The organism is Paenibacillus sp. GCM10027628 (assembly GCF_042676385.1).
GTDB lineage: Bacteria > Bacillota > Bacilli > Paenibacillales > NBRC-103111 > Paenibacillus_E.
The window spans coordinates 1-46,768 of the sequence record NZ_JBHTHA010000039.1; the positions used below are offsets into that span (position 1 = coordinate 1).

Sequence of the window (46,768 nt, forward strand, 5' to 3'; positions counted from 1 at the left end):
CGAAGGAAAATAACTCTTCTTGTTGAATTACATACATTAGAGTACTCCTTTCTCTTCTCTTCTCTTGTTTTGTGGTGTAGGAACCTAAAACTTCGAGAATTTGGGGAGGTACTCCTTTTTTTCATGCCAAAAACCCTTGCTACGGCAAGGGTTTTGAATTATGAAATTGCCTCCATAGTTGTTTAATAAACACCCCAGGCCTCTTAACAAGGCACTGGGGTGTTTGTATATGGAGGTTATTTATCAATAAGCCGCCCTCACAAAAAAATTTCCAATTGAATACATTGAAATACGAATATTTGTTCGCTAAAATGAGTATAATAAAAGAGAATATACGTTCGCATTATGGTGGTGTGAAAATGAGTATTAATCCAAGAATCGAGACAGAAGAGGATGTTCAAATCATCAAGGAGTACACATTGCTGCCCATTTTGCTGGATATGTTAGCGAGAGATATCGAAGAACTAGGCATGTATAAGGATAAAATCGTGTTCAATCATGTCCTTTTTTATCTGAGGGAGGTGGAGCATTCCATTTATCCCGAATTGCAAAGCATTAAAAATACGATGAAGAAACGGGATATTAAGGTTTTGAATACGGAAACGAATGCATCGGGCATTCAAGTTGAATACAAAGTTCGCGGCTACATCCACCACTTCACGATGCTCCGAAGTTTGGTCAAAGCAGAGTTAATGAACACGCTGATGAATATGCGGAGGCGGTTAGGATGAGCGAACAACGTGAAAGAGTTATCTTTCTCGCGGACTGTCAGAGCTTCTACGCTAGCGTGGAAAAGGCCGATCACCCCGGCTGCCGCAATAAGCCCGTAGCTGTGGCTGGATCGGTCGAACGCCGCTCGGGTATCATTCTGGCCGCCTGCCCAATTGCCAAACAATATGGCGTCACGACAGCGGAACGTCTCGGAGATGCGCTTAAGAAGTGCCCTGATCTGATTGTCATGCGTCCGCGCATGCAGCATTATATCGACATTTCTCTATTAATCACCAAGATCTATGAGGAATTTACCGATCTTGTGGAGGTCTTCAGCATCGATGAGCAGTTTTTGGACGTAACGGCCAGCCTGCCCTTTTATGGGGAGGATCCTACCGCCATCGCCGCCTCCATTCAGCACAAGGTGCTACGGCAGACCGGCGTACGAGTAAGAATCGGGATCAGCTCGAACAAAATTTTGGCGAAAATCGCGACCGATATTTGGGCCAAGAAAAATGATAGTGGCATCTTCATATTGCCGCAAACGGAAGTTGAAAAGCGGCTATGGCCGGAGCCTGTCAACAAAATGTTCGGCGTCGGCTCCCGGATGACCGCGCATTTTGCCCGGCTAGGGATGCATACGATTGGCGATATCGCGAGAACCCCTCTGCCTAAGCTGAAGGAGAAATTCCGCGCGCGCTTTGGCAAGCAGTCGGACATTCACGCCGAGGTGATGTGGCGGACGGCGAACGGCCTTGACGATAGTCCCGTGACTCCGGGGACCTTTAACGCGGCGCCCAAGTCAGTCGGCCACATGATGACATTGCCTAGAGACTACAAGGAAAGCTGGGAGGTAGATACGGTTTTGCTCGAGCTCACCGAAGAGGTGTGCCGCGATTGCCGCCGTAAGGGATATATGGGCGCTATCGTTTCGGTTAGCTGCATGTGCAGTCCCTACGAAGCCCCTACCGGGTTTTCCCGCCAAATGAAGATGCCCGATCCTACCAACAACACCAATACCGTATTTGAAGCGGTTAAGCTACTTTTTTATAAATTTTGGGATAAAATGCCCGTTCGCCGCGTCGGCGTCACCTTAAGCCAGTTAACGGATGACCAGAATTATCAGTTGACTCTCTTTGAGGACCAGATCAAGTCCCGAGCTTTAGAGAAGGTGACCGATCGCATTAAAGATCGATACGGCAGCGCCGCAATCGTCAGAGCTTCTTCCCTGACAAGTGCAGGGCAAGCGACCGATAGGTCGATGAAAATCGGAGGGCATTATAAATGAGCAAAAAACTTGAAAAGAACGGGCTCTGGGAATCCAGCCGGATGATGCTGCCCCAGCATCGAGAGTCGTTTCAGAACAGACTCCGTGATCAGACGGTTCAAATCAGCCGCCCCACAACCGAAGAAATCAACCTCATGCGGGATTCAATTTTATTGCCTGTCATGCACACCATTATCCTCAAAAAAGCCCGGGAAGTAGAGCGCTCCTCCGAAACTTTGCGAATCCTGTATGCAAAAGTGGCCCACGTTCTCGCCAAGAACATCCATAGCGATTTATCTAAAGTAAAGAGGACTTTGCTGGAGAAAAATATCCGCGTTTTTGAAGAGGAAAAAGATGAGCGCATGATCCATTACCGGTACACCTGCCGCGAGTACGAGGATCATTTTACGATCACCAGAGACTACATGCGGGCTGAAATCGGCGTCAGGATTGGCCGGTATGCGGACGGTTTAATGGCGACTTTATATGGTAAACCGGCGGGTGAAGGGAATGTGTAGAGTAGAAAAAGCTGGCACCGATCCGTATCGGTGCCAGCTTTTGGCATCAGGGCTTAATTACTGAGCAATACCACTAGGTCAATAAATTGGACATTGTAAGTCTTGCTGTTTAACGTATACTTCAACCCGCCTATGTTGTACATCTTGTAATTCAAGCCGGGTAAAGTCGGTAAAGTTTTTGTATCAAACGCTACTCTGAGGTAGGTTACTCCTCCTAGCGTGATAACTTCACTATTTATCGTCCCTAATCCTTGGAGTTCAACACCAGCATTGGAATAATCCAAAGTTCCTTTCAATGGTGTACTCCCCGTGCCAGGACTATAGTCTATATCCTTGAATCTAATTAGTAGAGAATCCGCCGTCTGCGATGTGACTGGCATTCTGTAGTTGTTATCGACCTTCTCCAATGCGCTATAGACCTGAGATGTAACGGAATCATAAGGAGTAACGCTATACACTTGTAGCGCAACAGAAGTTTGAGCGGAAACGGACACTTGTTTTGAACAGCCCAGATCATTACAAGCCTCAACGGCGAAGGAATACTTTTGTCCAGCTTGCAGAGCATCAATTTTCTGCAAGGATTGATTCGTACTTGTTATTATTTTTTGGCCATCCTTATAAACATTGTAGGAAATAGCTTTCCCCGTCCAGTTTTGCGGTGGCGTCCATAACAATGTAATACTGTCTGTGGTTTCGCCAAATACTTGCAAGCCGGTTACTGCTTCCGGTATCGTGTACAAGAGGATGGTATTCACACCATGCGGTTCACCTGAAACGATAGTAAAGTCCGATGTTGTGGATATCGAATATCCTTCCTTCATTGCTGTTACCGAGTAAACGATACCTGGAGAAACTTGATCAAACGTATAGAAACCGTTCGCATTTGTTCTGGTTTCCTTATTCGTACCGTTTAACTTTACTGTTATATCTGCCACCCCCTGAGATGGTGGTACAAAAACATATCCCATTACAGAACCGGGCACATTAACACCAGGTATAGGTATTTCTTGTCCTTGATTTGTCAATGGACACGTTGTAGCTGAACATTTATTTGTAATACTGCCGTTTAAAGAAATACCTGTTCTTTCATTCTTATAGGTCAGGTTATAGATGGTCCCCGCAGTTTGCTCTCCTACATTCAGCAGTACCATATTTGGAAATTGAGGATAGTACGTAGCATTCACGACTTGGAGACCGTTATCGAAACGATAATCTGCTGCCACAGAATTAGCGACGGGCGCATCAAACACAACCAATACGAGATCAGAACGTAAACTATCCAACCATTTAACATGGGCATCATGTTGTTTAACAGTAACAACAAACGTTTTCGTTAAAGTATATGCCTGCTTGTATAGGGTAGCCGTTATTGTCACGGTAGCATCCCCAGCCCCCGATGCCGGTCGTGTTAAAGGCCCCCAATAAGAGAGAATATCAGGCCTGTCGGTTGACCATACCACTACAGTGTCTTTACCAACCGCATTGGGAAAAATGGGTCTTTTAGTAACGGAAGCAGTGGTATCTCCTTCTGCATAACTCAAACTCAACTGGTTCAAGCTATCTCTCATCTCAAAAATAAATTGCTTGTTATTTTGATAGGATGTCAGATTACTGAAATCACCATCTGTAAATCCGTATCTCTTCGCATTTGCTATTGCTTTCTCTGCTGCATCTATTCGTGCAACCTGTACTGTGTAGTCTGATCCTATGGAAGCAGCAACCCCAATAGCTTGATTCGCCTGAAGAAGTGCCTGTATCTTGACTCTGTCCTGAAGCCCACTGTCCATCTGAATGCCGCCTGCCCCTGCATTCGAGACCTTCGCAATAGCACCGGGGTCCCCAGTCACATTGACAGGTACAGCTGCATTGATTGTCTTGATATTGGCCGTTGCGTCCACTTCGATTGCAGTTCCTGTACTATCGCTCGGTAGTTGAATCTCTTGAAGTTCTCCCTCTCCGCTAACAGCTATTCGAGTATCCTTTGCAGTTACGCTTACTGTCTGTGTAGACGTTCCTGTTGAAGAGGTGATGCTTGCACTAGTTGCGAGCTTTAAGTTCTTTAACACGGTCGGTAGAGGATTACCACCAGTAGGAGGCTCCACTCTAATTTGTGAGTCTGGAGCTTCAACCGTTACTTCACCGTCAATGTTCCCTCTCAGCGTAAGACTCTTGCCGGCCGCAGCATTGGTGAGCTTGATCTTACCCAATGTACCATGTGTCGTTGAGGATTCGAGTATGGCTTGTGAACTGACTTCGGTATCGGTCACAACCGCGCCGTCCATCGCCTCGATCCTAACATTTTGGCCGTTGTTATTTATTGCATTGATCCTTAATTTTGTAATAATAGTTTGCTTTAATTTAATTGAACTCGTAGCACCTGATTGAATTTCCAGTTCTCCCGGGTTGATGTTACGCAGTGTAACTTCTCCTGCAGGCCCTGGATTTACAATCAGTTTTTGTACAGTAGTCACAGGGCCACTTGCAGGACCATATGTGCCGGAGGCTTCAATCTTAACTTCTCCCTGTGGGGTACCACTGGCAAGCAATTGTTCTACGGTCGGGCTGCCACCGCCGATGCTGCCAAATCCGCCACCGCCTCCGCCTAACATCGCCGCTGCGCCAACAAAAGCTTTACCGCTAGCTATGCCTTTGTACGTCAATTTGTAGGATGTACCCGATGCTTGTGTAGAAGTAGTAAGCACTACAACCGTATTGCTTTGTGCTTTTATAGCTGCAGCCGTTACCTTCAAATCGTTGTCAAACGCAAAATCTTCTTTGTTGACTATCGTAAGAGCTGAAGCGAAAGTAACTTCAATGCTCGTGTTATTCGCTGCTTGTAACGATACAATTTCTGATCCAGACTCAGCTTTTTGACCGTTTACGAAATCCTTCGCTTTCGTTTTGTATGTAGACGCATTTGTCTTAAATGCATAAGCCAGCCTTGCCAGAGCTTGACGCTCCGCTTTGTCTTTCGGATTAAAGAGTAGGGTTCCATTCGGCCCCTCTATACCGTTAACAAATCCGATTTGAACTGCTAGAGATACCTGGGATTGCGCCCAAGCGGAAACTTGCTGCATATCAGAAAGCTTAGTACTGACCGGCGTTCCGGCCGCTGTTGACTCCAGTCCAAGTGCCCGTATGAAAAAAACTATGAGTTCCTCACGTGTTACCTTAGCATCCGGCGAGAATGTGGTAGCGGATGTCCCTTGTGTAATACCGGACCCTACGAGTGCACCAACGTACCCACGATACCAGCTGGCAGCAGCAACATCCGAGAATGGCTCGGCCTTCGTGGCTTCTTCTTTAAGTCCCAAAGATAATACAAGGATTTTGGCCAATTCTGCCCGAGTTATCGCTTTCTGCGGTTGAAAAGTGCCATCTGCATAACCGGAGATAATGCCTTCTTTCACTAGCGCCGAAATCTCTTGTTTAGCGTATGAATTCACTATGTCTTTAAATTCTTCATTGGCTGCTCCTAGAGCCATAGACGGCAAGATGACACTCATAAGCATGACCATGATCATCATAGAAGCCATAATGCTAAGTGCTGAACGCATTTTCATTCTTTCGTTTCCCCCATAACCCAATAATTTGCTTGCTCCATTATCCATTACGCAAACTAGTTCTAAATGCCTAAAACTTGAATACGCAAGCCCATTATACATGGAAATAGAGTCGAAAAATAGGGTTATTAAGGAAATTTTATTAATTTCCGTTATTCATACCTGTCACTTCAAGCCTCACGGCCTCCGGAATTCAATAGGCACATTCATGGGAACCGCTAACAAAAGCGATTTGTCTATTACTCTTTATTTTTACCAGGAACAATGATTATATGACTGAATATAAATTGTTTATCCGCGTCAGATAAATTCGACTTATGAATAAGGCTTGCTATCCTTTCTTCCAATTCATGAATGGTTTGCAAAAAGACGTCCATATCTCCCAGATGTTCATTCATCCGAACGTTTCTCCTTTCTTAAATAGATAATAAAGCGAGTTTCTTCGATATGATTGAGGATGTTGCCATAATCATAGGATTAAAAAATGAAACGCTTATGAATCAATTCTTAAATATTTCTTAACTCCCTTATGATGAAACGCAAGAAACCAGCAAACCCAAGGGTTTACTGGTTTCTTTTCTAATGAATTGAATGCCTTCGACTCAAACTGGCTGCAGCATGGCTTGCGAGATAGTCGAAAGTATATCGTTTGCGATGTTATCGGCTGCATGCTCTTTGCGAAGCGGAATCATTCGCATTTTCATTTCTTTTGCATAAGAATCGTCGGATAGGAACCTTATGAGTTGCTCTTCAAGCTCGTTGATGCTTTTGGAGATCATCGCGATCCCTTTACTAAGGAAAAACAATGCGTTCTCTTTTTCTTGTCCGCCAAAAGGCTTGAAAATAAAGACTGGCAGTGACAAGGTCAGCGCTTCGGATAGTGTAAGTCCGCCAGCCTTTGTTACAATACATGAAGAGACCGCCATTAATTCTTGAATATTTTCAACAAACCCGAAAATATGAACATTATTAACCCCTGCAAAGGTATCTCTTAAGTTGTCTTCCATTTTTTTATTCCGCCCACAAACGATAGCTAGTTGACAATCCGCCCGAGATTGTAAAGATTTTATCATGACCTCGATTTCACCCAATACTCCGTAGGCTCCCCCAGCTATCAATACCGTCTTTTTGAAAGGATCTAACAGCGTCTTAAAACTATTGTCAGTGTTTGATACATGGTAAAAGGTTGGCCTGATCGGAATCCCGGTCACTTCGATTTGTTCATCTTTGAAGCCCATGATTGTTAATTCACTCTTCAGTTCATTAGTGGCAACGTAATATTTATCGGTGCTGGGATGAACCCAGCGATTGTGCAAGGCATAATCCGTTAATACCGTAAAGGTTGGGATTTCCAAACCCTGAGCAATTTCAGGCGCTGCACCGAAGGGGAAAACATTGATAATCGCGTCGGGCTGTTCTAGGCGAATGATTTCTCTTAGCTTCTTCTCTCCTAAATAATTGAAGTACTTGCTCCAGGGACGATCCAATTTATTATCGCGCGTAATATAATAACTCCAACCGTAGTAGTCTAGCCCATATTTAGGGGTTCGAGTACTGGTTATATATAGTTTTCTGGAAACCTTATTTAGAAAAGGGTGGGCTTCGTGCAATAAATCAATCACTGTCACGTCTTCGATACCTTGATTTAAGAAACTTTGTTTGAGTGCTCGGGAGGCCTGTAAATGTCCTTCGCCATATCTGGCAGTCAGAATCATGATCCGTAGATTTTGTTTTCTCACATGATTACCTCCGTGTATGAATATGTAATGAGTATAATGCCACAATAATTGAAAACACATACCTGCTTTTATATCCATAAACGGTTAATCGGAATGCCGGTTTCTTCAAGCCTCACGGCCTCCGGAACTCAATTGGCACATTCACGGGAATCTTAAACAAGATCACCCAAAAAACGGTAAGTACGGCCGAAATCAGATAGGCTCGCAGCGGTTTTACTGAAAACAGTTTCAACATAGGGAACATCGTGCAATCGAACAAGACGGACCACCCGAACCCCCAACCGTACTGATAATGAATGCGTCCGAACAGGTATAACACGTACTCCATGCCGCCGTAAATTAGAACCCAATAGGCATAGTGCCGGATGACCTTGGCTCGGCCTTGTGGATAGTTGCTTAGGAAAAGCAGCGCCGTGCCGGGAAAAATAATAAACGTATACACCATTTCAGTTATACTGTACGTGCCGGATACGTCCGGCTTCAACTGCCATAGCAAATGATTGGCACATAGATAATGATAGAGCAGATTACCCATAGCGAAGTATGTCATGGTTGTATGGTACTTCTTCCAGTTCCGCCAATCTCCCCATCTATAGGAGGCCACAATCACAAAAAAACCTATGAAAAAGTGCATAGAAATCCCCTTGTCATATCAACTTTACACAAAAATTATCATTTCCCATATTTTTCCTGTATATACAAATACCAAAGACAAAAAAATAAAGCCCAACCGCAAATGCGATTGGACTTGAATATCACTCCATCAAGACACTGTTATCAGCCTTAATAAGAAATCGACTTTCGGAATCCGGTAGCCGCCGATACCTTGCGCATTCAGCACCATTAGGCCGGAGAGAACCGATAAATAGGAGGAAATCAGCTCCTCGGGATTACCTGTAATAATTTCGCCGGATCGCTGCCCTTCCACAAATAAGGGAAGTAGCGCATCAACGAACTTCTTCATGGAATAATCTTCAATCAGTTGCTTCACCTTGTCGGGAACGCCATCCGACGTACGCGCCTGATGAATCAGCAAGAAATAGGGCGTGCCGCTTTCGTCGAGTATGTCCTCCGTTAAAGCTCTTAGCTTGGCGATCGGCGAGCCCGGTAAGTCATAGATGCTGCTCATGGCTTCTTGCGAACCAATCATAGCTCCTTCAACCAGCGTAGTGAACAGCTCTTCTTTGGATTTAAAATAATGGTAAAGCAAACCGTGACTAATGCCGGCTTCAGCGGCAATCATACTCATTTTCGTTCCAAGGATGCCCCTCTTCGCAAACACCTGAAGGGCTGCACCCATAATTTGCTCTCTGCGTTCATCGCGAATCTGATGCAATTGTTCATCGTTTAGAGGCGCCAATGAATCCGTCACTCCTTTTACAATTGAGTTTCAAGATATAGAAACCGATCACTTACTCATTGACATAAAAGATGCTCCAGAGAAGGACGGTATAAGCTGATCCAATACTTTCTCTAACGGCTGGCCCTGCTGAGACAGCTCCGCGAGCAATTGCTGCCCTTCATCCGATGCGGTAAGAACCGTTGTTACCACTTGCGGATTTATAATTTCGCGCGGCGAGAACGTTAAGGTGTTGACGGCCCAGTATAAGCCAAAGAGCTGGAAATTTTGGTGAGTTGTCGCATGTTTGAGATGCAGAGCCATGTATTTCTTAGCAAAATCAATGCCTTTAAGCGGCTCTAACCCTTCATAGGTCACGCCTTCCCACTGCAAATCATTCGCGCAATTCAGCCACCACGCAGGTTCGATCACATCTTGCAGTTTGTGAAGAACGCTCTGTTCAAAATGAGGCTTGGGATCGTTCCGCTGCTCCCGCAAGCAGACCTCCAGCATCTCTGCTTCTATCGCAGCGATGGTCATGCCTTGGCCAAAAATCGGATCATAGGTGCAGAAAGCATCCCCCAAAACTAATAATCCGGAAGGCCAGCGTTCCATTTGCTCAAAATGGTGGCGGTACAATTCCGGTACGCGGTATCCGCGAGGCGCCGTGAGAGGTTCAAGCTCCTGCAGCACTTCGGCAATGAGCGGACTTGGGAGCTGAGCAACCGCTTGTTCGTACTCATCGGCATTTGTAGGCGGGTAGTGACCGCCCGGACGATACAGCAGCACTTCTGCGATGTTGTTTTCAATAAAGGAAAAGACGCCTGTGAAAGTCCCGTTCGCCGGCTGCCCTGCGATGTTGATGACATCCCATTTTTCTATTAGGTTCGTGAGATGAGAAGGCACCTTATACCTCCGGGTGCTATACCCAAGAGCAACTTTCAGCAGGTCCGGCTTCGGCACTTCGTAACCCAAATCCTCAAGCCATTGCGCCAATTTGGATTGGCGTCCGCTGGTATCGAATACCATATCGGCGGTTAACGTTTTCTCCTGCCCGCCCGCTTCGCGATCTCGAACCTGAATTCCCGTAACAGCGCCCTGGTCGGGAGTCGTTAATAAGCCGAGTACATCGTGTTTGGGAAGAAACTGAACGTTAGCGATAGCTTTCACCCGTTCACGTAAAACCCATTCAAGCGCCGCTCTGCTGAACTTGATATCATTGCGCGGGTACTGCCCGATCATGCTGCCATATTGGTTCATGTTATGAATGGTTTTATTCAGTGACGAGGGAGCTCCCAGTGCCACCAATTCTTCTTCATACCCTGGAAAAAAACGATCTGTAATCATCTTACCCCGCATCGTAAACCGATGAGGATGAAAAGCTTGCGGCGTCCCTGCGCGATCTGTAGGGATTTCGGGAAACTCATCCTTATCCACGACGAGAACCTCTTCATAATAATCAGAAAGCACTCTTGCCGTCAATAAACCAGCCATGCTTCCCCCAATCACAATTGCTTTACCCATGTTCTGAACGTTCTTCATGTTCATCGCTCCTTCGATTTGATTATTCATTAGGCTCCAGCCTCCCATATTAAACGTTTATTTTAGATTGACTCGATCAGTCAATGATTAAGCAAAAAAAATATTGATTACCAATCAGCTTCATCCCACCTTACCCCCACATCTCCATGACCTATTCCTCCCTTCGATCTCAGTTGCGTTGAGTTTTAGATTGACTCAATCAGTCAATATTAAAATAATCCATTTTCCTGTATCTGTCAATAGTTAGCCATCAAGTTTTTTTCCCCGTTTAACCGACCGTGACAGCCTGTCGTCACGGTCGATCTCTCTGGGGAACGGTTCCTCAAAGCACATTTATGGCGACAGCCTACGGAAATCGCTGGGTGACATGTGCGCCACCTTTTTAAAAACGCGGCTAAAATATTTTTCATCCTGATAGCCCACCATTTGCGCCACTTGGACTATTTTGAGATGGGGACTCAAGAGCAGCATCTTCGCTTTTTCCACACGGATCCGACTGATGTAATCGACAACCGTTTCTTGAAACTCATGTTTGAATTTACGGGAAATATATTCACGATTCAAATGAAACTTCGATGAGATCTCTTGCAAAGTAATATCTTTCGTATAGTGCATCTCGATATACCGGGCTATTTCATGCATCGGATTGTTGCCTAAGGCTTGCAGGGAAACCAGGATTTGCGACAGCTCGATCAATTGATTGGTCACCTGCTGCTGCAGCAGGGATAAGGAAAACCGGCCGCCCTCGTCCAGAGGAATGGCAAACTGGCTGCTTTCCGCGGGGATCTGAGGCGCTTCGCTGAACTCTTGAAAAAAGTCCTCCACCCAGCTCGTCTTCGCCGCATGGTATTCATCCCACCACATTTTCAATTGCTCCACCGTAATATGATCCATCGCGGAAACGAGTTGGAACCATTCGCTGGCGGTGCTTCGAATGAGCTCAAGGTTCCCGCTTCTTACGGCTAGCCGAACCTTTTCTTCAAATTTACCGAAACGAAGCGTGCCGATCCGGGGCGGCGCCGACGGATGATATTCGTGTATGTGAGAAGTGGGCGCGAGCAAATTGCGTCGGTTTAAAGCTTCTTGGGCCTGGGCATATGCCTTATGAATTTCCGCAGGAAAAGCGCATTCCATGCTGAGGCCAAACTTAACCGACCCTTTTAAATACCGGTCGATCCCGCCTAAAATCCGGTGGAGCCATGTCTGATCCGTATCGGGTACATCCCAAATCAACAGTACCATCTCAGAGGGATTGTTCCAGTTGCGAAAGGCGGTGCCCTGCTGGGCCGGCTGCAAGAAATCGTTGGTAATATTTAGCAGCGTAAAAAAGAGCAAATCCAAGTCGGCAGCGAACTTGTCGCGGATCGACTGCTGCAGCGTCTTCATGTCGAGAATGGCGATCCGGCAGGCGCTGACGCTAGCAAGCTCAGGGAATTCCCGCAGGTACGATTGACCTGGGACCGGCGCGAGACCGGAAGCCGATTCCGCAAGTAATCGGGACAACAGCTTGTCCCGGTACATCGGCTTCAACTCGTTGACCTCCATGCTCTTCGCCTGAAGCTGAAGCTTTTCCCGTTTGGCCTCATTCCAGCTGGCAGCGGCTTTGTTGACTGCTTCTTGCAATTGGTTCCGGTCGATCGGCTTCAGCAAATAGTCAATTCCCCCGTATTTAACGGTATGACGCACAAATTCGAAGTCATTGTAACCGCTGATGACGATCTTCTTACAATCTGCTGCGTTCTTTTCCATCCACTCCATTAATTCAATCCCGGATGTCAACGGCATCATCATGTCGGTAATGACGAGCTGGGGGGCCTGCTCATGAATGATCCTTACCGCGTCCGAACCATCTTTCGCTTCCAGCACCTCTTGAAAACCAAGAGCCCCCCAATCGATCAGTTTGCGAACGGTTTTGCGGACATGTTTCTCATCATCGACGATTAGCACTTTCATATCATGGTTTCCCTCCCTGCAAAACTGGTACTGACATCGTGATCTTCAAGCCCTGCGGCTGGGTTTCTTCCAGATTCAAGATCGCTTGTTCACCGTAATATAGGCGAAGGCGGAACATGACGTTAATCAGTCCAATCCGATCCCCGCGGTCAGAAGATTCAGGATGCGGGTCGGATAACTCATGCCGAATAGCGGCGAGTCTTTCTTCGGAAATGCCTATTCCGTTGTCTTCGATGCCGATATGAAGCATATCGTTATGCAGCTTCGTACTGATCTTCAGAATGCCGATATGAGACGATTTATGAAAACCGTGTTTGAAATAGTTTTCGACGAGCGGCTGAACGATCATTTTCGGTATCGGTACCGGTCCCGCACGTTCGTCCAGCGCATATTCAATCTTTAATTCCTCCTCGAAACGCTGCTGCTGCAGCAGCAAGTAATGACTGACGTATTCGAGCTCCTGCGATAAGGGGACGACCGTTTCTTTCATGTTCATGCTGTAATGCATCATCTTGCCCAGCGAGGAGACAAGCCCGTACACTTCGTCCGCATCGTGATCCAGCGCAGAAGCACCGATGGACTGCAGCGCATTGTTGATGAAATGCGGGTTGATCTGCGCCTGCAGCATTTTCAGCTGATTCGTCTTGTTGGCGAGCTTCAGCTTGTACTCCTGCAGGATCAAGTCGTTGATCGTTTGCATCATCGTTCGGAACCGTTTGGCCAGCAGGCCGAATTCATCATTTCGGGAAATATCGATAGGCTCTTCCAACTGACCGGCTTGAATCTTGTTCATGCTGCGAATCAATTTTTTGATCGGAATTGTAAATAGTATGGAGACGTATAAGACGGCCGCCATGGCCAAGGTCAGAAACAAAACGGCCACTACAGTATTAATCATTGTAAGATTTCGCGTATGTTTGTATAAATAGTTATCTGGGATCCCTTTTACTAAGGTCCATTCTAAAAAGGGATACGATAGTTTCGAGTATAGCAAGATCCCCCTAAAATCCGATTTGTTCCATTCTAAGTTACCGACTGCATTCGTTGTTTGGAGAATTGGCTCGGTCCAGGATTTGTGTAGCGTTTGTCCGACAAGAGATTCATCGGAAGCATAGATAACGGCTCCTGAACTGTCGATGATATAAAAATCCTCGCTTCCTTTTTCAAATAATTGATCGCTTAAATTCTTGATTGCGCCTAGTTTGATATCAATGGACAGAAGCCCGATTTGTGCTGGCGTTGGTATTCGATATAACGGCCTATGGAAGGTAAACACAGGATCCGGTTTAGAAGGAGTCAATTTTTGAACACCGTAATTGTTGCTCGGATGCGTCGGCTCCATTAATGCGGCATTTGGTGGAATGACTCTATTCATAGCCGGTGGAGGTGTGATCTGCTTGCTCGTGAAGCCGCCATCATACATCAAGTAGGATTGCCCATCCTGAGATAAATAAAGGTAGACCTGGTAAATGTCATTCGCTGCACGGGAAACGAGCTGCATAGCCGTGTAAATATAGGATTCGTCCTGATTATCGCTTACCCCTTTTGACAAAATGCGGTCCATCGCCGGAATGGAGTAAAGAATTAAAGAGGCGTTATTGACGGTTTCCAAATAGTTGGCGATATTCCTCTTGCCTTCTGATAGCAGCCGGGTATTTTCTTGGATTGTACGGTCTTTAATGGATTCATTTGTATAAATGTACGTAATAACAATAGACGAAACGATCGGAACAACGGTAGAAATCAAAAGCAATGCGATCAATTTGTGGCGTACGCTGGATTGAAAGAAGTGCATATTGACCTCACCACGCTTTCGTTTTGATGCTAGCGCTTACATCTTAGCACCGTAGAATCAAAATTGTCCACCTAGCTGCACAAATTCCTGAGTGGGAATTGCAGACAACCCTCCTTACAATAGAGTTACTTGGGACACCAAAGATTGGAGGAGAAGATTTATGAAAAAATGGATGTCATCGGAATGGGTGCAGCAGAGCGTTTTTGTCGGCCCTGTAGTTATCGCATTCATCATTGTCATGGTGCTGCCTTTTGCGCTAGGTATTTATTACTCTTTTTCAAGTTGGAACGGCGTATCGAGCAGCGCCAGTTGGGTCGGTCTACAAAATTTCAAAACCATTTTTACAAAAGACCCCGATTTTGGCCGATCCTTCTTGTTTACAGCCCGGTTTACTATTGGCGTAGTGATCATAAGCAACCTGCTTGGGTTTCTGCTAGCTTACGTGCTGTCAAAGCCGCTAAAATCCCGGAACATGCTGAGAACGATATTTTTTATGCCTAATGTGCTTGGCGGCTTATTACTCGGCTTTATCTGGCAGTTTATTTTTATCCAGAGCCTTCCCGCTATTGGAAAAGCAACAAATCTTTGGCTTTTCAACTTGTCTTGGCTCGGAACGGAATCAACGGCCTATTGGGGACTCGTTATTGTAAGCGTATGGCAAGGGGCAGGCTATCTAATGGTTATTTATATCGCCGGACTTACGAATGTGCCAAGCGATCTTTTGGAAGCGGCGGAAATCGATGGAGCGAAGAGCAGGCAGATCTTGCGTCACGTCATTTTCCCTCTCATTATGCCTGCCGTAACGGTTTGCCTGTTTCTAAGCATTTCATGGACATTTAAATCATTTGATGTGAACTACTCCCTTACGCAGGGCGGTCCTTACAAATCAACCGAATCTGTGGCCATGAATATCTATTTCGAAGCATTCAAATTCAATAGATACGGATTAGGCACGGCAAAAGCTTTCATCTTCTTCATCATTGTAACCGTTATCACCATGATTCAAGTATCGATGACGAAAAAGCGGGAGGTGGAAATGTAATGAGCGGAAAAACATACTCATCCAAATTATTCGTGGTAGAAGTTATTATTTTATTGGTGGCACTTTTATTTCTTACCCCTTTTTATTTTGTCTTTACCAACTCTTTTAAAAGCTTTGCGGAGTTGCTTACAGGCACAGCCAGTTTGCCGAAAAGCTTGAATTGGGCGAATTATATGCGTGCCTGGCATGTTTTAAACTTCCCGCTGGTATTTAAAAATTCATTATTCATTACAGTTTTCAGCGATATCTGTATGGTTATCTTTGCATCCATGGCTGCTTACCGGTTGGTTCGCCGTCCGAACAGAGGCAATCGAATGTTGTTCTCCGTTCTTGTGGCCGCGATGGTTGTCCCCTTTCAAGCCATCATGATCCCGCTCGTCAAGGTCGGCAACTGGCTGCATTTTTTAAATAGCATGTATGGAATTGTTCTCTGTTATGTCGGCATGGGTTCTTCTCTCGCCATCTTCCTCTATCACGGATTTATCAAATCAATTCCGCTAGAAATTGAAGAATCGGCAGTTGTAGACGGGTGTACACCGTATGGTGTGTTTTGGAGAATTGTTTTCCCGCTGCTTAAACCTATGTCCGTTACCGTCATCGTACTGCAAAGCTTATGGATGTGGAATGACTTCCTTCTCCCGCTTCTTATTCTGCAAAAACCGGAGCTAAGGACGATTCAGCTTGCCACAAACGTTTTATTCGGTCAGTATACGAAACAATGGGACTTGGCCCTTGCGGCCCTCGTGATGAGTATTGTGCCGATTCTGATTTTTTTCCTTGTCTTGCAGCGGCATATTATTCAGGGAATTACGGCAGGATCCGTCAAAGGTTGATTGTCCGCTAAACAAATTTGTCCACCTAATCAGTCAAAACCATGAGTGTTTGAGAAAATAAAACTAGCCTATACTCATGGTGTAAGCGCTTCAGACCATTTTCATAGGGGGTTAAAAGAATGAAACGAATTCTTTTAGGTTCATGCGCCATATTGCTTACGGGTTCCGTTTTAGCTGGCTGTAGCGGGAAAGAAGAGACTAAATCAGGGGGGGATGCGGCACCAAAACCCAATAAAGAAGTAACGATTAAAATTATGAATTTCAAGGTGGAGATCGTCGAACAATTTAACAAGTTGAAAGATGAGTACGAGAAGACGCATCCAGGCGTAAAACTTCAGATCGATACCCTTTTTGACGATTACCCAACAGGACTGAAAGCGCGATTTGCTGCAAACGACATGCCGGATATATTTAATAACGGAGGCTACCAGGAGCTGGATACTTGGGTCGAGCATTTGGAGGACTTATCGGATCAACCTTGGGTGAAGGATGTCCTGGATGTTGCGAAAGAACCGACGGCCAAAGGCGGAAAAGTATACGGTATGCCCGTGAATCTCGAAGGTTTAGGCTTCTTGTATAACAAAGATCTATTTGCTAAAGCAGGTATTACCGAACTTCCCAAAACATTATCTCAGTTGGAGGAAACGGCCAAGAAACTGCAGGCGGTTGGAATTGCTCCTTTCATTAATAATTTTGACAGTTGGTTTGGTCTCGGGTACCACATGTTTAACAACCCAATGGCCAAGCAACCGAACCCGAATGAATTTATTCAAGGGTTATATAACGGAACTGCTACATTTACCGGTAACGCTGTCTTTGCGGATTGGACGAAACTGTTCGATCTCAATATTAAATACGGGAACAGCAATGCACTAACGACAGATTATAATAACGCCACTTCACAATTTGCCACAGGTAAAGCAGCCATGATTCAAAGCGGCAATTGGATTCAACCCATCATTAATAAGCTGAACCCGGATCTGAAAGTCGGCATACTGCCGATGCCGATTAACGATGACGCAGCCTTGAACGATAAAATTTTCGTTGGTGTGCCGAACAACTGGGTAGTCAATAAAGATTCTGCCGTTAAAGAGGAAGCGAAGCAGTTTTTAAATTGGCTGGTCACTTCCGAAACAGGTAAGCGTTACTTAACCAAAGAGTTCGGGTTCATCCCCGCCTTCAAAAGCATTAAAGCCAAGCCCGCTGATATTGGCAGCATCGGTGAAGATATTACGAAGTATATTGAACAAGGCAAAGTATTAGGCTGGCATTGGGCGAAACTTCCGGAGGGCGCAGCGCCGGAATTCGGGGCTTCGATGCAAAAATATATTGCCGGTAAAATAAACCGCGATCAGATGTTGGCCGAGTTCCAATCTTCTTGGGATAAGGTGAAGGCGAAAAAATGAAATACGAAACTAAGGAGAAGAGAAAATGAGCTTACAATTTGGATTACAGCTTTATTCCGTAAGAGACGAGCTGCAGAAAGACTATTGGGGCACGCTCGAGAAACTGGCAGCCATCGGCTACAAAAACCTTGAAATCGCCATCCATAACGCTGATGAGGGGCTAGAGCCGAACGCTACGGAGTTTAGGAAGCGCTTGGATGCGCTTGGGATGAAGGTCGTCTCCAGCCATATCGGCCCGCTGGACCGCTACGAGGAAATTATCGCTTATAACCAGGAGCTTGGCTGTACGTCCATTGCTTTGGGAATTGCTTTCTTTAAAAACAAACAGGAAGTGCTCGATTGCTGCCAACTGCTAAACCGGCATGGCGAAGCCTACAAGAAAGGCGGCATCGACTTCTACTATCACAATCATTATCAGGAATTCCAGAAGTTTGACGACAGGTACGCCATGGACATCATCCTGGAGAACACAGACAAGGATCTGGTCAAAATGGAGCTGGATACTTACTGGGCCATAAGAGGCGGTGTCGATCCGATCGCCTACTTGCAAAAGCTTGGGGACCGCTGTGATTTGGTGCATCAAAAGGATTTGCCGGCAGCCGTCAAGCAGGTCAATCTGGTTGAAGCAGCCGGAGACAATGCCGAGATTACGTTCGAAAGCTTTATCGAATCGCTGGGTGTGGGTGATTTCGCTGAAGTCGGCGAAGGAACGCTGGATATCGCAGGCATTATTAACACAGTGAGACAGATTGGCGCTGCAAAATACATCTTCGTCGAACAGGATTTGACGAGCCGAAACCAGATGGAGAGCGTTGAAATCAGCTACCGGAACATCTCCAAATTTTTTGAAGCTTAAAGAGCAGGGGGCCGAACCGGTCCCCTTCATTATGATAATCAGGAGGAACACAAGTGAGAAAAGTAAAAGTAGGCATCGTTGGTTGCGGCAACATTAGCCCGATTTATTTTGAAGCCGGACGCAAGTTCGATATCCTCGACATTGTCGCATGCTCAGACCTCAATATGGAAAGAGCGAGAGCCAGAGCGGCCGAATATGGCATCTCCAAAGCATGCAGCGTCGATGAACTGCTGGCCGATCTGGAGATCGAAATCGTCATTAACCTGACGATCCCGAGTGCGCATGCAGAGATTCATCTGCGGGCGCTTGAAGCCGGCAAGCATACGTACGGCGAGAAACCGCTGGCGATTAGCCTGGAAGACGGACAACGAATTTTGGCCTTGGCCAAGGAAAAGAACCTGCTCGTCGGTTCGGCGCCGGACACCTTCCTCGGCGGAGGCATTCAAACGTGCCGCAAGCTGATCGATGAAGGCTGGATCGGCAAGCCGGTTGCGGCAACGGCATTTATGATGGGATCGGGGCCGGAAAGCTGGCACCCGAATCCGGGATTCTTATATCAAGTCGGTGCGGGGCCGATGTTCGACATGGGCCCTTACTATTTGACGGCGCTCATTAACTTGATCGGTCCGGTTCGGCGTGTTTCCGGCTCGGCGCAGATGACGTATCCGGAACGGACGATCACCAACGATATCGATTACGGTAAGAAAATTCCAGTCGAGGTACCGACGCATATTGCCGGAACGCTGGATTTCGCGAGCGGAGCCGTCGGCACGATCATTACGAGCGTCGATATCCAAGGCTCCAAGCTCCCGCATATGGAGATTTACGGATCGACCGGCACCCTGGTTGTCCCGGACCCGAACACGTTTGGCGGGCCTGTCTATATCAAGCGGCATAACCAGCCCGACTTTATGGAAATCCCGTTAACCCATGGATTTGCAGAAAACAGCCGCGGGTTGGGCGTCGTGGATATGGCCTACGCCATTACGGGCGGTAGAGAACATCGCGCCAGCGGCGATATGGCCTGCCATGTGCTGGAGCTGATGCATGGTTTCCATTTGTCTTCCGAACGGGGACTGCATTACGAAGTCAAAAGCGAGTGCAAGCGGCCCGAGGCGTTGCCAACAGACCTTCCGAGGAATGCGCTGAACGGATAGCATGATGTCGCAGAGGCTTGCCATCATACTTGTTTTCATCGGTGCAGGTTGTTACGGACTGCATGCAACAATATCCAAAATTGGATACGCGCATGGGCTGGATACGGGTCAAATCACCGGCATTCAGTTTATCGTCGGCGCGATTTCGCTTTGGGGGCTTGCCGCCTGGAAAGGCAGGAAGTGGCAACGGCCTTCACGCAAAGCGGCGCTCAAACTCATGACAGCCGGTACGTTGGCAGGGTTAACGAGCTTGTTATATATTGCTTCCATTCAAACGCTGCCTGCCTCCATCGCCACTGTACTTCTGTTTCAATTTGTATGGATCGGCGTCTTCTACGAATGGCTGTTTCAGCGGATCAAGCCTGATGGCCAAATACTCTTGGCCATCGCACTTACGATCGTGGGCGCATTGTGTGCAGCAGACGTTTTTCACGACCAGTTTAAAGAACTATCCATCATGGGGATTTTGTTAGGATTGGGCTCTGCCTTCTCCTGCGCCGGAACGCTTTATGTCAGCGGGAAAGTCGAGACGGGCGTCAGTCCGTGGCTGCGGTCTCCCCTCATGCTGACCGGAGCGTTGATACTGGTTATGGTCATCTATCCGCCCTCTTTTATCGTAACGGGAGTTCCCTGGAACAGCTTTTGGCTGCTGGGCATTGTCCTTGGGCTCGTGGGGACGGCTGTGCCGACCTTATGCTTAGCGTTCGGAGCCCCGCGGATCAGCGCCACACTGACGTCAATGCTCAGTTCCCTCCAGCTTCCGATCGCGATTGTCATGGCTTGGAGTGTCTTATCGGAGCCGATATCGGCGCTGCAATGGGTCGGAGTCGGTTGGATTTTGGCGGGAATCACGGTCAAAGGAGCCCGCTTCCCAAGGTAGTTTACAAAGAAAGAGTGCTCCACAGCACTCTTTTATTTGTCATCCGCATTCTGCCGTCTTTTCATTACGTTGTTGACCAAATTTTGTGTTGCATCTGAGGTCGACGCCGCCACATTTTCGATGGCGTTCTGTACATAATTCGTAGCTGATTGAACTTCGTTATTAAAGATATTCGTTTTGTTTGCAACAACGTTGTTCAGAGGGTTAGTAGGATCAGACATTTTTCATACCTCCAGTTATCTGCTTGTCATTAAAACATTGAACGCTTCGATTGAGCCTATCTATCCATCTCATCGTTATCCATAATTTTCGGATCCTTCTATTCGGTATCCATTTCAGAGGCGGCTTCGAAGACATTCGCCTTTGGTACCTGAGTCAGCTCTTCCTTTTGCTGTACCCAATAGCCGACATTGCGGTACCAGTCCGCAAATGAATCGTCCAATTGCCGCTCTCGATTGTCATCCTCATTAACATCGGAGTCGACTTCCATCTTCTCCCCGAGAACCTCTTGCTGATCCTCCCCGTCATTCCGATTTCGTATTCGATCGATACCATCAAATAGATTCACGCCGAGTTTTCCTCCTCCATCCGTATATGGATTAATCTGCATAGATACGGACGGATTTATTCAAAATCTTGTGAACCAAACTCAGCCGATGAACCTAAAAGATCAAGCGAGCCCGCATGAACAGCATAAACCCCGAGGTTGCCCTCGGGGTTATCTTTCGATGCTATTAATTTTGTCCGGCCCGTTTTTGCCATTTCGCTTTCAATGCAGCCTCCACTTCGGCCAAAACTTGTTCCTTAGTTTTGCCTTCCGTGCTGATGCCTAATTTGGCAGCTCGCTTATTGAGAGCCTCCACTTTTTTCGCGTCTCTAGCTTGAACAAGCGCAGAGCGGATTTGCTTCGCCGTCAGGCCATCTGTGGAGATGCCGGCCTTAGACGCTTTTTCTTGCAGCTTGGTTAGCTCTGCTGCTTGGATAGCCGCCTTCAGGTCTTTGCTCGATTTGCCGTCGGTGCTAATGCCAAGCTTCGTCGCTCTGGCCTGCAGCTTAGCTAGCTCAGCCGCTTGAATGTCCGCTTTGAGCTGAGCGGCGGTTTTCCCGTCCGTACTGATGCCCAGCTTAGCTGCCGCTTTCTTTAGGCGCTCCAATTGCTTAGCGGCTACCGCACTCTTTATTTCGGCTTTAATTTGCCCATTTGTCTTGCCTTCGGTAGAAATGCCAAGGGCTTGCGCTTTATCCTGAAGCAGCTGTTTAGCCGGGTGGAAGGAGCTGCTAGTCGATGCAGCCGTGCTTCCTGACGTCGTATCGGCGGCAAATGCCGCAACTGGAACGGATAGAGCTATAGCGCCTACCAAAGCTAGTCCTGTTAGTTTTTTCAACATAAGTATCGCTCCTCGGTTTTCGTATTTTGTCTTTGTCTTAGGCTTACGAGACTTATACTACCGGATAAATATGTCATAAGTTTGTCATGGGCGAAACGGGTAAAAAAATCGAAAAAACGGTCCCTTGCCTCACCTGTGATTGCACGCGGATCGAACCTCCGTGAGCCTCTACGATATGCTTGCAGATCGTCAGTCCCAGCCCTGCGCCGGAGCGGTTGCGGCTTTCGTCAGCCTTATAGAACCGGTCAAACAGATGCGGCAGTTTATCCGGCGAAATGCCGGGACCGTTATCCCAGACTTCGATCCAGCTTTCATTTTTTATGGATTTCACGCGAATGCCCGCTGTCGAGCCTTCCGGAATATGATTGATCGCGTTATCCAGCAAATTGATGAGTACCTGACGTAAACGATCAGCATCTGCGTAGACAACAAGCGGCTTGCCTTCCTCCGTCAAAAGCTCGATATGCTTGGACTTCGCTTTCATTTTCAGCTGGGTAACCACCAGCGCCATCAGCTCCGAAACGTCCACCGGCCCCATATGGAGCTCCACCTTTTTCTCCTCAAAAGAGGAAAGTTCCAGTAAGTCATCGACCATTTTGCTGAGCCGCACCGTCTCGCCTAGGGAGACGCTGATAAAATCCTGCGCATCCTGCGGCTCAACGACGCCGTCAACAATGCCCTGAAGCGAAGCGCGAATCGTTGTGAGCGGCGTACGCAGCTCGTGCGAGATTTCGGAGAGAAACCGTTTGCGGCCCTCTTCAACTTTCTCCAGTTTACCGGCCATCCGGTTGAGCGAGTCTGCCAGAGAGGCGATTTCATCCTTGCCCCGCACCGCGACCCTGCCGCTGAAATCCCCCGTTGCGAGTGCCTCCGCCGTCCTGCTCATCGACTGAATCGGCTTCACGAAATGCCGGGAAACGAAATACAAGACCGTTATCGCCAACAGGCCGATGAGCAGCGCCGATACGAAAATCGCACGGTTAATATCATTGATCGTACCTTGAATGTTCACAATGGGCGTGTACAGAAAAATGCCGCCGACGACCTTGTTGTCGATAAGCACAGGCTGACCTACGATCAACATTTTGACATTGCTGTTCACGGCAAAATTACTCTGCACCGTCACCGGTACCCCGCTTAGCACCTTATCCACCCACTCCTTGCGGGCAGGCGTTTCGCCGACCGATGTGAATTTATCGGAGTTCGCTTTAGGATGCTTGACCACGGCCACCCGAACATTCGAAGCCTTCTCGATGACGCTGACTTGCTTGCGAAAATCTTTCTGAAGCATCGTATTATCAAGTAATTCCCTGGTTAGCTCCTCTACTTGCTCTACCTTTTCCAGGAGAAGCTTCTCGCTGCGGTCGTATGTTTTCTGCTTCATGGAATAACCAATCGTCCCGGAAATCGCCATAATCGAAACAATCGTTATACTGATATAAATGAATAATAGCTTGCGGTAAAAAGAATTCAGCATACGTCCGGCCCCTCAAACTTATACCCGACGCCCCAAACGGTGCGGATGCCCCAGTCCTCTTCCCTTTCGGATAGTAGGGACAGCTTCTGCCGCAACCGCTTGATGTAAAGATCGACGACACGGTCCTCGCCTTCGAAATCCCAGCCCCATATCTTCGCGATAAGATCTTCCCGCGTGAAAACCTGGTTCGGGTTGCGTACAAGGAAAAGCAGCAGCTCATACTCTTTTTTGGGCAAGGCGACTTGCTGCCCTTCCACCGTGACCTCGTGCGAAGTCGCATCCAGCCGCAGGCTGCCGACTTCATAGACATTCGTTTGCGCCTGCGAGCCTGCCCGGCCCGTCGACCTGCGCAAAATCGTCGCAATGCGGGCGACCAGCTCATTCGGATCAAAGGGCTTGACTAAGTAATCGTCGGCACCCATTTGCAACCCCTCGATTCGCTCCTCTACCTGACCTCTTGCGGTCAGCATCAGGATCGGCACATCGCTCATCGCGCGGATCTTCTGGCAGACGGACCACCCGTCCCGCTTCGGCAGCATGAGATCCAGCACGATAAAATCGGGCCGAAGCGCTTCAAACTGCGCCAGCGCCTGTTCCCCGTCATGAGCGGTCTCGACCGCATAGCCGCTCTTCTCTAAATACAGCTTCGTAATGCGGCAAATATTCGGATCATCGTCTACGACCAGCACGGTTGTCATTCGGTTCACTCCTTGTTGATGATATGGGTATAAGATAAATCTACATTTCGATGCCCTATCGCCTTGGTCAAATAACGGCCAGCTTATACGTTTATTCTCGGCAAAAAGCTGAGTAAAAGCAATGGTCATCCCTACGAAAATGAGATAAATCATAACAGCGTTCTTTTTCCGCAGCAGCGCGGCTTGTTCGGACAAGTTCTAATCATCCATCGCCAAAATCCCGATAGTATTGATATAGTGGGTCAAATGGCACTGAAAAAACAATGTATACATTTTTATGGGGCGTGAAATACATGAAGATTATGTTGGTGGATGACGAGCCGCTGGTGCTAAATCAAATCCGGCGAATGCTATCGGGATATGCCAAAATTTCGGTCATAGGCTCGTTTCAGAATGCGCGAGAGGCTATTGCGCGAATGCCGGAACTTCAGCCGGACGTCATATTTTTCGATATTCACTTGCCGGAACTTTCAGGTATCGATGCAGTGGAGTTGGCCATGGAGGCTTGTCCCGGAGTCGATATTGTGTTTGTAACGGCATATACCGAATATGCTATCCAAGCGTTCGATCTGAATGCGGTCGATTATTTGCTTAAGCCGCTGCTTCAAGCTCGTTTGGATCAAACGATAAAGCGCCTGATGCAAAGAAGATTGCATAAACAAGAAGATATCCGGTCAACGGAGCCATCCCGCATTCTCTGTTTGCGGTCTCTCCGTTTTCAGCGCAGCGGCGGGTCTCCTGAAATTCCGAAGTGGCGGACGGCAAAAACGCAGGATCTGTTTGCTTATCTGCTGCATCATCGCGGCAATATCGTCCTCAAGGAAACGCTTTTGGAGCTCCTATGGCCGGACCTCGACGCGAAACAGGCGATGAAGCAATTGTACACATCAATTTATCACATCAGACAGTGTTTGAAGCAAATGGCCATTGATGTCCCCATCCGCAATCTGACAATTCAGGAAGGTTACGTGCTCGACACAAGCCGCATACGGGTTGACGTGGATGAATGGGAAAACGGTTTGCATCAGGCGGGCGGAGGGAATTTGGCCGACAGTCACTCCGAGCTGCTGCGGCTGCTTGAACTTTATGAAGGGGACTATTTCAGGAGCACGGTTATTGGTGGGCGGAGAGCGAGCGCGAAAGACTGCGGAAGCTATGGTATCAGCACGCCCGGTCGTTAGCCCTATTCTATGAGAAAGCCGGAGCGCTGGAGGAAGCGCTCGCGATTTACGAACGTATTCAGGATGCGGATCCGTATAACGAAGACGACGGACTTGCACTGATCAAGCTTTATACGGCAACCGGACGGCGAGAAGAAGCAGAGAGGCACTACCGTAAGCTGGATCATCTGTTTTCCAATGAGCTGCGGATCGGTTTGACCGACAAGCTGGCAGATTGGGTGGAATCCACCGAGAATGAAATTGCCCCTGACGCAATGAGCGTGACGAAGGAGGACATCGACAAGGCAAAGACAAGGCAACTATTCATTGTCCGCAGCGTGGTACCCCTAACCATGTAAATTCGCTTTGCGAGAGCATGTTTCGAGCTATTTTCAAAGAAGCGCCCTAGGGCACACGCTTAGCCTGGAGAAGGGAGGCGATCGCATCGTCCGCCCCCCCCCTCCTCCAAGCCAACTGCCTGCGAACGCTAAAGATTGACAATCCTCACGCTTCATTTCGGCACGACAAACGAAACGGTCGTACCTTGCTCCGGATAACTCCGAATTTGCAAGCCATTCCCATACAATTGTTGCAGCCGCCGATTGACATTTAACAGGCCGACTCCCTGCCTGCTGCCCGAACGTAGTCGCAATAGTCGTTGCACCGTTTCTTCATCCATTCCAACGCCGTTATCGGTAATTGTTGCTTCTGCATGGTCTTCATATTCGGTGATTTGAATACGGATCTTTCCTCCCGACGAACGCCTCGTTATACCGTGCCGCACTGCGTTTTCCACGAGTGGCTGAATGGAAAGGGGGGGAATCCGCAGTTCCATGCTCGCCTCGACTTCCCAAACAATATCCAGATTGCCGTCGAAACGTTCCTTCTCGATATACAAATAAGAACGGACGAGAGCAAGTTCCTGTTCGAGCGAAACAAGCCGTTCGGAATTTTGGAAATTAAAGCTTGCCCGCAAATAATTCCCGAATTCATCGAGCAAAAGGCGCATTCTGTTCAGATTAATGTCGCTAAGCGCCGCTATCGCATTGAGGGCGTTGAATAAAAAATGCGGCTGTATTTGCGCCTGCAGCCATGCCGCTTCCATACGTAGCCGTTCGCGCATCGAACGGTGTACATCGGTTAATGCCCGCACCCGAGCTATCAACTCCATCGTATCCGCAGGTTTTACGACGTAATCGTTGGCGCCTGCTAAAAATCCAGCGGCTATGTCTTCAGACTTGTTGCGTGCGGTCAGAAGCAGAACGGGTAGCTCCGAGCTCGAATAGCATTCGCGGATCGCGCGCGTTAACTCATATCCCGACATGTGAGGCATCATGACGTCGGCAATAACCAGATCCCACACTCTTGTTCTCAGTTGGGCCAATGCTTCCTTGCCGCTTGTAACCGCAACGATATCGAAGCTTTGCGCAGCTAAAATGTCCTCTAATACTTTCAGGTTAAGCGGGTCGTCGTCCACAGCCAATATGATCGGTCTATCCGTAGATCCGGAACTTGGCGTATCCGCCTCTTCGCCGGATTGAACGTTCGAGCCGGCAGCGCCTGTTTCCATATAAGCAGGCAATAGAATCGACGCAGCTTCCATTTCCGGTTGAACGGACGACGAATCGGGCAGCGCCAAAGTAAACGTGAATACTGTGCCTTCACCGGGGGCAGAGCTGATCTCTAACGCTTCGCCGTGCAGCTCTACGAGCTGCTTGCAAATGCCGAGTCCGAGTCCGATGCCGCCGCCTGGAGCCGCCGTCATGCCGGTGTCGCCTTGCTCGTAGGGCTTAAAGACTCTTTGCAGCGTTTCCGCGTCCATGCCGACGCCCGTATCCGCAACGCTAATGTACGCTTTCCCGCCCTTAACGGCCGCCCGGATGGTAATTGTCCCTTCGTTAGTAAATTTGACCGCATTGTGAACCAGATTGAACACAATTTGAACGAGCCGGTTTTCATCAGCCATCACAGAAGGAAATTCGTTCGGAATCTCGCTAACCAACCGGACCGGCTTGCCTTCGGTCATGAAGCGAAGCATGTCGAATACCCCGGAAGCGACCGCTTGAACCTGAACGCTTTGTACCTGCAGGCGGATGACGCCCTCTTTGAGACGCGTCAAATCTAGCAGGTCATTTAACATAAACGACATGCGCCGGCCGACGGTGATCATCAACTCCAAATTTTTGGCGCTCTTATCGCTCAGCACATGCTTTTCGCTGTCAAGAACCGTTTGCGCCATATTCAGCATCCCGTGCAGCGGATTGCGCAATTCATGCGATGTGTTCGCCAGGAAATCGTCCTTCAGTTTGTCTGCCATCCTTAACTGCTCGTTCAGCTTGGCGTTTTCTTCGGAATTGCGGAAGTACTGCTTAAACCAGTAAGCGGAAAAACAGACGATAGCTGCCAGCACGTCAACCGGGTAGTAGACGCTCGTTACTTCCGAGCGAGTATTAAGCGCTCCCCAGACGGAGCTGGATAAGATGCTCGTGGCGGCAAGCACCAAAAAGATGGCGCCAGGCTGATTTCTGGCTATCATTTTGCCGACCAGATAGACAATCCAGGCCCATGGGAACCAACTAATCAGCGTGAATACATTTGCATTGATCGAATAGTAAATGAGCGGTGGCGGCATGACCGCCACCCCCCCCCAATATAGAGCGAAAACGCCGGCGTACGTACGGAACAATCCAGTGTTTGTTCGGAGCTTGGCAAATATCCCTATCAGTAATAGGAAAAAAAAGGAAAACGACAAGTACGAGAGCACCTTGATTTTCAGCGCCCATGCATAGTTGATGAAAGGCATGCATACCAGCAGCAGGCTGTCGTTATCAGACACAATCGAAAGACCAGAGACTAGAAGCAGCATGAAGAAGACAAGAAACGATTTTTGCCGATTGAACACGTATAACATCAAGGCGTACAAGCCATGCAACATCAGTATCATGAATGTCACAACCTGAAAGCCAATGGAGCTCCAGCGTTCGGTATCGATGGCCGCATCCGACCCGAAGCGGATGTCCCTGACAATGCCGCCATTAAACGGATTTTCGAAATTGGCAACGCGTACAAGCAGTTCGATCTCACTCACTCCGTTTGCCTTATAGAGCGGGGTATAAGAAATCCGGCGGGGCGTATACGTTGTCGCTTGCTCAGTCGGTTGGCCGACTCCTGCTATCTGACCGTTGAATTCAACAACTGAAGAGGCTTGAATTTCTTGAATCCAGAATTTGAAAGACTGTTGCGGCAAAGGATCGACAAGAATGCGCAGCCGGTACGTCCCATATCCGAACGACGACTTTGACCCTGCCGGCAAAACGCTTCGCCAATCCCCGGGAACCTGAATATAACGCTTATCAAGGGATTGCCGCCCCTTCTCTTCATGCGTGATCAATGCTTCCGGATAAAACTCCCACTCGCCTTTCAGCGTAATGGACCGGGATTTCGCGAAGTCCCAGCCGCGCAGATCGAGCACGCCTTGAACCGCACTAGGATGTACAGGCGTAGTAAAAATTCCGGACCAAAACCACCGAATGCCGAGAAGTATGGAGAGAAACAGGACGAACGATGCAACATATTTTAGAACGGTTTTGTTTTTTATCCGTATCATAAAGAGACACTCCCAACGTTTTGTCGAGCAACTCCACCATCTGCTTGCAAATGCTGGAGTTCCTATTTTCGACAAGAACAGCGTCAATTCCTTGTGCCGCAATCGGATATTTGTATGTTCCCGATTGCAAAGAAGGGCCGTCCCTTAGCTTTGTATTCGCCTCAGGACAGCCCCGCTTCAAACCACTATCGTGTCTACTTGGAATTTCGGTTATCGATCAGATTGGCCTTTATCAGCATCCGCTGCACGATGGCCGCCGTCTCCGCTCGGGTAATGTCGCTCGCCGGTTTCAGTCCTGTGTCGGAGCCTTTAACCAACCCGCTCTTCACCGTCGCCGCGACAGCTTGCTTCGCCCACGCATCTACCGCCGCGCTGTCTGTGAACGAGGCGAGTGCGGATGTGGCGTCAGCGCCGCTGACGTTCGTATCGAGCCCCGCCAATTTCATTGCCCGTGCGATCATCGCCATCGCCTCTTCGCGCGTGATTGTTTTGCTCGGGCGGAACGTTCCGTCCTCATACCCGTTGATGATGCCGTACTCCTGCGCTTTCGCCACAGCGCCGACGTACCAGTCGCCGGACTTCACGTCGCCGTACGCTGAAGTTTTCCCGTTTTCGGGGAGACCGAGCCCTCTGACGATAATCGCCGCGAACTCCGCGCGCGTGATCGCCGCATTCGGATTGTAATGAGTAACATCGACCCCGTTCACGATTAACCGCGATGCCATGTCGTTCACCGCGTCTTTGGACCAATGCCCTGCCACATCCGCAAAAGTCATCGGGTGCCAGATCAAGGTGTACATGCTGTTCGTCAAGCTGCTCACAACTGCGTAATACTTCCCGTCGCGAAAGGTAATATAGGTTGGCACGTGATAGACCGTTCCGTCAGCAGCAAGCACGGTTGCAGTTGTAATCTTGTTTGGATCGATGCCGTCCGGCAGCGGAATTTCACGCTCCACGTACGCATTGAACTTGTCAACATCCACCGTTTTGCCGTTGTACGAAGCGGTGACCGTGAATTCGACCGGCGGCACGACGACGGTAAACTTGCCTTTACCCGCGGTGCTTTCCGCGAGTTTGACCTTCGCGTCATCGCTTTTCGCAATATCCACATGCATAACGATATCCGACAGATTCACTTGCCCGCCAAGCTGTGACGCCAAGCGGTCAATCGCTATTTCGGACGCAGGCAGTTTGTAGTTGCCGTTAGTCGTTTGAACTTCAAACATTGCCTGCTTCTTTTCCATCGCTTTCACTGCATCCCCGGTCAATACAGCCGTCACTTTGTCCGCGCTCACTGTCGCAACAGGGACGATGATGACCGGCTTGTCGCCCTCTTGCGCAAGCTGAGCCGCCAATTTGGCCTTATCCACTGTCGCCGTCACCACGGTTTTCCCATCCTCTTTGTTCGTAGTGCCCGCAGCGATTTGATCATATTCCTTGCCGTTCACGATAACGCGGAACCCTATCGAGTTGTCGGATGTACTGTCCCCTGTGCCGACAGCACCGGTGGAAGGCGAGCCCGTCGAAGGCGAACCGGAGGAGTGCTCTGTAGCCGACGCGCGCGTCACCGTCACGGTGTACGTTTGCGTCGTGCCGTCCTGAGCCCTCACAACCACCTTTATCGTGTTGATGCCCACGCTCAGCGGCAGCGAATCGGAAGCTGCACCGCTCGTAAGCGAAATCGGACCTTTCACCAAGGTGCCGGCGCTGTTGTACACACTCGCCGTCACTGTGGCATGAGCAGAATCATATACCGTCGCCGTCACTGTTGTGCTGCTCACGCTGTTCGCTGCGCTCGCCGTATAGCCGTCTGTCGTCCCCGCCGCAAACGCAGGGCTTAACGTACCGCTCGACAACGTCAAGCCGTTCAAATCCGCATTGCTAGACGTTGGAGCCGATGTGCGAATCGTTGTTCCCACGCTGATAGCAGACGCGCTCTGCGTCGCGGTCGCTTTCACCCGGGTCACAAACGTATAGTTCGTATCCGGCGTCAGTCCGCTGAACGTCGGGCTGTCCTGCCACGTCGCACCGCCATCTTTGCTGTATTCCTGACCGGCGACTGCCTGCAAAGTAATGCTCGTTGCCGTTTTACTTGCTTGTGCAGGCGCTGCCGGAGCCGCCGCACCGTCTGCTGCCGCTACCGCACCCGTCGCTGAGCTCGTCACGTTGCCAGTCGCATGCGTACCGTCGGCGGTGACCTTCACAGTGATAGCCGCGCCCATGTCATCTGCGGTTAACGTATAGCTTGATCCCATCGTATTCGTGATGGCAATCCCGTTTCGGTACCACTGGTAAGTCGGCACATTGCCCGACGTGCTAGGCGTATACGTGATCCCCGATAAGTCCGCCGTCAACGTTTGACCCACCTTGGCGATACCTCTAATCGCCACGCTGCCTCCCATCGACGGAAGAGCAGCCGTACCGGCTTCACCGGGAGCCCGTCCGGCGCTGGAGTCGCCTTTGACGCGGACTTGAACATTAGCAACAGAACTCGGCACGATTGCCATCGTCTGCGGATTGGCAGTTGCTATCGTCCATGTTTTACCGCCATCCACCGTATATTCATAATCGGAAACATTGGCATATCCTGATACATTGTTCCACGACAGCGTCTTCGCACTTGCGTCTAAAATTACATTGGTCGGAGCCGCCGCACCGTCTGCTGCCACTACCGCACCCGTCGCCGCGCTCGTCACGCTGCCTGTCGCATGCGTGCCGTCAGCGGTAACCGTCACGGTGATGGCCGAGCCGACATCGTCTGCGGTTACCGCGTAGCTTGGATCCGTCGCACTCGCGATAGCGACTCCGTCACGGTACCACTGGTAAGTCGGAATGTTGCCCGACGTGCTCGGTGTATACGTGATTCCCGTTAAATCTGCCGTCAACGTTTGACCCACCTTGGCAGTACCGCTAATCGTTGCGCTGCCTCCCATCACCGGAAGAACAGCCGTTACGGTGGACGTCTTCGTGTCCGTCGTGGTCGTATCTGTCCATGCGCTGCCATCCCACTTTTGCTTCGTGAAAGTAGCCGTTACGGTGTAACTGCCTGCTGTCGCAGGCGTATAAGTGGAGGTATAGGTGACTCCGCTTACGCTGAACGTTCCCGATTTGCCGCTCTCCGTCGATGTCCAGCTTGTCGGGATGTACCTTTCATCCCCGTACACCGCTCCTGTTTCCGACTGCCGGTCTCCCGCTGCCGTTAGTGTCACCGAACCGCCTACCGTGACGCTGCTCGGGCTTTCTTTGACACTGTTGTTCGCCGCACTAGCTAACGTGCCTGTTTTTACATCCATAGAGAATTGATTCACAGGTACACTGTTCGTACCTATTAAGTTACCTTTGCCATTGTAGGACACATTCACTGTTTTACCGGTGACATCCGTTCCTGTTGGTAAAGTAAAAATCATTTTCTTAGCGTCAGTTGGGTCAACATTAATGACCGGTGTTGTTGGTGTACCGTCATTTGTAATTGTAAACCCGGTTGAATTTGTCCATCCCACCTCTTTGTCGAACGTAAGAATAATTTTATTCCCGCCCGCTTCCACTGCACTATTCGGTACTGGCACTGGAGCAGCAAAGGTGAAGAATTGTCCATTCGCTAAGGCTGTTTTTGTCGTAAAATAATCTATTCCCTCAAAGCTTACTACTGTTAATTGATGCTCTGTGGCATTCGTGAAATCAGAGTCGTTACCATTTACAAGCAACGTCGAATTTGCTGGAATCATATTCTTCGGAATCGCAATTAGCACTTCACCGACATTCCCAGTGTTCTGAACTTTCCAGATACGTTCTGCATGGTTTTTGTCTGTCGACCCAATTTGCTTATCAAATTTTAAGGGTTGTCCGTTATCGCCCCAGATTAACGACTGTTTATCTGCAAGCGTTTCTGAAATATTCTCATTTTTCATTGACAATTGTGCTCCAATGCCAATTGTCAGCTTCGATGTATCGTTCGCCGAACGGCTTTGCTTTTGATATAAACCTTGTGCATCGTCACGGGCAATACCTGCAATATTACTATTATAGTTCAGATCTGCATTCCAAATTGGAGTGGCATTCGAATCTAAATAATTAAGATTGTTTAACGATTTTCCGTATTTAATCGCTAAATAGGAATTGATTTTAAGTCTGTCTGTTGCCGTCAATGGACCTGAATAGAAAATTATTTCGCCTACTTGGCCATTATAATAACTTACTGGATTTCCATTAGTATCATATTGTGAACCCAATGACATTTTATGGTTAATACCTGTTAGAGGATTCGTTCGACTGGGTGCAGAAACAAGCGCATTCCCATCACGATAAATGGATTGACCTGCGTCTACGGAACTATTGATTCCATAATTAAAATTCCAAATATACTTTGGACCCACTGTTCCTGCAAGAGCAGATACTCGCTCAGTAGCTTGGCTCCCTGCATCCCAATAAACAGTTCCGCTATAAGGCAGATGCACATTTAATCTGCCCCCACCGGACGTTTCTTCCCATAAAATAGAATTCGAACCAATTCCTATACCCGACATTAAAAATACATTAAAATTATTGTACGCGCTACTTCCCAGAACACCATTGGCATTTAATAAATAATCATTCGTCCCGTCAAAAGTTACTGCCTCATTAAAGTTAATCCGGTTGCTTCCATCATTATAAACAGGCTGTTTGGTGGCATCGGTTTGAGAGAAGTCACGGTTATTACCACTCTGATCTTTCCATTCTGAAACTGTACCGTTCGCCGTAGTCACGCCGGCATCAGCACGGAGCCATAAGTGAAGATTTGTGGTAACCCCGCCTGGCCCTACTGCCGCCGCTTTGGCCGTCTGCGGAGCCAACACTGCAGGCCATAAACCTATGGTCAAGGCGCCGACCAGCAGCAGCTTGAGCGACTTCTTCCAGTTCATCCTACCCTTCCTATCAAACATCATTTCATCATCATCTCCTGATACAATTAATTTGCGCGAATTTCATCTCTACCAAATAACAGAATATTCCATTTTTAACATTCCGCCTTTTAAAAAATCAACTCCAACCACCGTAAAACATCAGCCCGTTCTTATTCACTTCCGCTCTCATCTCTTATTCAATAGTGAGCCAAATCACCTCAATCCCGATATTTCGCTAAAATCCATGTTCTTTCGACAGGTGTGATCCTAACATAAGGAACTATACAAAATCTCTACAAGCTACGAGTGCTTTCACACGCTGTTCTCACTCACGCAAAATGCTGGTGTTTGATCAATTCTCGTGTCGCCAAGGCGCTGGTGCTAAATCAAATTTGTAAAACGCAAGCAGGATTTCCGCCTGCTAAACTTTACAATCTAGGCATGATCGCACCGATAATGGAGGTATAAAGTCTGGAATGTAAAGAAAGCCCGCCAATATACGAAACATTGACGGGCTTTCTTGTATTGAACTTACTTAATCAATGGCATTTTGTTACGGTACCCAAATTTCCTTACCGTTTGATTTTTCGTAATGATGGGCAATTGAAAAACGAAACACAAAATAAAAACACTAACGGTTTGCAAATGCAGACACGTTAGTGTTTTTTATGCGCCGATACTGGCAGCCCATGGGCTTTGCAGGAAAAACTCCCGCTAATTTCGTCCACAGATCGATTTTTCACTATTTAACCGGAAAACCTACCGTTAGTTTCAAGCAATTCAGCGCTTTCCTCCAAATCACCCTACATTAGTTGGAGGTTTTCCCGTTATTTACATTCCTTCAACGAAATCGGCTAAATTAGCAGGAGATTTTCCCGTTACCTGACGCCTCATCCGCTAACAGCCAGCATCCTGACTAATCCTTGCTATTACTTTACACCTCAAACGAGCTCTTGAGCGAAACAATCAGGTTGAACACCAGACGATCGTCTGTCGTATATTTCGGGTCCACGTTGAAATAGCCGTGGCGGAAAAACTGGAATTTATCATGAGGCTTCGCCTGCTTCATGTTCTCCTCAACAAAGCCTTGCACGATTTGCAAGGAATTCGGGTTGAGGTTCTCGAGGAACGAAGCTCCTTCGTTCTCTTCGTCATCCAAGATCAGCGGCTCATACAGGCGGAACTCCGCCGGCACAGCACTTTTCGCGTCCACCCAGTGGATCGTGCCTTTCACTTTACGGCCGGTGAAGCCGCTGCCGCTTTTCGTTTCCACATCGTACGTGCAGTGCAGTTCCACGACTTTGCCGTTCTCATCCTTGATAAAGTCATTGCACTTAATGAAGTACGCATTCTTCAGCCGCACTTCGTTGCCGGGAAATAACCGGAAATATTTGTTCGGCGGGTTCTCCATGAAGTCGTCCTGCTCGATGTAAATCTCTCGGGAGAACGGAATTTGGCGGGATCCCATTTCCGGATTCTCGGAATTGTTCTCCGCATCCAGCATCTCCACTTGATCCTCCGGATAGTTGGTGATAACCACCTTAAGCGGATTGAGAACGCCCATCGTGCGCAGCGCCTTCAGCTTCAGATCCTCGCGGATGAAGTGGTCGAGCATTTTCGCATCCACAACGCTGTAGCTTTTGGCAACGCCGATCTCGCGGCAGAAGTTGCGGATCGCTTCCGGCGTAAAGCCACGGCGGCGAAGACCGGAAATCGTCGGCATGCGCGGATCGTCCCAGCCGTCAACCGCTTTCTCGTCGACGAGCAGCTTCAGCTTTCTTTTGCTCATGACCGTATTGGTCAGATTCAAACGCGCGAACTCGTACTGTCTAGGTACGTTCGGCATTTCACATTCGCGAATAACCCAGTCGTAGAAAGGACGTTGGTCTTCGAACTCCAATGTACAGATGGAGTGAGTCACGCCTTCAATCGCATCCTCGATCGGATGGGCAAAAGCGTACATCGGGTAGATGCACCATTTGTCTCCGGTATTATGGTGATGCGCATGAACGACACGGTAGATGACCGGATCGCGGAAATTGATATTCGGCGAGGACATGTCGATTTTCGCGCGAAGTACGCGTTCGCCGTCCTTGAACTCACCCGCGCGCATGCGCTCAAATAACGCAAGATTCTCCTCCGCGCTGCGTCCGCGATACGGACTTTCTTTGCCCGGCTCGGTCAACGTGCCGCGCGTATCACGGATTTGCTCCGCAGTTTGATCGTCGACATAGGCTAGCCCTTTACGGATCAACACTAATGCACGATTATACATCTCTTCAAAATAATCCGAAGCAAAGAACAGACCGTCCCACTGAAACCCGAGCCATGCGACGTCGGCCTTAATGGATTCAACATATTCCGTATCTTCCTTGACCGGATTCGTATCGTCAAAACGGAGGTTCGTCAAGCCTTTGAACTCATCCGCCACCTCAAAATTCAGACAAATCGATTTCGCATGACCAATATGAAGGTATCCGTTCGGCTCCGGGGGAAATCGGGTGATCACCTGGCTGACTTTGCCTGTTTTCAGATCTTCGTTTACAATGTTCTTAATGAAATTCGATGGAGTGCTTGTTGCTGTGGCGCTTTTCGTTTCCATTGGTTTCCAGCCTTTCTCCCGCGGGTTAAAGTTTTATTTTCTATCATACACTAAATCTTACTGAAATATAAAGGAGCTAGCGTGATGAAGACATTCGAACAGTATCTGGATCAATATGCAGAGCTAGCAGTGAAAGTAGGATTAAACGTTCAAAAGGATCAAACCGTGGTCATTATGACCCCGATTGCCTGCGCCGATTTTGTGCGTAAAATTACGAAAAAAGCCTATGAAGTCGGGGCCAAAGACGTCGTCATCGACTGGGATGACGATGAAGTGAAGGCACTGCGCCTGAAGCACGCGCCGGAGTCCACGCTTCGCGAGTATCCGATGTGGCGGGCGAACGGGCTGGAGGAGCTTGCCAAAGGCGGCGCAGCCTTCCTGCAGATCTACGCGCCGAACTCGGATTTGCTCAAGGATGTAGACCCGGAACGGGTCGCCATCTCCGGCAAAGCAGCCGCCACGGCGCGTGAAGGGTTCCTGAAATATTTGCGCAGCAATCAGGTGAACTGGTTGATGGTTTCATACCCGACGGCAGAATGGTCCGCCAAGGTGTTCCCGAACCTCAGCGAAGAGGAACGCATTCAGAAGCTGTGGGAGCAGATTTTCAAGCTTACCCGTGTCGATGCGGAAGATCCGGTTGCGGCATGGAATGCGCACGTTCAGAACTTGACCGGCAAACAAGAAATGTTGAACGGCAAAAGATTCAAACAGCTGCACCTGCAAGCGCCGGGCACCGATCTTTACATCGAGCTCGCGCCCAAGCATCTTTGGGTTGCTGCCGGCAGCACGACGGACAGCGGCATCTTCTTCCTCCCGAACATGCCGACAGAGGAAGTGTTCACGATGCCGCTTCGTAACGGTACGAACGGCACCGTTCGCAGTACGCTTCCACTGAGCTACCAAGGTTCCCTGATTGACGGCTTCTCCTTGACGTTCGAGAACGGCAAAGTCGTGAAAGCGACCGCCGAAGTCGGCCAAGAAGTGCTGAACAAGATGCTGGATATGGACGAAGGCGCCCGCTATTTAGGCGAGGTTGCACTCGTACCTTATGACTCGCCGATTTCGCAGTCCGGCATCATTTATTACAATACTTTATTCGACGAAAATGCTTCTTGCCACGTAGCGCTAGGTAATTCCTATCCGTTCACCATCGAAGGCGGAACGGCAATGAGTCCCGAAGAACTGGCCGAGAACGGCTATAATAAAAGCTTGATCCACGTCGATTTTATGATCGGCTCCGCCGAGATGGATATTGACGGCATCACCGCTGACGGTACCCGCGAGCCTTTGTTCCGCAAGGGCAATTGGGTATAAAGCACCGACTGCACAACAAAGCCCGGTCCAATTGGAACCGGGCTTTGTTTATTTATCCTCTTTTATGATTCATCTTCAGACCTACTGTTGGCCGATTGATTTCCTTGGAATGCCTTTGCCGCTTCCTCTGCGGAAAACTCCGTATCACTTGCGCCTGGGACAGGTAATTTGTTTAGCTCCGTAGACTGAACGGCCGCTTTTGATGCCTGAGCCTGATTCTCTTGATTGGACACATCGACACCTCCTTCCTAAAAATAACAGCAACGTATAGACTCCCCGAGTATGAATAATTTTATACAACGGCGATTTTTAATGATGCCCTCCATGACTAGGCTCCAAGGTTTTGTTGACGGAAGAGCCTTTCAGCACCCACTTGCCATCCTTCCACTTCCAGATGGAGTTCGCGTAACCGATGGTATCGGCGTTAGCGATGCCGCTAATCCGCTGAACGCCTCTCAGCTCGCAGACGCCGTCGCGCTCGACAACGATAGGTTGCAGCGCGCCAAACGGATGGACGTCAACGATGATCGGTTTAACCACCTTGCCATCCTTGTACACGCCGAAGCGATCGTAATCCTCTTTCTTGTCTTTGATGTCGATTTTGTAGGATTTGCCGGTTTCCTTCAGTTTCAACTTGACGACGTAATTGTTCTTGAACGTTGCAGTCACGTGGAGCGGATCGGGGAGCGGAATCGCCGTCGGCACGTTATCCTTAAGCGAATAGAGATAGTAATTAGATAGACCGCCGCTGCCCCCGGTTTCGGCCGACACATAAATCTCAGGCAATTTGTTCCCGTCAAAATCGCAGAACATCATCCGTGGATTGTAGCCGCCTTCCAGCGGAATCACCACCTGATTTTGCCCTTGGCCTGAAACGACAATGAATAATTTGGCGTAGTACGGGCTTGAGCTGTCCATCTTCGTGCCCACCAAGGAGACCGTGTCCAGCTTACCGTCGCCGGTGACATCGATCTCCCGGGCTTGCAGAAGCTGCCCCTGCGACGCATTCGGCCCTGGAGACGGCAACTCATCGTTTCCTTCAGCTACAGCTAAGCCCGCTCCCCACAAGGATAAGCTGCTCAATAGCAAGGTGATCGCCGCGGTATGCAGGACAGTTTTTGCGATTTTTCTAAACAAAGCGCCCACTCTTTTCGTCTGGAATTTAAAAGCGAGCTTATTATTTCATTTTTTTCCATAACCTATGCGGAGCAGGCATTGACCCCGAAAGGATTTCGCCCTTAATAATCGAAAATAGGTTTAAGAATAAATGAATGGATGAGGTGCTTTGTTTGAAAATTGACCGATTGCTGGCGATTACGATGCTTCTGTTAAACCGGAGACGAATAAGCGCAAAGGAGCTTTCCGACCGTTTTGAAGTATCCATGCGCACCATATACCGGGACGTCGAGGCGATTAATCAGGCCGGCATACCGGTTGTTTCATATGCAGGGAATAGCGGCGGCTATGAGATTATGGATCAGTTCCGGCTGGATCGACAATTTCTGTCTTTAGAGGAGCTCCAATCCATTATTGTCGGGTTAAAAGGGATCCGTTCCACAGTCGGCGACCAAGAGGTCAGCGGGCTGCTCGATAAAGTCGGCGCACTCATGGCCAAATCCGAGCAAAACAACGTCGCTGCCATGAGCAATCAATTGATCATCGATTTGAACCCATGGCGCAGCGGAGACGCCGAAAAGGAAAAACTCAATCACCTGCGCACCGCAATCCGCGAATCGCGTCTCGTTTCCTTTCAATATACAACTTCACAGAGCGAAGTCTCTGTGCGTACCGCGGAACCTATGGGAATCGTCGTCAAAGGATTCGGCTGGTATTTGTACGGATTTTGCTTACTCCGTCAGGACTATCGCGTTTTCCGTCTTTCTCGCATGAAGGAGATTGAAGTGTTAACCCGAACGTTCGTGCAAAAAGAGCAACCGGTCGAACAGCTCCGCTGGGAGCATAAAGATTTGTCCGCTTGCGTCAAGCTCGTGCTGCATATACAGCCGAACATGCGCGCTCAAGCCGAGGACTATTTCCAGGCGGATCAAATCGCTGAGCAGCCTGACGGCTCGCTGCTTGTTACCGCCATTCAACCGGATGAGCCTTGGCTTCATGGGATGCTGCTCAGCTATGGTCCTGGTTTGCGAATCTTGGAGCCGACCCATATCGCTGAGATCATCAAAGATAAAGCACAAAAAATCGTAGACATGTATGCCATCCAAACCTGACAATACGTTGTCAGTGGGGCTTGGTTATAGTAGGAGATGAAGTTAATTAACTAACTCTTAGGAGGAATCCCCTTATGTTCACGACAATTCAAGCCTTTATTGACGAATGGAGTTACGAATCTAAAGCTACTCAGCGTGTACTGGACACGCTCACTGACGCATCCCTCAAACAGCGCATCGCGCCTGATTTCCGCACACTTGGACAATTGGGCTGGCATATTGCCACCACCACCCATGAAATGCTGTCCCGCACCGGTCTTAAGTTCGAAGCGCCTGAAGGCGAAGAGCTTGCGCCGGACTCTGCGCGGACCATCGCTGAAACGTACCGTCATGCAGCTGCAGGGTTGACTGACGCAATCCGATCCCAATGGACGGATGCCTCCTTAGCGGAAACCGTTGATATGTATGGTGAAATGTGGCCCAACGGCTTGACGCTTCGCATCCTCATCTCCCACGAGATCCACCATCGGGGCGAGATGATCGTCTTGATGCGCCAAGCCGGTCTGCGGGTGCCGGATATTTACGGTCCTACCCGGGAGGATTGGCTGGATCGCGGCATGCAGCCGCTCGTGTAAACGACTTGGGCTAGCGAGGAGCGATTATGATTAACCCAACCTTTGTACATCTAAAAGAATTCCAAGTCATAGGCATTTCGACCAGAACTTCCAACGCCCTAGAAGCCGGCGGACACGGATCTATTCCGAAGCTATGGGAAAGCTTTTATCAGCAGCAAATAAGCCGGAAAGTTCCCAATCCAATGCCGGATAGCCCAACTTTTGAGGTATACACAGATTATGAGAATGGCGTCACTGGCGCATACAACGTGTTAATTGGATTAAAGGCGGCTGACACCGCAGATGTGCCGGCCGGTCTCGCTGCAACATCGATTCCCGCTGGGACATATGCGATCTTCACAACCGAAAAAGGCCCCATTTTTCAAAATGTGCCTGCCTGCTGGGCAGCCATTTGGGAATTTGTGGAGCAGGGGGGCATCGAGCGTGCTTACACGGGCGACTTCGAGCTCTACGATGAAAGAGCCAGCAACCCGCAGGAAGCCGTTGTGGATATTTATATTGCGGTTAAGTAAGCGAAGTGGCTGTCTTGATAGTTCGCAATGCGCAACGAACTGAATCTCCAAGTATTTTTAATGACAGTCATTGCAGGAGGCAAATGGAATTGAATATTCCACGCAGAATTTCTAAAAGTCGCTTTGAAAAAGCAAAAACATACATAATGTCAAAAGGGCGAGAACTAGAGCGCGCTCGGTTCGAATTCGAATTTGAAAATGGGAGCAGGGAAAGTGTTATTGCACGGCTTCAAACATTTCAAAATGTGGACGGTGGATTCGGACATGGCATAGAGCCTGATTTTTGGTTGCCACATTCATCACCAATGGCCACATGGGCTGCAGGGCAAATCCTAATGGAAATAAACGCGGACATTAATGAACCAACAGTTGGGTCGATGATTGGCTACTTGACAAACACAAATGACATTAAAACAGGAATGTGGGACTCCGTGCTGCCTAAGAATAACGATTATCCACATGCTCCTTGGTGGCATTGGCATCCGGGTGTTCAGGAAAAATGGATGTTTAATCCCAGTGCAGAACTTGCTGCTTTTCTTATTCATTGGTCTCCCGAGAAAAGTGAAGCTGCGGAATTAGGTTGGAACTCAATCCAAAAGGCAGTAACACATCTAATGAGCAGAGCTGAAATGGACAGGCATGAAATTAACAATTTTCAGCATTTGCTTAAAATAATAAAGCCCCATGAAGCCATTTTGAGTGTCAGAATTCAATATTCATTGAATGACGTTTCCGAAAAAGTTATGGAGTTAGCGGAACAAAGTGTTGATAAGGATGCATCCACATGGACAGGAGGCTATAAACCTCTCCCGCTTGATTATATTGACGGACCCGACCATCCACTATGCGAAAGATTCGGTTCATTGGTAGAACAAAATCTCAATCTTTTTGTTGAACAAATGTCTGAAGAAGGAATTTGGGACATTTCGTGGGGGTGGTCAGATTTTCCGGAACAATTTCGAGTTGCAAAGAGATATTGGAAAGGCATTCTGGCCGTTAATCGCTACAAGCAACTCAGGGCATTTGGCTATTTGGAATAGACATTGTTCAACTCACGGATACGATAGTTGAACAAGCAAGGGAGCAGTTCGCCACGCCGGCGGCAGCTCCCTTTTTCATTGGCGGGCAGTTTTGTTTAAGCTAGTGAAACTAACGGAGAAGGATTGTCCAAAATAGGGATCAGATTGCCGCGGGCCGGCTGCTGTTCCTTTTATATTGAAGTAACGGGCAGGATAATGGTCGGTCTAATATTTATATACACCAGTTTGTTCAAGGAAGTGAAAATAATGAATCTACCTTATAGAGTTGGATATTTATTAACAATACTCTGGATTATCTTGATTGTTTATGGTTTTATAAATTTTGATTCAGATAATGAAAGTAATAAGATTTTTATTGTTTTGTTTTTTGTTTTTGCCGGGCTAATTTTATTCCCAATTTACTTCATAACTGTTTATCTGTATTACCGCATTATTAAGAAAACATCATGAGTTAGCGTAACGGGCAGTCTTCACTAATGCTTTTTCACATAAGTGAAACATGTTAAGATAAAAGTGCTTTAAAGCAATGCATGAGGGAGAGTTTAACTATGATCATCCAATTCATTCGTTATAGGTAATGTAAGGTGCAGATCACATAACCCTGCATTTTTTTAAAAATTGCTAGGGCTTATTTGACTGTGCCTTTTTTCATTCACCTAATACGAATGAAGGGGTGCTTTTTGTGTTCCAAAAAAATAAAAAGTTGATTAGTGCTGAGAAAATTGAAAAGTATCAAGAGATATTTAGATGCCCATTGTGTAAAAAAACGATGCAAGGGATTAATTTCCAAAGTTTAGTTTGCAGCAATCAGCACTGTTTTGATATAGCAAAGCATGGATACGTTAACCTATTGTCCCGAGGTAGTAGTACTAAATATGATAAAAAAATCTTCGAGTACAGAAGATTACTCAGCAATAGTGGCTTATTTAATCCCTTACATGTCGCGGTAAGTAAAATTATAATGAATCAACACGCAAGCAATGAACTTATAAGTATACTGGATGCAGGTTGTGGAGAAGGGTCTCACTTAAATAACATACAGTTAGAAATAAATCAGAAAAATCCCAACGCTCTATTAGCTGTAGGAATCGATATTTCAAAAGAGGGAATTAGTATTGCCGCAGCTAGATATTCAAATGCGATCTGGTGTGTCGCTGACATTGCAAACTGTCCATTTGCAAGTAAGCAATTCAAATACATTTTAAATATTCTTTCACCGGCAAATTATTTAGAATTCCAGAGATTGATTAGTGATAATGGTTTGGTGGTTAAAGTCGTCCCTGACCAGGATTATCTAATAGAATTAAGAGAAATCTTTTATAAGGGGTCAGATAAACAGGTTTATTCAAATTCTCTTACAACTAGCCACTTCAACGAACAGTTCAAGGTATTAGATGTTGAGAGCATTCGATATCAAGTAAACCTGAGTGAACCCTTAATCGAACCATTGCTAGGTATGACGCCATTATCCTGGGGATCTTCTAAGGAGCGCATAGAAAAAGTTTTACAGATGAATCTGAAACAAGTCACTATGGACTTTAAAATTTTGATTGGTAAGAAATGAATCACATGATTAGATCTTTAAACGGAGTACTATAGTTTAAACATGACAAGGCTGCCAGCTCGATTGGCAGCCTTGTTGGACTAACTGGCAGTACAGTTGAACGGAATAAGTATGGTAAAGTTATCGAAACAAGAACGAATCTGTATGAATTATCGAACAGAATTATACTCTTTTCTTAAAAAAGCACTAATCTGTATGAATTTTCACACAGAATTATGGAATTTGCTGTTTAAAAGGTATTTATGTATGATTTTTCGAACATATCCTTCGTTCAAACCATGATTGCGCTTCTAATACTTTATTTTCTTTGATATTTGACTGACTTAACGCTGCTGTGAAAAGTTGGATGTCGGTTGTAAGAATTCTGGAAACGGAATACCTAAGAAAACTATTGTATCTTTTCCAATGAATTCAGAGGGAACCCGCGGTTGACAATCCGGATCATTGTTCTCTATAATTTCGACTAATATCAAAGTCAAAATAAAAGGGTGAGTACTGTCATGTCTCCTCGTACTAGAGAACAAAATGAAGCCATTCGGAAGCAGCGTAAACAAGAAATTTTACAGGCTGCTATTCGTGTTTATGTCGATAAAGGCTACGCTGCGTCTGAGATGGGGGATATTGCGGATCAAGCCGGGCTTGCGCACGGGCTGGTTTACTATTATTTCAAGAATAAGAAGACTTTGTTCCGTGAGCTTTATGAATATATGATGGAGGAATCCAAGCGCTATACGAGGACCTACTTTGAGCAAGAGGGGTCTGCGTTCGAGCTATTCTACGGTTATGCACGTATCGTTTGTGAACGCGTTATGGAAAGCCCGGTAACCCAGCGGTTTTACATGCGGATCAGCTTGGATTTGCATCACTTGTACGCGCCTGAAGAGTTTTCTCCATTCGAGTGGGTGAAAAACTTCATGAATCCGATGACTCAAGCCATTGAAAAAGGCATCACGCAAGGCACAATTCGGCAAGGTGACGCTAGTCTGATGGCGATGCAATTCTGGGGGTCCGTGTCCCAGGGAATGAATTATTTGGATCAGGTTCAGCAAGAACTTATAGCAGAAGGAATTTCGGAAACAGGGCTGAAAGAGCAGTTGAAGAAGGTTCTGGTTCAGGTGGTCGAATCGTCCGTGTCTTTATTTAGGCCACACTAAATTTTTTTACTTTTTATATTGACTTATAACTCAATCAAAAATATGATGACAGTAAGGAGAGTGATTTGATTATGGTAGTGGAAATGGATCGAAAGGATTGGGAGTCATTTGGGGATGTGGAACTCTTTATGTCGTGCATGGAGCCGACCGTTCTACAAGTTCGCGGGAAAGATCCTGCAGTGAAGTCGCAGGTGATCTCACAACTGAATAGCGGGCAACAAGCATTGTTCATGTTTAGACTCCTGTACCCTGCAACGAATTCAGCAGTTGATTATTATTCATGGATATCGTACTTGCTCGAACAGCCTAATTACTGGGTTGGCATCATCGATGGTTTGCGATTTTTTGGTGATACCTCTATGATACGACTGCTTGAGGAAACCGCTGGGATACTCAAAGCTAGGACTAATGAGATTAGTTCCGAAGACAAAATTGAGCTTCAAGCAAAAATCACTCCTTTATTTGAAAAGTTTCAAAATACCGTTCCCGATTATTTACAACAAATCAGTTCGTACATCCGATCCAACCCAGAGGAATTTGTTCAATTCAAAAACTAGGCGTTAAGTTCAATAAGATGATAGAAGGAGTAAAGTGAATGGCTACTATTCGCAAAGAAATCATCATTGAGGCCAAACCCGAGCAAGTGTGGGATGCGGTACGCGACGTCGGCGCGGTCCATCGGCGATTCGTTCCCGGCTATACCGTTGATACACACCTGGATGGTAATAACCGAATCCTTACCCTCCCTAACGGTGGAACCGTGCGTGAACTTATCGTTAGCCTGGATGATGAAGCACGTAGGCTGGCGTATGCAGTGGTCGAGGGGCGTATGCCACTTGAGCATCATCATGCTACTTTCCAGGTCTTGGCCGAGAGCGACAGCTGCAGTCGGCTTGTCTGGATCACCGATTTTCTGCCCAATGAGCTGGCCACAGAAATCCGGATGCGCGTAGATCGGGGAGCCGAAGTTATGAAGCAAACGATCGAGGCAGCAGTTAAGAATGGATAGCCGTGCGGCGAATTCCAGCTCGCAAGCCGAGCAGTTCCAAGACGAATAAAAACATAAATAACCGGGCACGTTAATTGGGCTTTTCCAATACAAGCCAGGGTGTGACAGCAATGGATTTCTTCCACAACCAGGAATCACTTACAATGATCCAATGGATTCTGCGTGCGGTTATCGGTTATTTGTTTTTGCTTATCGCGACAAAGCTGATGGGGCAGCGTTCCATTTCGCAGCTTCGCTTTCTTGACTTCACCACAGCTCTTATCTTAGGCGACATTATTGCCAATCCGCTCTCAGATGCACATGTGGGCTTATCCGGACCCATGATCACAACCACCGTACTCGTAGTGCTCTATCTCTTGACTTCGTGGTTGAGCCTGAAGTGGAATGCCCTCAAGCATTTCTTGGATCCGGCGCCAATCACACTCATTCAAAACGGGCAGATCCGTATGAGCAACCTGTCCAAAGCGAAAATATCCTTGGACCACCTGTTCTCCGAGCTGCGCAAACAGCAAGTCGAAAATATTCAGAAAGTCGCTCTTGCCCTTTGGGAACCTGGCGGGACGATCTCAATTTTCGTAGCACCTCAGCATCAACCGGCGACTGCCGCCGATATGAACGTACGTACAGCAGCATTCTCTCTTGTACGACCGATCATCATTGAAGGCACCCCCAACCAAAAGGTTCTCCGTCAGCTTGGCAAAGACAACAAGTGGCTAAAAGCCAAGTTACGCGCTATGCATCAAGAACGCAAGGTGGCGCTGGCCACGATTGATGATCATGAGCAGATCCGCGTCTACAAGCTTTCGACCGATGAAAAAGGCGAACAATCTCTATCCTAAACGATACGATACCAGCTACACAAAGGTATGAGCTCGGAGCTATAAGCGCACCTTATCAGTAATTAAGTAGGAGGGGGCGGCTAGCCCCCGACCTCTTACACCACCGTACGTACCGTTCGG

At 47.9% G+C, this 46,768-nt stretch carries 40 protein-coding genes; 22 read left to right on the top strand and 18 right to left on the bottom strand.

Annotated features, from left to right (window positions below; genetic code table 11):
* The 4 genes from ACFQZT_RS25940 to ACFQZT_RS25955 form a co-directional block, all read left to right on the top strand.
* The coding region (locus ACFQZT_RS25940) for a hypothetical protein (RefSeq protein ID WP_379304668.1) at positions 1–186 on the top strand (186 nt) is incomplete at its 5' end.
* Positions 187–359: 173 nt separating this feature from the next.
* Positions 360–731: a YhjD family protein gene (locus ACFQZT_RS25945; protein ID WP_379304670.1), complete on the top strand. Its 372-nt coding sequence runs from the start codon at positions 360–362 to the stop codon at positions 729–731.
* Positions 728–1,999 (top strand): DNA polymerase IV, encoded by a 1,272-nt coding sequence (locus tag ACFQZT_RS25950; RefSeq protein WP_379304672.1) that lies wholly within the window; start codon positions 728–730, stop codon positions 1,997–1,999. Before ACFQZT_RS25945 ends, ACFQZT_RS25950 begins: the two co-directional genes overlap by 4 nt.
* Positions 1,996–2,496 carry a YhjD family protein gene (locus ACFQZT_RS25955; RefSeq protein ID WP_379304674.1) on the top strand — a complete coding sequence of 167 codons (501 nt, stop codon included), beginning with the start codon at positions 1,996–1,998 and terminating at the stop codon, positions 2,494–2,496. The genes ACFQZT_RS25950 and ACFQZT_RS25955 overlap by 4 nt, the downstream gene beginning before the upstream one ends.
* Positions 2,497–2,549: 53 nt before the next feature.
* Here ACFQZT_RS25955 and ACFQZT_RS25960 read toward each other — a convergent pair whose 3' ends face one another.
* The 8 genes from ACFQZT_RS25960 to ACFQZT_RS25995 all read right to left on the bottom strand — a co-directional run bounded on the left by ACFQZT_RS25960 (position 2,550) and on the right by ACFQZT_RS25995 (position 14,427).
* The gene (locus ACFQZT_RS25960) at positions 2,550–6,059 is read right to left on the bottom strand and encodes an S-layer homology domain-containing protein (RefSeq protein ID WP_379304676.1); all 3,510 of its coding nucleotides are present in this window, start codon (positions 6,057–6,059) and stop codon (positions 2,550–2,552) included.
* Positions 6,060–6,298: 239 nt separating this feature from the next.
* Positions 6,299–6,457, bottom strand: a complete 159-nt coding sequence (locus ACFQZT_RS25965; RefSeq protein WP_379304678.1) for a hypothetical protein — start codon at positions 6,455–6,457, stop codon at positions 6,299–6,301.
* A gap of 204 nt (positions 6,458–6,661) precedes the next feature.
* The gene (locus ACFQZT_RS25970) at positions 6,662–7,798 is read right to left on the bottom strand and encodes an MGDG synthase family glycosyltransferase (protein WP_379304680.1); all 1,137 of its coding nucleotides are present in this window, start codon (positions 7,796–7,798) and stop codon (positions 6,662–6,664) included.
* Between the two features lie 112 nt (positions 7,799–7,910).
* Positions 7,911–8,432, bottom strand: coding sequence for a CBO0543 family protein (locus ACFQZT_RS25975; RefSeq protein WP_379304682.1), 522 nt, complete (start codon positions 8,430–8,432; stop codon positions 7,911–7,913).
* 129 nt (positions 8,433–8,561) lie between these two features.
* The gene (locus ACFQZT_RS25980; protein WP_379304684.1) at positions 8,562–9,158 is read right to left on the bottom strand and encodes a TetR/AcrR family transcriptional regulator; all 597 of its coding nucleotides are present in this window, start codon (positions 9,156–9,158) and stop codon (positions 8,562–8,564) included.
* Positions 9,159–9,206: 48 nt separating this feature from the next.
* Positions 9,207–10,709 (bottom strand): NAD(P)/FAD-dependent oxidoreductase, encoded by a 1,503-nt coding sequence (locus tag ACFQZT_RS25985; protein WP_379304686.1) that lies wholly within the window; start codon positions 10,707–10,709, stop codon positions 9,207–9,209.
* 303 nt (positions 10,710–11,012) lie between these two features.
* A complete protein-coding gene (locus tag ACFQZT_RS25990) occupies positions 11,013–12,632 on the bottom strand; it encodes a response regulator (protein ID WP_379304688.1) in 1,620 nt (539 codons plus the stop codon).
* 1 nt (position 12,633) lies between these two features.
* Positions 12,634–14,427, bottom strand: coding sequence for a cache domain-containing sensor histidine kinase (locus ACFQZT_RS25995; protein WP_379304690.1), 1,794 nt, complete (start codon positions 14,425–14,427; stop codon positions 12,634–12,636).
* Positions 14,428–14,587: 160 nt separating this feature from the next.
* Between ACFQZT_RS25995 and ACFQZT_RS26000 the strand changes: the two genes are divergently transcribed.
* The 6 genes from ACFQZT_RS26000 (at position 14,588) to ACFQZT_RS26025 (ending at position 20,601) form a co-directional block, all read left to right on the top strand.
* Positions 14,588–15,469, top strand: a complete 882-nt coding sequence (locus ACFQZT_RS26000; RefSeq protein WP_379304692.1) for a carbohydrate ABC transporter permease — start codon at positions 14,588–14,590, stop codon at positions 15,467–15,469.
* Positions 15,469–16,302 (top strand): carbohydrate ABC transporter permease, encoded by an 834-nt coding sequence (locus ACFQZT_RS26005; RefSeq protein ID WP_379304694.1) that lies wholly within the window; start codon positions 15,469–15,471, stop codon positions 16,300–16,302. The genes ACFQZT_RS26000 and ACFQZT_RS26005 overlap by 1 nt, the downstream gene beginning before the upstream one ends.
* Positions 16,303–16,421: 119 nt before the next feature.
* Positions 16,422–17,708: an ABC transporter substrate-binding protein gene (locus ACFQZT_RS26010; protein ID WP_379304696.1), complete on the top strand. Its 1,287-nt coding sequence runs from the start codon at positions 16,422–16,424 to the stop codon at positions 17,706–17,708.
* Positions 17,709–17,733: 25 nt separating this feature from the next.
* Positions 17,734–18,564 (top strand): sugar phosphate isomerase/epimerase family protein, encoded by an 831-nt coding sequence (locus ACFQZT_RS26015; RefSeq protein WP_379304698.1) that lies wholly within the window; start codon positions 17,734–17,736, stop codon positions 18,562–18,564.
* Positions 18,565–18,617: 53 nt separating this feature from the next.
* Positions 18,618–19,721 (top strand): Gfo/Idh/MocA family protein, encoded by a 1,104-nt coding sequence (locus ACFQZT_RS26020; RefSeq protein ID WP_379304699.1) that lies wholly within the window; start codon positions 18,618–18,620, stop codon positions 19,719–19,721.
* Position 19,722: 1 nt separating this feature from the next.
* Entirely contained in the window at positions 19,723–20,601 is an 879-nt protein-coding gene (locus ACFQZT_RS26025) for a DMT family transporter (protein ID WP_379304701.1), read from the top strand.
* Between the two features lie 32 nt (positions 20,602–20,633).
* On the opposite strand, the gene ACFQZT_RS26030 is transcribed toward ACFQZT_RS26025, so the two are convergent.
* From ACFQZT_RS26030 to ACFQZT_RS26050, 5 genes are all read right to left on the bottom strand, one after another.
* Positions 20,634–20,822: a hypothetical protein gene (locus ACFQZT_RS26030; RefSeq protein WP_379304703.1), complete on the bottom strand. Its 189-nt coding sequence runs from the start codon at positions 20,820–20,822 to the stop codon at positions 20,634–20,636.
* 98 nt (positions 20,823–20,920) lie between these two features.
* Positions 20,921–21,169 (bottom strand): hypothetical protein, encoded by a 249-nt coding sequence (locus ACFQZT_RS26035; RefSeq protein ID WP_379304704.1) that lies wholly within the window; start codon positions 21,167–21,169, stop codon positions 20,921–20,923.
* 166 nt (positions 21,170–21,335) lie between these two features.
* Positions 21,336–21,989, bottom strand: a complete 654-nt coding sequence (locus ACFQZT_RS26040) for a hypothetical protein (RefSeq protein ID WP_379304706.1) — start codon at positions 21,987–21,989, stop codon at positions 21,336–21,338.
* Between the two features lie 73 nt (positions 21,990–22,062).
* Positions 22,063–23,466, bottom strand: coding sequence for a sensor histidine kinase (locus ACFQZT_RS26045; protein ID WP_379304708.1), 1,404 nt, complete (start codon positions 23,464–23,466; stop codon positions 22,063–22,065).
* Complete coding sequence (locus ACFQZT_RS26050; protein WP_379304710.1) at positions 23,460–24,359, bottom strand: response regulator transcription factor; 900 nt, start codon at positions 24,357–24,359, stop codon at positions 23,460–23,462. The genes ACFQZT_RS26045 and ACFQZT_RS26050 overlap by 7 nt, the downstream gene beginning before the upstream one ends.
* 98 nt (positions 24,360–24,457) lie before the next feature.
* Between ACFQZT_RS26050 and ACFQZT_RS26055 the strand changes: the two genes are divergently transcribed.
* Together ACFQZT_RS26055 and ACFQZT_RS26060 are read left to right on the top strand one after the other, a co-directional pair.
* Positions 24,458–25,345, top strand: coding sequence for a response regulator (locus tag ACFQZT_RS26055; protein WP_379304712.1), 888 nt, complete (start codon positions 24,458–24,460; stop codon positions 25,343–25,345).
* Positions 25,309–25,683: a bacterial transcriptional activator domain-containing protein gene (locus ACFQZT_RS26060; protein ID WP_379304741.1), complete on the top strand. Its 375-nt coding sequence runs from the start codon at positions 25,309–25,311 to the stop codon at positions 25,681–25,683. Before ACFQZT_RS26055 ends, ACFQZT_RS26060 begins: the two co-directional genes overlap by 37 nt.
* A 152-nt stretch (positions 25,684–25,835) precedes the next feature.
* Here the strand turns inward: ACFQZT_RS26060 and ACFQZT_RS26065 are convergent, their stop codons facing one another.
* From ACFQZT_RS26065 to ACFQZT_RS26075, 3 genes are all read right to left on the bottom strand, one after another.
* The gene (locus tag ACFQZT_RS26065; protein WP_379304714.1) at positions 25,836–28,931 is read right to left on the bottom strand and encodes an ATP-binding protein; all 3,096 of its coding nucleotides are present in this window, start codon (positions 28,929–28,931) and stop codon (positions 25,836–25,838) included.
* A 194-nt stretch (positions 28,932–29,125) separates the two neighbouring features.
* Positions 29,126–33,829, bottom strand: coding sequence for a DUF8202 domain-containing protein (locus ACFQZT_RS26070; RefSeq protein WP_379304716.1), 4,704 nt, complete (start codon positions 33,827–33,829; stop codon positions 29,126–29,128).
* Between the two features lie 916 nt (positions 33,830–34,745).
* A complete protein-coding gene (locus ACFQZT_RS26075; RefSeq protein ID WP_379304718.1) occupies positions 34,746–36,413 on the bottom strand; it encodes a glutamine--tRNA ligase/YqeY domain fusion protein in 1,668 nt (555 codons plus the stop codon).
* 84 nt (positions 36,414–36,497) lie between these two features.
* Here ACFQZT_RS26075 and ACFQZT_RS26080 point away from each other — a divergent pair, with 84 nt between their 5' ends.
* Positions 36,498–37,727, top strand: a complete 1,230-nt coding sequence (locus ACFQZT_RS26080) for an aminopeptidase (RefSeq protein WP_379304720.1) — start codon at positions 36,498–36,500, stop codon at positions 37,725–37,727.
* Between the two features lie 62 nt (positions 37,728–37,789).
* Here ACFQZT_RS26080 and ACFQZT_RS26085 read toward each other — a convergent pair whose 3' ends face one another.
* Positions 37,790–37,960 carry a hypothetical protein gene (locus ACFQZT_RS26085; protein WP_379304722.1) on the bottom strand — a complete coding sequence of 57 codons (171 nt, stop codon included), beginning with the start codon at positions 37,958–37,960 and terminating at the stop codon, positions 37,790–37,792.
* A gap of 76 nt (positions 37,961–38,036) precedes the next feature.
* Positions 38,037–38,864, bottom strand: coding sequence for a hypothetical protein (locus tag ACFQZT_RS26090; protein ID WP_379304724.1), 828 nt, complete (start codon positions 38,862–38,864; stop codon positions 38,037–38,039).
* Between the two features lie 152 nt (positions 38,865–39,016).
* Between ACFQZT_RS26090 and ACFQZT_RS26095 the strand changes: the two genes are divergently transcribed.
* From ACFQZT_RS26095 to ACFQZT_RS26135, 9 genes are all read left to right on the top strand, one after another.
* Complete coding sequence (locus ACFQZT_RS26095) at positions 39,017–39,955, top strand: helix-turn-helix transcriptional regulator (protein WP_460872406.1); 939 nt, start codon at positions 39,017–39,019, stop codon at positions 39,953–39,955.
* Between the two features lie 74 nt (positions 39,956–40,029).
* Complete coding sequence (locus ACFQZT_RS26100) at positions 40,030–40,530, top strand: DinB family protein (RefSeq protein ID WP_379304726.1); 501 nt, start codon at positions 40,030–40,032, stop codon at positions 40,528–40,530.
* Between the two features lie 26 nt (positions 40,531–40,556).
* A complete protein-coding gene (locus ACFQZT_RS26105) occupies positions 40,557–41,042 on the top strand; it encodes a GyrI-like domain-containing protein (RefSeq protein WP_379304728.1) in 486 nt (161 codons plus the stop codon).
* A gap of 89 nt (positions 41,043–41,131) precedes the next feature.
* Complete coding sequence (locus ACFQZT_RS26110; protein WP_379304730.1) at positions 41,132–42,082, top strand: hypothetical protein; 951 nt, start codon at positions 41,132–41,134, stop codon at positions 42,080–42,082.
* A 682-nt stretch (positions 42,083–42,764) separates the two neighbouring features.
* Complete coding sequence (locus ACFQZT_RS26115; protein ID WP_379304732.1) at positions 42,765–43,646, top strand: putative RNA methyltransferase; 882 nt, start codon at positions 42,765–42,767, stop codon at positions 43,644–43,646.
* Positions 43,647–44,146: 500 nt separating this feature from the next.
* On the top strand, positions 44,147–44,800 hold the full coding sequence (locus ACFQZT_RS26120; RefSeq protein WP_379304734.1) for a TetR/AcrR family transcriptional regulator: 654 nt from the start codon (positions 44,147–44,149) through the stop codon (positions 44,798–44,800).
* 71 nt (positions 44,801–44,871) lie between these two features.
* A complete protein-coding gene (locus ACFQZT_RS26125) occupies positions 44,872–45,357 on the top strand; it encodes a hypothetical protein (protein WP_379304736.1) in 486 nt (161 codons plus the stop codon).
* A gap of 38 nt (positions 45,358–45,395) precedes the next feature.
* Positions 45,396–45,809, top strand: coding sequence for an SRPBCC family protein (locus ACFQZT_RS26130; protein WP_379304738.1), 414 nt, complete (start codon positions 45,396–45,398; stop codon positions 45,807–45,809).
* A 143-nt stretch (positions 45,810–45,952) separates the two neighbouring features.
* Positions 45,953–46,648: a DUF421 domain-containing protein gene (locus ACFQZT_RS26135; RefSeq protein WP_379304740.1), complete on the top strand. Its 696-nt coding sequence runs from the start codon at positions 45,953–45,955 to the stop codon at positions 46,646–46,648.
* Positions 46,649–46,768 lie beyond the last annotated feature (120 nt).

Coding starts and splice junctions, on each gene's coding strand:
- ACFQZT_RS26100 (WP_379304726.1), top strand. CDS start 40,030: ATGTTCACGACAATTCAAGCCTTTATTGACGAATGGAGTTACGAATCT.
- ACFQZT_RS26070 (WP_379304716.1), bottom strand. CDS start 33,829: ATGAACTGGAAGAAGTCGCTCAAGCTGCTGCTGGTCGGCGCCTTGACC.
- ACFQZT_RS25955 (WP_379304674.1), top strand. CDS start 1,996: ATGAGCAAAAAACTTGAAAAGAACGGGCTCTGGGAATCCAGCCGGATG.
- ACFQZT_RS26030 (WP_379304703.1), bottom strand. CDS start 20,822: ATGTCTGATCCTACTAACCCTCTGAACAACGTTGTTGCAAACAAAACG.
- ACFQZT_RS26045 (WP_379304708.1), bottom strand. CDS start 23,466: ATGCTGAATTCTTTTTACCGCAAGCTATTATTCATTTATATCAGTATA.
- ACFQZT_RS26010 (WP_379304696.1), top strand. CDS start 16,422: ATGAAACGAATTCTTTTAGGTTCATGCGCCATATTGCTTACGGGTTCC.
- ACFQZT_RS26015 (WP_379304698.1), top strand. CDS start 17,734: ATGAGCTTACAATTTGGATTACAGCTTTATTCCGTAAGAGACGAGCTG.
- ACFQZT_RS26125 (WP_379304736.1), top strand. CDS start 44,872: ATGGTAGTGGAAATGGATCGAAAGGATTGGGAGTCATTTGGGGATGTG.
- ACFQZT_RS26055 (WP_379304712.1), top strand. CDS start 24,458: ATGAAGATTATGTTGGTGGATGACGAGCCGCTGGTGCTAAATCAAATC.
- ACFQZT_RS26080 (WP_379304720.1), top strand. CDS start 36,498: ATGAAGACATTCGAACAGTATCTGGATCAATATGCAGAGCTAGCAGTG.
- ACFQZT_RS26065 (WP_379304714.1), bottom strand. CDS start 28,931: ATGATACGGATAAAAAACAAAACCGTTCTAAAATATGTTGCATCGTTC.
- ACFQZT_RS25985 (WP_379304686.1), bottom strand. CDS start 10,709: ATGAATAATCAAATCGAAGGAGCGATGAACATGAAGAACGTTCAGAAC.
- ACFQZT_RS25950 (WP_379304672.1), top strand. CDS start 728: ATGAGCGAACAACGTGAAAGAGTTATCTTTCTCGCGGACTGTCAGAGC.
- ACFQZT_RS26000 (WP_379304692.1), top strand. CDS start 14,588: ATGAAAAAATGGATGTCATCGGAATGGGTGCAGCAGAGCGTTTTTGTC.
- ACFQZT_RS26105 (WP_379304728.1), top strand. CDS start 40,557: ATGATTAACCCAACCTTTGTACATCTAAAAGAATTCCAAGTCATAGGC.
- ACFQZT_RS26005 (WP_379304694.1), top strand. CDS start 15,469: ATGAGCGGAAAAACATACTCATCCAAATTATTCGTGGTAGAAGTTATT.
- ACFQZT_RS25975 (WP_379304682.1), bottom strand. CDS start 8,432: ATGCACTTTTTCATAGGTTTTTTTGTGATTGTGGCCTCCTATAGATGG.
- ACFQZT_RS25965 (WP_379304678.1), bottom strand. CDS start 6,457: ATGAATGAACATCTGGGAGATATGGACGTCTTTTTGCAAACCATTCAT.
- ACFQZT_RS26025 (WP_379304701.1), top strand. CDS start 19,723: ATGATGTCGCAGAGGCTTGCCATCATACTTGTTTTCATCGGTGCAGGT.
- ACFQZT_RS26040 (WP_379304706.1), bottom strand. CDS start 21,989: ATGTTGAAAAAACTAACAGGACTAGCTTTGGTAGGCGCTATAGCTCTA.
- ACFQZT_RS25945 (WP_379304670.1), top strand. CDS start 360: ATGAGTATTAATCCAAGAATCGAGACAGAAGAGGATGTTCAAATCATC.
- ACFQZT_RS25960 (WP_379304676.1), bottom strand. CDS start 6,059: ATGAAAATGCGTTCAGCACTTAGCATTATGGCTTCTATGATGATCATG.
- ACFQZT_RS26120 (WP_379304734.1), top strand. CDS start 44,147: ATGTCTCCTCGTACTAGAGAACAAAATGAAGCCATTCGGAAGCAGCGT.
- ACFQZT_RS26130 (WP_379304738.1), top strand. CDS start 45,396: ATGGCTACTATTCGCAAAGAAATCATCATTGAGGCCAAACCCGAGCAA.
- ACFQZT_RS25990 (WP_379304688.1), bottom strand. CDS start 12,632: ATGAAAGTGCTAATCGTCGATGATGAGAAACATGTCCGCAAAACCGTT.
- ACFQZT_RS25995 (WP_379304690.1), bottom strand. CDS start 14,427: ATGCACTTCTTTCAATCCAGCGTACGCCACAAATTGATCGCATTGCTT.
- ACFQZT_RS26075 (WP_379304718.1), bottom strand. CDS start 36,413: ATGGAAACGAAAAGCGCCACAGCAACAAGCACTCCATCGAATTTCATT.
- ACFQZT_RS26135 (WP_379304740.1), top strand. CDS start 45,953: ATGATCCAATGGATTCTGCGTGCGGTTATCGGTTATTTGTTTTTGCTT.